Annotated in this window: 47 protein-coding genes and 3 pseudogenes (1 of these 50 cut by a window edge); 22 read left to right on the top strand and 28 right to left on the bottom strand. The window is 62.2% G+C overall.

Going from position 1 to position 44,696, the window contains the following annotated elements; translation table 11 throughout:
• Positions 1-31: 31 nt before the first annotated feature.
• The 10 genes from RLDS_RS0127875 to RLDS_RS35340 all read right to left on the bottom strand — a co-directional run bounded on the left by RLDS_RS0127875 (position 32) and on the right by RLDS_RS35340 (position 6,170).
• Positions 32-373 (bottom strand): PIN domain-containing protein, encoded by a 342-nt coding sequence (locus tag RLDS_RS0127875; RefSeq protein ID WP_021225182.1) that lies wholly within the window; start codon positions 371-373, stop codon positions 32-34.
• A gap of 48 nt (positions 374-421) precedes the next feature.
• Positions 422-733: a type II toxin-antitoxin system Phd/YefM family antitoxin gene (locus tag RLDS_RS0127870; protein WP_021225181.1), complete on the bottom strand. Its 312-nt coding sequence runs from the start codon at positions 731-733 to the stop codon at positions 422-424.
• Positions 730-948 (bottom strand): hypothetical protein, encoded by a 219-nt coding sequence (locus tag RLDS_RS35370; RefSeq protein WP_021225180.1) that lies wholly within the window; start codon positions 946-948, stop codon positions 730-732. The genes RLDS_RS0127870 and RLDS_RS35370 overlap by 4 nt, the downstream gene beginning before the upstream one ends.
• Before the next feature lie 100 nt (positions 949-1,048).
• The gene (locus RLDS_RS56655; RefSeq protein WP_021225179.1) at positions 1,049-1,687 is read right to left on the bottom strand and encodes a hypothetical protein; all 639 of its coding nucleotides are present in this window, start codon (positions 1,685-1,687) and stop codon (positions 1,049-1,051) included.
• Positions 1,688-1,697: 10 nt separating this feature from the next.
• Positions 1,698-2,894 carry a hypothetical protein gene (locus tag RLDS_RS35365; protein ID WP_021225178.1) on the bottom strand — a complete coding sequence of 399 codons (1,197 nt, stop codon included), beginning with the start codon at positions 2,892-2,894 and terminating at the stop codon, positions 1,698-1,700.
• Between the two features lie 98 nt (positions 2,895-2,992).
• Positions 2,993-4,006, bottom strand: coding sequence for a deazapurine DNA modification protein DpdA family protein (locus tag RLDS_RS35360; RefSeq protein WP_021225177.1), 1,014 nt, complete (start codon positions 4,004-4,006; stop codon positions 2,993-2,995).
• Between the two features lie 11 nt (positions 4,007-4,017).
• Positions 4,018-4,332, bottom strand: a complete 315-nt coding sequence (locus tag RLDS_RS35355; protein WP_021225176.1) for a hypothetical protein — start codon at positions 4,330-4,332, stop codon at positions 4,018-4,020.
• A gap of 63 nt (positions 4,333-4,395) precedes the next feature.
• Positions 4,396-4,671: a zinc finger domain-containing protein gene (locus RLDS_RS57470; RefSeq protein WP_021225175.1), complete on the bottom strand. Its 276-nt coding sequence runs from the start codon at positions 4,669-4,671 to the stop codon at positions 4,396-4,398.
• A gap of 3 nt (positions 4,672-4,674) precedes the next feature.
• Entirely contained in the window at positions 4,675-5,373 is a 699-nt protein-coding gene (locus tag RLDS_RS35345) for a hypothetical protein (protein ID WP_021225174.1), read from the bottom strand.
• Between the two features lie 125 nt (positions 5,374-5,498).
• Positions 5,499-6,170, bottom strand: a complete 672-nt coding sequence (locus RLDS_RS35340) for a hypothetical protein (protein WP_021225173.1) — start codon at positions 6,168-6,170, stop codon at positions 5,499-5,501.
• A gap of 168 nt (positions 6,171-6,338) precedes the next feature.
• On the opposite strand from RLDS_RS35340, the gene RLDS_RS35335 reads away from it, so the two are divergent.
• Positions 6,339-7,091: a MucR family transcriptional regulator gene (locus RLDS_RS35335; protein ID WP_021225172.1), complete on the top strand. Its 753-nt coding sequence runs from the start codon at positions 6,339-6,341 to the stop codon at positions 7,089-7,091.
• 72 nt (positions 7,092-7,163) lie between these two features.
• Here RLDS_RS35335 and RLDS_RS35330 read toward each other — a convergent pair whose 3' ends face one another.
• The 9 genes and pseudogenes from RLDS_RS35330 to RLDS_RS57465 all read right to left on the bottom strand — a co-directional run.
• A complete protein-coding gene (locus tag RLDS_RS35330) occupies positions 7,164-11,456 on the bottom strand; it encodes a strawberry notch-like NTP hydrolase domain-containing protein (RefSeq protein WP_021225171.1) in 4,293 nt (1,430 codons plus the stop codon).
• A 153-nt stretch (positions 11,457-11,609) separates the two neighbouring features.
• Complete coding sequence (locus RLDS_RS56470) at positions 11,610-11,837, bottom strand: hypothetical protein (protein ID WP_021225170.1); 228 nt, start codon at positions 11,835-11,837, stop codon at positions 11,610-11,612.
• 148 nt (positions 11,838-11,985) lie between these two features.
• Positions 11,986-12,213: pseudogene (locus RLDS_RS56650) on the bottom strand (PIN domain-containing protein); the annotation flags it as partial.
• Between the two features lie 30 nt (positions 12,214-12,243).
• Positions 12,244-12,378, bottom strand: a complete 135-nt coding sequence (locus tag RLDS_RS57185) for a PIN domain-containing protein (protein WP_021225168.1) — start codon at positions 12,376-12,378, stop codon at positions 12,244-12,246.
• A gap of 2 nt (positions 12,379-12,380) precedes the next feature.
• On the bottom strand, positions 12,381-12,617 hold the full coding sequence (locus tag RLDS_RS35315) for an antitoxin (protein ID WP_021225167.1): 237 nt from the start codon (positions 12,615-12,617) through the stop codon (positions 12,381-12,383).
• A 329-nt stretch (positions 12,618-12,946) separates the two neighbouring features.
• Positions 12,947-13,165 (bottom strand): hypothetical protein, encoded by a 219-nt coding sequence (locus RLDS_RS56465; protein WP_021225166.1) that lies wholly within the window; start codon positions 13,163-13,165, stop codon positions 12,947-12,949.
• A 95-nt stretch (positions 13,166-13,260) separates the two neighbouring features.
• Positions 13,261-15,252: a ParB/RepB/Spo0J family partition protein gene (locus tag RLDS_RS35305; RefSeq protein ID WP_021225165.1), complete on the bottom strand. Its 1,992-nt coding sequence runs from the start codon at positions 15,250-15,252 to the stop codon at positions 13,261-13,263.
• A gap of 33 nt (positions 15,253-15,285) precedes the next feature.
• Positions 15,286-15,648, bottom strand: a complete 363-nt coding sequence (locus tag RLDS_RS56900) for a toprim domain-containing protein (RefSeq protein WP_236616814.1) — start codon at positions 15,646-15,648, stop codon at positions 15,286-15,288.
• A gap of 24 nt (positions 15,649-15,672) precedes the next feature.
• Positions 15,673-15,915 (bottom strand): annotated as a pseudogene (locus tag RLDS_RS57465) (DUF7146 domain-containing protein); the annotation flags it as partial.
• A gap of 1,016 nt (positions 15,916-16,931) precedes the next feature.
• Between RLDS_RS57465 and RLDS_RS35295 the strand changes: the two are divergent.
• The 5 genes from RLDS_RS35295 to RLDS_RS35275 all read left to right on the top strand — a co-directional run bounded on the left by RLDS_RS35295 (position 16,932) and on the right by RLDS_RS35275 (position 23,955).
• A complete protein-coding gene (locus RLDS_RS35295; RefSeq protein ID WP_236616812.1) occupies positions 16,932-17,282 on the top strand; it encodes a helix-turn-helix domain-containing protein in 351 nt (116 codons plus the stop codon).
• Positions 17,283-17,451: 169 nt separating this feature from the next.
• Complete coding sequence (locus RLDS_RS35290) at positions 17,452-18,108, top strand: RNA polymerase sigma factor (protein WP_236616811.1); 657 nt, start codon at positions 17,452-17,454, stop codon at positions 18,106-18,108.
• On the top strand, positions 18,101-19,165 hold the full coding sequence (locus RLDS_RS35285) for a FecR family protein (RefSeq protein ID WP_031297680.1): 1,065 nt from the start codon (positions 18,101-18,103) through the stop codon (positions 19,163-19,165). The genes RLDS_RS35290 and RLDS_RS35285 overlap by 8 nt, the downstream gene beginning before the upstream one ends.
• Before the next feature lie 99 nt (positions 19,166-19,264).
• The gene (locus tag RLDS_RS35280; protein WP_084514709.1) at positions 19,265-21,871 is read left to right on the top strand and encodes a TonB-dependent receptor; all 2,607 of its coding nucleotides are present in this window, start codon (positions 19,265-19,267) and stop codon (positions 21,869-21,871) included.
• A 5-nt stretch (positions 21,872-21,876) separates the two neighbouring features.
• Positions 21,877-23,955, top strand: coding sequence for a prolyl oligopeptidase family serine peptidase (locus RLDS_RS35275; RefSeq protein ID WP_236616816.1), 2,079 nt, complete (start codon positions 21,877-21,879; stop codon positions 23,953-23,955).
• Here RLDS_RS35275 and RLDS_RS55175 read toward each other — a convergent pair.
• From RLDS_RS55175 to RLDS_RS35265, 6 genes are all read right to left on the bottom strand, one after another.
• Positions 23,877-25,685 (bottom strand): asparagine synthase-related protein, encoded by a 1,809-nt coding sequence (locus tag RLDS_RS55175; protein WP_084514706.1) that lies wholly within the window; start codon positions 25,683-25,685, stop codon positions 23,877-23,879. The genes RLDS_RS35275 and RLDS_RS55175 overlap by 79 nt on opposite strands.
• Positions 25,673-26,356 carry a lasso peptide biosynthesis B2 protein gene (locus RLDS_RS55170; RefSeq protein WP_161626718.1) on the bottom strand — a complete coding sequence of 228 codons (684 nt, stop codon included), beginning with the start codon at positions 26,354-26,356 and terminating at the stop codon, positions 25,673-25,675. Before RLDS_RS55170 ends, RLDS_RS55175 begins: the two co-directional genes overlap by 13 nt.
• A gap of 67 nt (positions 26,357-26,423) precedes the next feature.
• Positions 26,424-26,564: a hypothetical protein gene (locus RLDS_RS56240; RefSeq protein ID WP_021225156.1), complete on the bottom strand. Its 141-nt coding sequence runs from the start codon at positions 26,562-26,564 to the stop codon at positions 26,424-26,426.
• Between the two features lie 186 nt (positions 26,565-26,750).
• Positions 26,751-27,356, bottom strand: coding sequence for a GntR family transcriptional regulator (locus RLDS_RS0127840; RefSeq protein WP_161626717.1), 606 nt, complete (start codon positions 27,354-27,356; stop codon positions 26,751-26,753).
• 11 nt (positions 27,357-27,367) lie between these two features.
• Positions 27,368-27,784, bottom strand: coding sequence for a helix-turn-helix domain-containing protein (locus tag RLDS_RS35270; protein WP_021225155.1), 417 nt, complete (start codon positions 27,782-27,784; stop codon positions 27,368-27,370).
• Between the two features lie 110 nt (positions 27,785-27,894).
• Entirely contained in the window at positions 27,895-28,344 is a 450-nt protein-coding gene (locus tag RLDS_RS35265; RefSeq protein WP_021225154.1) for a hypothetical protein, read from the bottom strand.
• Between the two features lie 622 nt (positions 28,345-28,966).
• On the opposite strand from RLDS_RS35265, the gene RLDS_RS35260 reads away from it, so the two are divergent.
• From RLDS_RS35260 to RLDS_RS57180, 6 genes are all read left to right on the top strand, one after another.
• Positions 28,967-29,731 carry a DsbC family protein gene (locus RLDS_RS35260; RefSeq protein ID WP_021225152.1) on the top strand — a complete coding sequence of 255 codons (765 nt, stop codon included), beginning with the start codon at positions 28,967-28,969 and terminating at the stop codon, positions 29,729-29,731.
• Positions 29,732-29,906: 175 nt separating this feature from the next.
• Positions 29,907-30,224 carry a hypothetical protein gene (locus tag RLDS_RS35255; RefSeq protein ID WP_021225151.1) on the top strand — a complete coding sequence of 106 codons (318 nt, stop codon included), beginning with the start codon at positions 29,907-29,909 and terminating at the stop codon, positions 30,222-30,224.
• A gap of 108 nt (positions 30,225-30,332) precedes the next feature.
• Positions 30,333-30,599, top strand: a complete 267-nt coding sequence (locus tag RLDS_RS35250; RefSeq protein WP_021225150.1) for a type IV conjugative transfer system protein TraL — start codon at positions 30,333-30,335, stop codon at positions 30,597-30,599.
• 5 nt (positions 30,600-30,604) lie between these two features.
• Complete coding sequence (locus RLDS_RS35245) at positions 30,605-31,240, top strand: TraE/TraK family type IV conjugative transfer system protein (protein WP_021225149.1); 636 nt, start codon at positions 30,605-30,607, stop codon at positions 31,238-31,240.
• A 58-nt stretch (positions 31,241-31,298) separates the two neighbouring features.
• The gene (locus RLDS_RS35240; RefSeq protein ID WP_040603680.1) at positions 31,299-32,018 is read left to right on the top strand and encodes a type-F conjugative transfer system secretin TraK; all 720 of its coding nucleotides are present in this window, start codon (positions 31,299-31,301) and stop codon (positions 32,016-32,018) included.
• A complete protein-coding gene (locus tag RLDS_RS57180) occupies positions 32,015-32,695 on the top strand; it encodes a hypothetical protein (protein ID WP_021225147.1) in 681 nt (226 codons plus the stop codon). Before RLDS_RS35240 ends, RLDS_RS57180 begins: the two co-directional genes overlap by 4 nt.
• Before the next feature lie 225 nt (positions 32,696-32,920).
• On the opposite strand, the gene RLDS_RS35230 is transcribed toward RLDS_RS57180, so the two are convergent.
• Positions 32,921-33,952 (bottom strand): IS110 family RNA-guided transposase, encoded by a 1,032-nt coding sequence (locus RLDS_RS35230; RefSeq protein WP_020818605.1) that lies wholly within the window; start codon positions 33,950-33,952, stop codon positions 32,921-32,923.
• Positions 33,953-34,031: 79 nt separating this feature from the next.
• On the opposite strand from RLDS_RS35230, the pseudogene RLDS_RS35225 reads away from it, so the two are divergent.
• The 7 genes and pseudogenes from RLDS_RS35225 to RLDS_RS35195 all read left to right on the top strand — a co-directional run.
• Positions 34,032-34,676: pseudogene (locus RLDS_RS35225) on the top strand (TraB/VirB10 family protein); the annotation flags it as partial.
• 35 nt (positions 34,677-34,711) lie between these two features.
• Complete coding sequence (locus RLDS_RS35220) at positions 34,712-35,359, top strand: TraV family lipoprotein (protein WP_021225145.1); 648 nt, start codon at positions 34,712-34,714, stop codon at positions 35,357-35,359.
• Positions 35,356-37,854 (top strand): TraC family protein, encoded by a 2,499-nt coding sequence (locus RLDS_RS35215; protein ID WP_021225144.1) that lies wholly within the window; start codon positions 35,356-35,358, stop codon positions 37,852-37,854. Before RLDS_RS35220 ends, RLDS_RS35215 begins: the two co-directional genes overlap by 4 nt.
• A 5-nt stretch (positions 37,855-37,859) precedes the next feature.
• Complete coding sequence (locus RLDS_RS35210) at positions 37,860-38,186, top strand: hypothetical protein (protein WP_021225143.1); 327 nt, start codon at positions 37,860-37,862, stop codon at positions 38,184-38,186.
• The gene (locus RLDS_RS35205; protein WP_021225142.1) at positions 38,183-38,416 is read left to right on the top strand and encodes a hypothetical protein; all 234 of its coding nucleotides are present in this window, start codon (positions 38,183-38,185) and stop codon (positions 38,414-38,416) included. Before RLDS_RS35210 ends, RLDS_RS35205 begins: the two co-directional genes overlap by 4 nt.
• Positions 38,406-39,206 (top strand): DNA-methyltransferase, encoded by an 801-nt coding sequence (locus tag RLDS_RS35200; RefSeq protein ID WP_021225141.1) that lies wholly within the window; start codon positions 38,406-38,408, stop codon positions 39,204-39,206. The genes RLDS_RS35205 and RLDS_RS35200 overlap by 11 nt, the downstream gene beginning before the upstream one ends.
• Positions 39,199-39,846 (top strand): hypothetical protein, encoded by a 648-nt coding sequence (locus tag RLDS_RS35195; protein WP_021225140.1) that lies wholly within the window; start codon positions 39,199-39,201, stop codon positions 39,844-39,846. Before RLDS_RS35200 ends, RLDS_RS35195 begins: the two co-directional genes overlap by 8 nt.
• A gap of 35 nt (positions 39,847-39,881) precedes the next feature.
• On the opposite strand, the gene RLDS_RS35190 is transcribed toward RLDS_RS35195, so the two are convergent.
• A complete protein-coding gene (locus RLDS_RS35190) occupies positions 39,882-40,415 on the bottom strand; it encodes a GNAT family N-acetyltransferase (RefSeq protein ID WP_021225139.1) in 534 nt (177 codons plus the stop codon).
• Between the two features lie 12 nt (positions 40,416-40,427).
• A complete protein-coding gene (locus RLDS_RS35185; protein ID WP_021225138.1) occupies positions 40,428-40,736 on the bottom strand; it encodes a type II toxin-antitoxin system TacA family antitoxin in 309 nt (102 codons plus the stop codon).
• Positions 40,737-40,894: 158 nt separating this feature from the next.
• Here RLDS_RS35185 and RLDS_RS35180 point away from each other — a divergent pair, with 158 nt between their 5' ends.
• The 3 genes from RLDS_RS35180 to traN all read left to right on the top strand — a co-directional run.
• Positions 40,895-41,911, top strand: a complete 1,017-nt coding sequence (locus RLDS_RS35180; RefSeq protein ID WP_031297662.1) for a TraU family protein — start codon at positions 40,895-40,897, stop codon at positions 41,909-41,911.
• 251 nt (positions 41,912-42,162) lie between these two features.
• Positions 42,163-44,019, top strand: coding sequence for a hypothetical protein (locus RLDS_RS35175; protein WP_031297660.1), 1,857 nt, complete (start codon positions 42,163-42,165; stop codon positions 44,017-44,019).
• A protein-coding gene (traN, locus tag RLDS_RS35170; protein ID WP_021225135.1) for a conjugal transfer protein TraN crosses the window boundary here: on the top strand, positions 44,016-44,696 show its 5' portion. 435 nt of this gene lie beyond the right edge of the window; only the first 681 of its 1,116 coding nucleotides appear in the window; the start codon lies at positions 44,016-44,018; the stop codon falls past the right edge of the window. Before RLDS_RS35175 ends, traN begins: the two co-directional genes overlap by 4 nt.

Raw genomic sequence — 44,696 nt, 5'->3', positions numbered from 1 at the left:
CCCCTTCCCTCCCCCCCTGGCCGACGCTGTGTCAGGCGGCCTGGATGGGAAGCGGCGGTCTCGCCACGTCGCCGGCGGGAGCGCTGCGATGGACGATGGGATGGAAGGCTCGGCTCGCCGCGCGCCGAGATGGACGATTGGGCACCCGGTCGAGCGCAACCGCATGTTCGCCCGTTATCGGCAGATGGACATAGCCATTGTCGGCGAGGCCCCGCCTATAGAGACGTGGATCGGCGGTGATGCCTGGCTTTCCCAACGCGGCCTTGGTGGCGACCTCCCAAATGCTCGCGGCACTGAACAGGAGTTCGCTGTTTTCGTCTGCAATGAGCGACCGCGCGTTGGATGAAGGGCGCGCCGATGTGGAGGCTGCCACGACAACAGATGTTGCCCAAGACAACAGATCCGTGTCGAAAGAGCAGTCTTATTTCATGTCGGAAAAGCCGGCTTCGATTTCGGCGCGTGTGAGGGCGTCGAAATCATCGGGGATCGTGAACGTGCCGGCGAGGAAGCCGAGCCGACGGGGCGCGGGACGTTCGGCTGTATCGACCGGGACCACTTTGACCATAGGCTTCCCGCCCTTGGCGATACTGAAGGCCTCGCCCCGTGCCGCGCGCTCGACCAGCCGGGAAAGGCGGGTCGTCGCACCGTGGATATCGACGGTTTCTACGGGGACATCCTTGAACCAGGCGCGATGACCTTCGTTTACTTGAAGCCCATGTTCAACGACGCTCAATCCTTGGCGGCACGCATGGTGGCACGCCTGGTAAGATTGGGGATGCGGACATTGTCGTAGGGACTTGAGACCGACATTTCGAGCGCGTCCCGGTGGGCACGATACCAGTCGGCTGCCTCTACGGTATAGCTTTCGGTCGCATAGGGCTCGCCGCCGCTGGAGAATTCGACGTCGACGGTGAAGGTGCGCAGGTCGATATGGGATGAAGCATGCATGATCGGATCCTTTCGAAACAAAAGGGGCGGCTCCGACCTGGGTCGAAGCCGCCGTTGGAGGAGCGGTGGGTGGTGACGGGAGTGGGCGTGTCGCGGCGCTTCAGCTGGGCGACGGCGTCAGCCAGCAGGCTGCGGCTTCGCTGGCGGGTTGCTGGCCATGACGGTCGTCGCAGAAGCGCTGGAAGTCTGCGTTGCCGGCAAGCGAGGCGTCTTCCAGCACCTGGATCACCTCCCAGCGGAATGCCGCAGCCGTGCCGGGCTCGACCACGGGAACCCACAGAGCGAGATTGTTGCTATCCGCGCCGCAGCGTTCGCAGGTCTGGCTGTCATAGGTCGCGAGCAGCGACCAGGCTTGTGCGACCTCGTCCCAGACCGCATTCGCATCGCGGCATATGTCGGCGCTTCCGCAATGCCGGCAACGCGGCATGACCGGTGATGCGGACGCGGGCCCCACCGCCTGGTTGACGGTGCCATCCCCCGGCCTGTCAGGCTGGGTCTGCCTTTCGCCCTCGCCAAAGCCCGCAGGCACCGAACAGGCCGTGGCCATATAGGCGGTATCAGCCCCGGGCCAGATGCCGGTCAGATAGGTTGGACCGGAGCTTTCATAATCCTCCTTCTGCCCGGTCCAGTCGCCGTCGTTGATGGCAAGGCGACAAGCGTCGTCGATCGTTGCCGCTTCATAGGTCCGGTGCCTGAAGACCGGCAGGCGATAGGTGCTTTCGATCGTAAAACTCGGCATGGCACGCTCCTCAATGCGCTTTGGCGAAGAGCTTGCGCGCCTTGCCTTCGATTTCGAGCCTCGTGTCCTGGTTGGACTTCGCGCGAGCGTGGGCGGTGATACCCTGGACGAAGTCGAACAGGCTGGCGGGCGGGTGGCCTTCCTCGGCGATCACCGACTGGATGATCTTTGCAGTGTCGGTCTTCGAGAAGCCGGTCTTGCGCAGGAAGCTCTCGCGGTCCTCGTCGGTTCGTGCCACAATTCGCCCGCGCGCGGTCTTGATGCCGTCGATGAAGCTCATCGCCGAGGAGTCAGCGAAATTTTCGAGAGCGGGTGCGGCTTCGTGCGCGAAACGGTTAGCGGCGAATTTGGAGTGCCGGATCGAGATTTCCTCGAAATTTTCGACGCCCCAAAGGTTGCGATTCATGCACACGGCACGAAGATAAAAAGTCGCTATTCCCAACGACTTGGATCCGACTTCCGAGTTCCAGCAGTAAAAGCCGCGGAAAAAGAGATCGGGGTCGCCATTGGGCAATTTGCCCGCTTCGATCGGGTGGGTGTCGTCGACCAGGAACAGGAAGACATCGCGATCGGAAGCGTAGAGCGTGGTCGTTTCGCGGGTGACGTCGACATAAGGATTGTAGCGCATCGACCGCCAGTCGAGCACGCCGGGGACCTTCCAGCGCGTATCGGAAACACCATTGCCGGCAAACTTCATGACGGCGGCGACCAACTCATGGTCCCATATCCGGCCATAGTCGGGACCGGTGACCGCGCGTAGCTCGGCACGGCCTTCATGGGTCTTGAGGAGCTTGACCTGTTCGCCGCGGTGGCTGAGCAGGCCGTGCTGAAGGTTGATGCCGGCGAGCGCCGCGGGCAGGCCCCGCAGATAGGAGGCCGGCGCGCCGACCAGGCTGGAGAGCTGACCGAACGACCAGTTGGTGGGCGCGATCGGCTCGCCTTCGCCGGGCACGATCAGGCTGAGCCGTTCGGCATTGTCCATGCTCGCCTCGACACGGACGTCCCGGCTTTCGACGATGCGGGTGCGGGCACGATCCGCGCGGCGACGGACGCTCTCATAGAGGTCGTCGAGCGACAGATATTTTTCGTCATCGGGGCGGGAATACCACTCCGACGACACGCGCGAGATGTTGCGACCGCGGGAGATATCGACCTTGAAAGCGCCGGAAACCGGGGGCGTGTCGATGGGCTGGGCAAGGGTAGCCATGGGGAAATCTCCTTGATGGAAAGGTCCGGTCCGCCTCGGACCGGCCATCCTTTCCCCACCCCCTTCCCTCCTCCCGATCGGAGCGCTGTGCCCATCGGTCAGGCGGCACGGCCATCGCGATAAATATCGGCCGCCCATTGCTCGACCCACAATGCTGTCACGTCCTCGTGGCCAATATCGCCGTCCTCGACCAGCACGCGGATTTCGGCGCGAGCCTGCGCGATCGCCCGCTCCCAGGGGTCGGTGGGATGCGGGTCGGCCCGGGCGAGGGGAAGTTCCGGCTGGCGGACTTGCCGTGGCGAACCGAGGCGCGCGAACTGACGGCACGTCCATGCCTGCATGTGCTGCGCCACCAGGCGATCGGTCTTCGGGACGCCGCGAACGAGCGCATCGTGCCTGGCTGTCTGGCCATAGGCCTGGCTGTCTGTCGAGGCGAGGCGATACTCAAGTCCCTTCAGATGTGAAAGCGCAGTACCTTTCACACCAAAACCGTGGAGCCTCACGTCCCTCGGCAGGATGCGATCGAGATGGTCGAGGACCGCGATCAGCCCCTCAGGGCCCGAGACCTCCCGGCGGCACAATGATCCGACGCCGATCAGCGGCGTTCGGGAATAGTCGAGCAGGAGGCCATCGAGGCAGCGCTCATAGTCCTCCGGGCGGCGCCCCTGGATGACCGGCATCAGCCGGTGCTCGATACCAAGATCGCGCGCTCCGGAGCGGCAGTCGAAGTTGGCGCGGATGGTGCGTGAAATCCGGTCGAGCACCTCTTCGCGATCACGGGCGATCTCGGGCTCGACGCAATAATCCATACTGGCGAACCAGCGGAACGGATAGCTGGCCGCCAGTACAAGATAATCGGTGGTGCGCCAGGGATATCCGCCGTAACGGGCCATGGCGACGAACCCCGCGGAATCGAGCGAGAGGCTTGCCAGCTCGCGGGCATGGTCCAGCGCGGCGAGGTTCCAGCCCCGCCAGTCGGGCCACCCCTTGCTCCGGCTCCAGCGTGACAGGGCGTTGGCGGAGATCAATGCCGGCACGTGCATGTCGATCGCCCGCTGGAGGATCGGGCCAGGGTTGAGGTGGGGAAGCCCGACCATGATTTCGACAGTCATGGCGAGGCTCGCTATTTTGCGGACGTGCGACGCCAGCGTTCGGCGGTCTGGCGGGACGTCAGCATATCGAAGGCGTTGCCGCAGAATGACTCGAAGGCGGGATCAACGGCAAGATCCTGATTGTCGAGATGCTCGGCAACCTCCCGCGTGAAGCGTTCCGCTTCGTGACCGACGTCTTGGGAGTCCGCCTCGCAATATTGGGCGAGGAAGTCCGCGAAACCTGTCTCGTCTTGTTGTGCGCTGATGTAGCGCAGGAGGAGATCGATCTGGGTCGTCTCGGACCATCCTTCGCTGTCGGCCATCTGATGGAAAAATGTCTCGGACATGGTTCGCTCCGGAGCTTATGGGAAAGGTGGATGACGATCACCGGCGGAGAGACGACAGCAGGTTCAGTCGAACAATGGCAGGCATGACTGGCGATCGCGGTTTGCGACGCCGCATAGTCCCAGAGGGCAGGGGCCATACTTGCCCTCGCGATCGGCCAGGAGGTCGCGCGAGGCATGGAGTTCGACAAATGGGCCGCTATGCCCGCTCGGACGGCGGCATCCGACGCCGATCGGCGCGCGGCAGTCCGGACATGGCACGAGCAAGACCGGATCTACGTCCCACGACAGACCGCAACCAGGCTTGCTGCAGGCGGCAGGCCCCTTGACGATGAAGGCCATCGCTCAGGCCGCCTTTTGCCATTCGTAAAGCAGATGCGCATCCGGTTCATATTCCGAGCCGATCGCGATCCGCACGAGCTTGCCGTCGCAGGCGAAAGCGGAGGCACGCGGAAAGGTGAGATAAGAGCGCCCCTCGAGGATCATGTCGCCGGATCGAACCTTGGTGACGAGCCTGGTTGTCCCGAGCGAACGGTGCCCGGCCGGCGCGTCAATCAGCTTGAGGCTGTCGCCAGGGCGGACCTGCTTCTTGAAGGCGGCGAGCGAGAGCTTTGGTTCGACCTGATTTTTCGCGCCTTGTCGCGCCGCCAACGCTGCCCAATAGGCCTGCCCGATCCGCGCCTCGCAGTAGAAGGCGCAGGTGTGAAAGTCCTGCAGCAGGTTGGACCGTGTGAAGCTGAACCGCTCCATCTGGTCGCGTACTTCCGTGAAGAAGGCGTTCTGCGCGTCGCGCGAAGTCAGGTCGGCGGGTGTATCGAGAATCTCGGCCGTGATCTTGCGGCCGCGGGCGAACTTCTCCGTCTTGATGGCGAAGCGCGTATCGCGGAATTTGGCCTTGAGATGGCCATCGATGCGCGTGGCGAGCGTCGTGAGATTGTCGCCCGCCCTGTAGAGGTCGCCCTGATAGTGGAAGTTGCCCCGCTCGTCGAACGGGGTCTGGCTATACAGGCGCGCCGGCGCGCCCGGCGTTGCAACGTCGGTCATGATCTTCTCCTTCATCTTGGGGTCGTGGTGGGCACGGGCTGCAGCGTCGGTCGGTCCCGGGGAGCCTGCGAAAAGGAATGGTCTTCCGCCAGCATGCAGCCGCGCGTCAGGATGCGAGCGTCGCGTCAGGCGGATCTGGCGGGCGCGGAAGGGGACTCTTCGATCACCGCCAGCATTTCGACGCGGGCGTCGGCCCAGTCGAGATAGCCGAGCCGCGTATCGTCGTTGGCCACTTCGGTCTTCCAGTCTTCGACCGGATGCGCGGGATCGTTCGCCCAGATGTCCCGGCGGTTCAGGGAAATATCTCCATCGAGCGCAATGGCGAGCGCTTCCCTGGTGGTTTCGATTTCGATCCGGTTCGCAAAGATCGCGCACCATCCACCACCGAAACTATCGGGACGGGCTCTTGTAGAGGTGAAGCTCCAGTCGAAGCCGATCGGTGCCCTCGACAGCGATGCGTTGCAGCAGCGATGGATCAGTCCGGCGATGGACCAGGGCTGAAAGTCGGTGCTGCTGAAGATGCTGACCGTGCAGGTCATGGGATCATCAATCGAGTTCTTGACGGTCAAATCGGCACCGAAGTCAGGAAAACTGGTGTCGTCGAATATCGCCCGGAACCCGCTCAACGGGTCGCCTTCGAGCACGGGCGGAAATGCGGCGAGCAACTCTTTGCTGACCGGAGCGGGCGTCACATCGGCGATAAGATCGGCCGCGAGCTGCCACGCTTCTTCGATCAGCGCGGCTTCATCGGTAGAGCAGGCAAACGCGAATGCGCCCTGAACGAAGTGATCAGCCATCGGCATATTCTCCATGAGTTGCTGCGTGTCCCAATCGCCACGCCACCCATGACCGCCCTCCTCCCCTCCCTTTTGACTTGTGCGAAAATTACAGGCACGAGTTTGTTTACGGTTGCGCAAGCGCGCGTGGTTCAAGACCGCTAGTTCCAGCCAGAAGAAGGAAATTGCATGGCCGAGACCGACAATGCAGGCGTCATGTCTTTGACCGTGACGTTGCTCAGCGCCTATTTCGCGAACAATACCGTCCCGAGCGGTGAGTTGCCGTCGCTCGTCGAGGGGACAAGGCGGGCCTTGCTGGGCGACGCACCGGTCGGAGAGGGTATATCAGTCAAACCCGCCGATGACGGAGTAGCGGAAACACCGCCGGCCCCGCGTGACTATAAGGCAGCAGTATCCGTTGAGGAAAGTCTGGCCTCGCCTGACCAGATAGTGAGTCTGATCGACGGCAAGCCTTACAAAGCACTCAAGCGGCATCTCTCGACGCATGGCCTGACGCCTGCTGAATATCGTTCACGCTACGATCTGCCGGCCGACTATCCTATGGTCGCGCCAAGCTATTCGGCGGCTCGCCGCGAAGTTGCGCGCAAGCTGGGGCTCGGCGGCAAACGCAAAAGCGCTCCTGCGCCGGTGGCCGAAGCGGCGGCTGCGCCCCCGGCAGTCGAGGCGCCAGAGACCGCCGCAGCCGAAGCGACGCAGGCAACGTCGGCACCTGCACGGCGGGGACGCGTAAAGGCTGTCGAGGCCGAACCGAAGCCCGCGGCGAAAAGGCCGAGGCGCAAGGCAAAGGACGGGGCGGCCAAAACTCCTGCCTCAAACGCGGATGCAGCCCCGAAGCCGAAGCGCAGCCGGGTACGCAAGGTGGCCGGCGAGGCGGCAGCTCCATCCGAGACTGCGCCTGAAATCCCGGCTGTAGCGCAGTGATCGAAGCGGTCCGGGGCCACCAGGGGCCCGGACCGCAAGGCGCTTTGTCAATGGATCGGCCTGCTCGTGGGATCAAATCCGGGTCATTGAGAGGATTGCCGTGATGACCTCGTTCGATCTGTCCAGTGGAATGAACAGGCGGGTCTTGTACTGGATGACCTCGCTGAACATGCCATGCGCCTTTAACCGCTCGCGATCTTCGGGCCGATAGTTGCGAAGCTCGAGGCGTCGCGAACCGTTGACCAGAGCGGTCATGAGCGTGGCGCCACCCAGACCTGGCAAGGCGATGCCCGATCCCTTCTGGGCGGCGGCGATGAATTCGGCGGCGGTCAGTTCGACTGTACCGTCAAGACCGAACGCCGCTTGCAGGTCGGTCATGGCTTCCGCCGGGATCAGGCGTCCCAGGATCGAAGTGCCCTCGCCGTCATCAATTCGCCAGACGCGGACATCGTCCTGCGGAAGGCGGTGCCAGACCGGGAGGAGCAGGCCGGTCGCGACATTGACAAGCTCGATGTCAACCTTCGCATCCGCGTCGCGCGCCTCCGCTTCCCAGAGCTTCTGGAATTCGTCGCGATCAATGTCTTTCCAGAGACTGGCCCACATCGCAATCTCCTGTATGCGCGTCGCGCCGGTCGGGCGAACGAGCTGGCACATCGACACGATTCGGCCTTCCTCGTCGGTGATCGACCAGGACGGAACCTTGAGCGCGACACGTTTCGAACGGCTGTTATAGAGAAAAGCGATCTCGCTGGTGCCTTCCCAGATCTGCATGAGGCGCTTCCAGTGCATGACGCGCGGCCGCAAATGGAGTTCGAGGCGAAACAGTTTCGTCTCTGCGCCTGTCACCGGATCGGCGCGCAACGTCTGCTCGGACCGGACGATCACCCGCTCGGCACGGATCGTCTCGACGCCGACGTCGAGTGTTCCCGCTTCCCGGGCGGCGTCGACGCGTGCCTGGATGAGGCCCATATACTCATCGAATATCGCGTTCTGCGTGGCAATGCGCAGGGCAAGGATGCGGTTCAGCCACCGCTGGATCGGCGGCAGCTTGTCGAGCAATGTGCCATCTTCCTCTGTGAGTTTCAGCCCGGTCATAGTCTGGAAGTCGGCCAGGTTGACGCTCGACAGCTTGTTGCCATGGAGCAGATGATACCATTGGGTGAGGGCCTCACGCGCGTAGTCGCTTTCCAGATTGTCGGCAGGGTCGAACAGGTTCTGACCACCGGTCTGGCGCTGACCGCGGGTCAGGGCGCCGAGGCTGTCGAGACGGCGGGCGATGGTGGAGATGAACCGCCGCTCCCCTTTGCAATCGGTGATCACCGGACGGAAGACAGGCGGCACGCTCTGGTTGGTACGATGCGTGCGCCCCAGGCCCTGGATCGCGACATCGGCCCGCCAGCCCGGCTCAAGCAGAAAGTGGATGCGGCGCTTGTCGGCGGTCCGGCAGGCAAGGTCGGCATGATAGGACCGTCCGGTGCCGCCTGCGTCCGAAAAAACCAGAATCGGTTTCTGTCCGTCCATGAAAGCCTGCGTTTCGGCAAGATTGGCGCGACCGCCCCGCCGCTCGAGTTTCTGGCAGCCGTCGCTGCCGATCACGACCCGTCTCGAGCGCCCGGTAACTTCGGCGACCCTTGCGGTTCCGAAATGGGCGATCAGCGCATCGAGCGCGGCTGGAACCGGCGGCATCGCGCATAGCTCCTCGATCAGCGCGTCGCGCCGGGCAATGGCTTCGGTGCACTGGACCATATTGCCGGCCTCATCGCGCATCGGTTCGGAACGCAGGGAACCGTCGCTGGTCGAGAATACCCGCATCTGCTGTGTGGGGAATGCGTTCTTGAGGTAATCGATCATGGTCGCGCGAGGAGAAAGCTCCAGATCGAGATGCGCGCGCTCCTGGGGGGAGAGTTCGGCCAGGCGGCGATCGAGAATCGCTTCGGAGGTGCTGACCAGTTGCACCACGGCGACGTTTCCGGCAGCGACCTCCGCCTCGATTGCTTCGAAAACCGTCGGCATCTTCATCGAGATCAGCAAGGCAGACCAGAAACGCTGTTTGGAGCTCTCGAACCGGCTGAGCGCAGATCCCTTGGCCATCGCATTGAGGGTGCGGCCGGACGCGGGATCGACGATATTGGCGGCCTCGAGCGCTGCGGCGACGCCGCGATGAATGACGGCCCAGGCATCGGCATAGGTGTCGTAAATCTCGATCTGGGCAGGGGTCAGCCTGTGTTCGAGCGGGTCATATTCGACACCGGCGAAACTGAGCGCGCGCGCCGTATAGAGGCCCATGGCCTTGGTGTCGCGCGCCACGATTTCCATAGCGGCGATGCCGCCCTCGTCCATCGCGGCGAGAAAGGCGTCGCGGTTCTGGAAGGCCGTGCCCGGCCCCCAGAGACCGAGCCGCGCCGCGTAGCTCAGATTTTCCGGCTTGGTGGCGCCTGTCGCCGAGACATAGATCACGCGCGCGCGCGGCAGGGCGTTCTGGAGGCGGACGCCGGCAAGCCCCTGCTCGGATCCTTTGGCTGCCCCGAACTCCGTTTCGGTGCCGGCGGCATTGCCGAGTGCATGGGATTCATCGAGCAGGATGACGCCCTCGAAATCGGCACCCGCCCAGTCGAGCAGCTGCTGCAATCGCGACGCGCGATCGTGGCGCTGCGACCGCAGGGTCGCATAGGTCATGAAGAGGATGCCGCTGTCCATGCTGACCGGTTCGCCCAGCGGGAAGGCGTCGAGCGGCTGGATATCGATGGGTACGCCGCCGAGCGCACTCCAGTCGCGTCTTGCGTCTTCGATCAGCGCTGAACTGCGGGAAATCCACACGGCGCGGCGGCGACCACGGTTCCATTGGTCGAGGATGATCCCGGCGCCTTCCCGGCCCTTGCCGACCCCTGTGCCGTCCGCGATGAAGAAGCCGGTGCGGTAGACGACACCTTCGGGATCCTCGCGCAGTTGATCGCCAGCCTGGTTCGGCGCGAATATGCCCTTGAGATTGCGCTCGCAGGCTTCGCCCGCGTGGATGATGGTTTCAAGCTGGGCGTCGGACAGCGCGGCCAGGGCATGGGTCTGGAGCATCGGCTGATAAGAGGGCGCCGGCGGGAGGACCGATGCCATGGCAACCGATTCGACCAGCTGATCGGGATGGGGCCGCGCACCGGCAATCTCGATGCGCGCTGGGCGCCACGGTGCATAGTGGCCGACCGGATCGCCTGCCGGAAGCGGCGTCTCACGCACCGCGTAGACCAGCGGCCTTGCACTGCCGTCGGCCGCGATCCTGTCGGGCGTCGCCAGCACGCGCTTCTGGAGGCCGCCGAAGATCGTGGACGGCGTCGACATCGTCGGCTTACGGGGCCGCAGCGGAACCACTGCGGGCGCGGGCGGCTGCGGTTCGGGCGCGCGGAGACGGGTAGGAAGCGCGCGCACGATTGCCTCGGCCGCCTCTATCGACTGAGCAGTGTGGCGCTCGGTGACGCCCGTCCAGCCCTTGTCGAAGACCAGGAGGCGAACCGCGATGCTGGTGCCATGCTTGGCATAGGGATTTCCGAGGATGGTGATCTCGACGCGCGGCATCACCGTCTCGCAGACCATCGCATAGCCCGTCGCGGCGGTTCCATCGACGGCAAAGCTCGGCGGCATGATCGCGACGCAGCGTCCACCTGCCGTCAGGCGCAGAAGGGTCGAGCGCAGATGGCGCGCGCCGGCAAAGCGATCCTTGCCCCGGCCTTCGCTTCGACTGAAAGGCGGGTTGATCAGAATGACGCTCGGAGTCTGGCCTGCGGGAAGCAGATCGTTGATGAACTCGGCGTCGTGGGTAGTGACGGGCCGTTCGAACAATTTGCGGAGCAGCGCCGCCCGGGCAGGGTCACGCTCGTTGAGTGTCAGACTGGCGCCCGCACGCAGCGCGTGGACGGCCAGCATTCCGGTGCCTGCCGAAGGCTCAAGGACATGGTCATCGCGATCCATATGGGCCGCCAGTGCAACCAGCCACGAGAGCGAGATCGTCGTGCTGAACTGCTGCATTTCGACCTGATGTTCGCTGCGATAGGATTGGGTCGGGAGCGCGCGCTCAAAGCTGCGAAGCGATGCGAACGCATCATCCCCGGGCGATGCAAGGCCGGTCGGGTTGATTTGCGACTTCAAAAGCAGGACCTGCGCGGCTTCGAGGGCATCATAGGCATCGCGCATGGACCAGGCCCCGCTTGTGTCGGAGCTGGAGAAGGCCTCTTCCATGAGACGCTTGAGGACCTGGCGGTGAACCGATTGGCCTTGAGCGAACAGTTCGGCGAGCCGGGTCGCTACACAAAGCAGGCGCGCGGGCTTGGTTGCTTCGGGCTCGTCAGGGTGCACGAGCGCGAGAAGTGGATGTGACATGGCTGGAACTCCAGGTTGTGGATCAGGACCTTCGCGGCCCGCCGCTCTCCACCCCCTTCCCTCCCGGCGAAGAGGCGCCACGAAGAAAGGGCCGTGGCGTGGTGCCAGGCCCTTTCGCGTGCGATGAGGGTGAGTTGTGACGCCGTCCAAGCGCTATGGTGTCCCGAGAAGGATCACGGCGATCGACGGCTTTTCGTCGGCCGCGTGCTTTCGGCTGTCATAGGCATGGCGGCCGCCGAGGCCGATGGTGAGCATGTCGAACGTGGGTGATGTTCCGCCATTCGCGTTGGGGATGGAGGAACCATCGCCATGTATCCTGACAGTCTGGAAGCAATCCGCGTGCGAACCGATGTGAAACGTGCACGTGATGCTGGCGAGCATGACAGGGAGCCGGGGCCGGTCCTGACTTCACCCTCCTGGGGCGCGCTCCCGTGCCTCCTCCTTCCCAATCGGGATTGCCTTATCTACGTGCCCAGGACTGCGTCGCTCTACCCTGCTTTGTCTGCCGCGCAGGCTTTGGGCGAAACGCTCATTCCTCCCAGTTTTGATGACCAAGGCCCGTCACACGCGAGAACTCGCGGCTGTCGCGCGTGACCACGGTGAAACCGCGTGCCAGCGCCTGTCCGGCGATCAGGGTATCGAGCGGGCCGATCGGCGTTCCAAAGTCGGCGGGAGCAGCGCGGACTTCGCCCGATACGCGGGCGTCCTCGCGGTCGAACTCAATCACCTCGAACCGCAGGGACGCGATGCGATCGAGATTTTCCTGAACACGAGCGCTGTTGCTGGCTCAGAAATACAGTTCGTGCATGACGACCGACGATACTACGCGATCGAGCGTGCTGTGCCGTTCGAGCCGCTGCCAGAGTTGCTTGTGGTCTTTGAGCAGGCCGATGATGCTATTCGCATCGAGCGAGAACATCATCGTCAGCTATCCATGGAATCGCGTGTCTCGAAGGTCTGTGCCGCGTTCACGGCCTTCTCGAAATCCTTGTCGACCGGTCCGACCAACGCCTTTAGCCATGACCAGTCGGAAGAAATGGGTTCGAGGATGACGGCATCGCCTTCGCGGCGGATGCGAACCTGATCCGTGTCGAACCTGAAGTCCTTGGGCAATCGCACGGCCTGGGAGCGTCCGGTCCAGAAGATCTTGGCGATGTTCATGAGGCTTCCTGACTGCCGTCCTGGTAGATACCATTGCCATAAATCAGATGCGGCGGGGCTTCGAAAGATGCAATGGAAAGCGTGCGGAGGTGACGCTGGCTCACGCCGCAGTCCTGTTTGGTGGATGTCTGTAGGGCAGTAGTGTCTCGCTACGCGGCCTCGCCCGATTCCCCGGCGTGATCACGCCCGAATCGGGATGGGGCACGATCAGCGCATCTCCTCGCTGATCTGGGTCATGCGGCCTTGTCCAGATGGCCTTCGCCAGCCCCTGTGTCAGCGCCACGGCTAGCCTGATTACAGCCCACCGTGGGCGTCCATCGCCCACCATGCTACAAACTCGCGATCGGCGCAGACCGTCCAGATAATGTCGTCAAACTGGATATCGACGAAGAATAAGGTGATCCGGCGTCCACCTTGGTGTGTGCGCTTGTCGTGAAATTGCCGTTGGGGATGTCGACCGGCAAGGTTGCAACATCGTTCAAACGCGCGAACCCGGTGGCTTCGGCATCGGTTGCCCGCATGATGGGAAGCTGGGTGATATCGGCCATTAGCTGGCTCTCTGGAAATGCGATTACGCAATGAGATCGCGAAAAAGAACCAGGGCCGCGGCGCATTGCCACGGCCCCGGAGGCATTGTCAGCGATCAGGCGGCCTGTGGCAGATCGTCCCCGGTAACGAGGTTATCCTGGTCGTTCGCGGGCACAACATCGACCGCGGTCGTCGGCTGGCCGTAGCGCATGACGTCCGGCACCCATGCGGTAGCGGCATCACGAAGTTCCGCTTCGATCGGGACGGACCCGGCGAAGATCTTCTCGGCCGAAGTCGCGAGGTCATGCTTTTTCGAAGCGCCATAACGGCTCGACAACTCCTTGCCGCCAATCTCCTCGAGATGGGCGAGGATTGCGGCCTTGCTGCTCAGGCGATCGAAATAGTTGTTCGCGGTCGGCCGCCACCAGGCCGCGACATCGATGTCGAGCTTGGTGCCGAGATGGTCGATGAGCGCTTCGCCCTTGCGGCCGGCGGTGACGGCATGGAGCGTGCGGGCGATCGCCCAGGCGAGCCAGGCGGCCCGGGCTTCGTCGGGAAGATCGCAGAAGGCGTCATATCGCTGACAGGCGTCACCCGCCTCGGTCCAGCTGCGGTCGAGCGCTTCGTCGATCTTGCTCCATTCCTCGGCGGCAACCGTACCGCTCTGGAAGCCGGTGAGCGCGGACCAGGGCTTGTCGGCCTTCAGTTCGGTCGCAAGGTCTTCGCCGCCATAGTGACGGGTCGCCTTGTCGACCATCCAGAAGGTTCCGAGATCAAGGGCGAAGCGCGGATCGCTGGCGATGTGGACGCGCAGCAATTCGCTTTTCATCTCGGCCAGTTCCTGGGACAGACGCTGGCTGTAGGCCGCCTTGCCCGGGACGGCGGCAACTTCCTCATTCTCGTCCTCACCGCCCGCTTCGATGTCGACGTCCTCCTCTTCGGGCTCCTCGACCGGAGCCACATAGAGCTGCTCGTGGAGGCGGGGCTCGCCGTCATGGCCGATCACGACATAGGCGAGAGCGGATGCCTTCTGTTCATCGGTCAAGACCGGCGCGGGCGTCTCGATCGAGCGATACTCGGCCTCGAGCATCTCGACGCGATTGGCCTGCTCGGCCTGGCCGTCCTCGTCAGCGTCTTCCCAGGCTTCGTTGGCGGCCTCGATCTCCGCCTCGATTTCCTCGAGACGCGCCTGCTGCTCCGCCGTAAGGTCGGGCGTGTCACCCTTGAGCGGGCGCAGATCCCAGGTGTCGTTATAGCTGACATGGGTCGCGGGAATGACCCGGACTTCCGCCAGGCCCTCGCGCTCGCGCAGGGCTTCCGCGGCGACCGCGAGCTTGTCGGCTACGAGGCGGTTAAGGAGATCGCCATCGATCCAACGTTCGGTCGTCGAGTCGGAGAACAGATCAAGGTCGACCCGGCCGCCGGCCTCGATATAGGCGTCGCGGCCGACCAGCAGCGCCTTGGGATCGCTGCCGACATAGGTGTCCTCGACAAGCTGGCGTTTGATCTCGTTGACATTGGCCCGGTAATAACCGTCCTTGAGCAGTTCGAAGACCTCAGCCTGCCGGGTGCGATCGCTGTTGCTGGCATAGGCGACGGCCACGTTGAGGGTGATCTCGCCGTTGCGCAGCGCTTCGAAGATGGGATCGGCGAGATCGGCGAGACGGAGCCGGCTGCGAACGAAGCGTTCGGTGAGCCCGAACCGCTTGGCGACGTCCTCAGGCGTCTTTCCTTCGTTCTCGATGATATCCTGGAAGGCACGGCAGGTGTCGGCCGGGTTCATCGTGAGATTGAAGAAATTCTCCTCGAGACTCGTCTCGATCGCGTCCTTGGCATTGCCAAGCACGAGAACTGCCAGTTGATAGTCGGGTTCGAACACGCCCTTCTCGATGAGGCGATGGACGGCATCGAGGCGGCGGCCGCCAGCGATGATCCGGTAATGCCCCTTCTTGCGCGAGACCGGCACGCCGATGAGGTTCTGGCGCACGCCCTTGACGGCGATGTTCGCCTCGAGCTGGGCGTCGGCGATCGCGTCGCTGACGGTGCGGACGTTGCTCGGCGACTTGGCGAGGTTCGCCGCGGGGATGAGGATGGGAAGTTGGGTCATGTAGATAGTCTCCTGGCGGGGTCAGCCTGACCATCAGGCCACTTGCCGCCACCACTCCCCCACTCCCTCCCCTCCCGCCCGCAGCACGTCGTTCCAGTCCTTGAAGCCATGCGGCGGGAATTCGACGGCGATGTCGCGGCCGCACGCCTCATAGGCCTCGAGCGCGTGTGCCACGCCGATCTCGCCGGCGATGTCGTTGTCGGGGAACAGGATCAGACGCTCCACCCGATCGGGGATAGCGATCTGGTGAAGCCGCTCGCTTCCCAGCGTGGCCCAGACCGGCACGCCGAACAGGATCATCGCGGAAAGCGCGGTCTCGACACCCTCGGCGAGGCCCAGGACGGAGGTCGCGGCGCCGAGCATGACGGCGGCGTGATCGGGGCGGCCGAGCGTCATGCGCGGGTCGACGAGATCGCGGGCGCGCCTGGCATCCTCCCGATCGAAGAATGTCCGCTGGATCGCTATGAAGCGGCCTTCATCATGAAGACCGCCATCGTGAAGCGCGGCGATCATCGCCGGCCTGAAGTCGACCGCGCCGCCCTGACCGAGGGGTGTTCGTGGATGAAAGCGGAGCGCGCGCGGGAGCAAGGCGATCCGCCGGCGGCGCAGATATATCTCGCCGGGCGTACCGGCAAGCGGCCGCGCCTCATCCCATATGCGCATGGCCTGCTGCCGCCGCCACAGGTCGGTCGGCATTTTTGCCGATGTCGCAGACGCCTTGTCGACATGATGGAGGGCGTTTTCCTCGAGGCGCAGAATCTCGTTGATGACGTCGCGTGTGTCGCACCCAGCGAAGCATTTGAAGAGGAGGGCATGATCACCGACACGAACGGAGAGACTTGGACTGCGATCGGAATGAGCAGGACAGCAGCACATGCCGCCGCCTGGCTTCCAGACGCCCCCGAGGCGCTTGACGATATCGGAACCGATCGCCTCGAGTTCCGGGTTATGTTTGGTTGCAGTACGCGCCATGAGCGCTCTCCTGGATAATGCCCGCCCTTCGAGACCTTGCTGGAGCTTCGATCAGCGCGTCGCGGCGCGAATGACGGCAAGAAGGCGGGCGTTGGACCCAGCGATCCGAAGATCACCCAACCGAAGGTTCCCCCACTCCCCTCCCGTCAAGGGGCGTGACCGTGCAGCGTGCGCCATGGCCGATGGAGGCGGGGCTGAAAACCGGCTGGCCGCAAGACCGTAGAATGTCGACAACCGGGTGGTGAAGCACTCCGGCCGCCTCCGTTGTGGCTGCTGAAAGGCCGATCTCGGCGTGATAACTGATGGTATGCGCGCAGAGCCAGCAACAGCATTCGTCATCTGATCGAATGACGTAAATCACGCAGAGAAGAACCGCCCACAAGGCTCGACCGCAACGACACCAGACCTGCCGCTCTGTTGACGCCCGTCGAGGGATGACGTGTAACTATTGGAAGCAGAAATGATTATTATTATGAGACATAATCTCATGCAAAATGGATGGATTTCCTCTGCGCGTCATTTTTACGCAGAATGTTACAAGAAGATCAGAAGCCATATGAAGTTTCTTCTGTCGCGTGAAAGGAGCAATTTATGTCCACACGCACCAGATTGAACCCTCCCCTCCCGGGCCGCAAACGTTGCTGCAAACAGGGAGAGGCGCGATGATTGAGGGCCGGAGCATAACAACCACGGTGAGCCGCTGTCGCATGATCGGGCTTACGGAGCAGGTTCAGCGGCTGCGTGCAGATGAGTTCGGCAAGGAGCTTTTCACAATCCCTGCCTTCGAGATCTTGCTTGACCTCTATAGCTGCAAAAGCGTTCAACCTCGCTCACTGACATCTCTTACGGGAGCTTCGAGCGCATCGGAGAGAAACTCGCAGCGGATCGTTCACCGACTTGCCGCGCGCGGCTTCGTGAGGCTGCACCGAGATCCTTCCGATGGCCGCAGGATCCTCGTCGAATTGAACGGCGACGCCGCGGCATTGCTCGATCGCTTCTTCGACCGAATGGTGAATCTGGCGGCGGAGTTGCTGCCGGATAATCGGCAGCAGAGATGATGAAGCTCTTGTCGCATCGCAGCAATGCCCATGGGTTTGTTCGACGCTTGCAACTGGCACCAAAGCAAGGCAGACTCATGGTGCAGCGCGGGAATTGGCTGGGAGCCGGCTGCAGGATAATCCTTCCAGGCATGATGATGGGCTCATCCACGAGGGTTGAGCGCAGTTATTGGACGACATCGCCCGCCACCTTTGGGTGGTCCTGTCATGCTGTCTTCGATTCAATTCTGCCCCGGCGCGTCGGCGCCTTTCGATCCCGTTCGGTGCGCCTGACCCTATGTATGGGGCGCAAGAGAACGAGGCAGGCGCCGCGCGCGCGGCCGCTGTCTATGACGAGCTCCAGTTCGAGGCCGTGTACCGCTCGGAAGCACCAAAGTTGCTGTCTTTCCTGCGACGGCGAATATGGCTCGAAGAGGATCGCGACGATCTCGTACAGGAGGCTTTCGCGCGGCTGGCAGCATCGCAATCGGTCTACGCATGGAGCAATCCGGGCGCCTACCTGCACGGGATCCTGCGGCACCTGCTGGCGGATCGCGTACGTGCCTGGGCCAAGGCTAAATCTTTGGATCCGGTGGTCTTTGCGGCTCGCCACGAAGTTTCCGGTCCCGATACCACGGTGGAATTGAACGATATGCGCAAGCAATATCGTCTGGCTGTCGACAGCCTTCCGCCCAGAACGAAAGAGGTATACTTGTTACATCGCGCTGAAGAGCTTGGATACAGGCAGATAGCGGAAAAGCTGAACATCAGCATTCGAACCGTGGAGTGGCATGTGGCGGAGGCCCTTGTTCGAATCGACAAAAACATCGGGAATGCCAATGGCTGACAAGGATATGCCGGAAGGGTTGCCCCGAATGGATCAGTTGATGCGCGAGGCGTCGCTCTGGTTCGCGCGAATGCGCGGGCCTGATGCCGAAAGTTATCGTCCTCAATTCGAATATTGGCTCACGCTCGGAGCATCTCACCGCGACGCCTATGAGCGGGCGGGCGAAATCTTCGCGTTGGGGCGGTTTTTAGCGTCCGAGCGGGAAAGGATAGAGGACGAGGCGAACGACAACGAGCCAACGGGCCGCTCCTGGAGATGGGCGGCGATCGCCGCCAGTCTTCTGCTGGTTGTCGGCACCGGTAGCTGGTTCGCAAGTCCGCAGCTTCGCGGCCTGGCAGACGGATCCCCGCAAGTGGCGCGGTTGCACGAACGTCCTCCTGTCGAACAGGCGCGGTATGACACCATTGTGGGCGGCAGGCGCAGTCATCGCCTTATCGATGGGTCCGTAGTCGAGCTTGACGAGGGCAGCGAGTTGTCGACGAATTTCGGCGGGACCAGACGCGAGCTGAGGCTCGAACGCGGCCGGGCACGATTTGAGGTAGCCCACGAGAGCCGCCCCTTCATCGTGCTTGCCGGCGGCGGACGTGTCACCGCGCGCGGAACCGTGTTCGATGTGATTCTTGGCAAGGACAAGCGCGTTACGGTTCGCCTGCTTCGAGGGGCGGTAGACGTCGAAAGGCCGGAGGCCGCCAGGGGCGACCATGACACAGCCGCAGTAGCTCGGCTCGAACCGGGCGAGGTCCTGAGCTTTGCGGCGGTAACGCCGATATCGCTGTCTAAGCCTGTGGACAGGACCGCGATGGAGCCAGGCGGGCTCGCGCCGCAACAGCCTTTGATCCGTGAATATGAGCGCACGCCATTGTCCGCCGTCATTGCCGAAGCCAATCGGGATTCGGCGACGTCGATCAGGCTCGCGGATCCCTCCATCGGCGCGCTGAGGGTCAGCGGACGGTTCCGGGTGGACGACGCCGAGCAGGTCGCCGACCGCCTGGCGGTGTTGTTCGATCTGGATGTCGAACGAACCAGATCGGAGGAAATCACTCTTCGAAAGCGATAGTTGAAGATTTTTTACACGCCTGCCCCGTAGATTGCAGTTTTGTGGCGATGCTCTCTGAAAACTCCCGCCAGATTGTCGGGATTTTCAAAGGGGGCAAGAATGGTTCGAATGCAGTCTCGGTTTCGGTTTCGTCATGCCCTCCTCGCTGCGGTTGCGATCGGCACGCTTGTGCCGGTCGCCCCCGTTTATGGGCAGGAGCAGCGCCGCGTTGAGTATAGGATCGAGGCCGGTGATCTGGGTGAAGCCCTCAAGACGGTGAGCCGCCAATCGGGCAAGGAGATCATCTTCACCTCTCAGGCCGTGCTCGGGCGGACCGCGCCGGCGCTGCACGGGGATTTCAGCGCCGACGAGGCCGTTCGGGCGCTGCTGAAGGGCTCAGACCTCGTGGCGCGGTTTCGGAAGGATGTGATCATCATCCGGGGGCGATCGGAGACGCCGGGTGACCTAGCGGATCACCCGGCGGATCGGAACGACATTGTGGTTACGGGGTCACGGATTAAGGGCGCCCCTGCGACTTCTCCAGTTACAGTCAGCACGAGAGACGAAATTGAGAAGCAAGGCGTCTCCGATCTCGGCAGTTACATCAGGCTTCTACCACAGAATTTCAGCGGCGGTCAGAATCCGACCGTTGCCGGGGGCGGCGCCCAGGGTAACAACAACAATGTGAGTTCCTCCTCTACACTCAATCTTCGGGGACTCGGTCCAGACGCGACGCTGACGCTGCTCAACGGTCATCGCCTCGCTTATGACGCGCTGGCTCAAGGGGTGGATATCTCTGCCATTCCTTTGGCCGCGGTCGATCGCGTGGAGGTGGTCGCCGATGGCGCGTCTGCGCTCTACGGCTCCGATGCAGTCGGTGGCGTCGCCAACATCCTTTTGCGTCCTGAGTTTCGCGGCGCTGAGATTTCCGCTCGACTCGCAACGACTACCGATGGCGGCGGCAAACAGGCGCAAGTTTCCGCAGTGACAGGAGCAACCTGGTCCGATGGCGGTTTCATGCTTGCAGTGGACTATACATCCTTTCGTCGCATCAACGCAGGCGAACGCAGCTACACCTCTTCGATGGATCCGAGCGCCACGCTGGTTCCGAGCGTCAGGCAAATCAGTATCGTGGCGGCCGGCCATCAGCGAGTTACGGAAGGGATCGAGTTTAAAATTGACGGAACCTTCAGTCGTCGCAACTCCAAATATGATAACCCGTTCCTGAACACCGAGTCGGTTACGGAGAACGGGCTTCGCTCCAACCCGATCGTGCGCACCTACTCCGTTTCCCCGAGCCTGACGGTGGAGTTGACCTCCGTCTGGTCGCTGAACGTTTCAGGAACAATCGCCGACAGCAAAGCGGATCTTCATTCAAGGCGATATTCTGCTTCGGTCGAAACGCCGGGCCGGTTGATATACAGCAACGATATGCGAAGTTTGGAGGCCGGCATTCAAGGCCGTCTTGCCGAATTGCCGGGCGGAGAAATTAAACTCGCCGCCGGTGGTGGCATCCGATCATTGGGGCTTGGTGTCTTGGTATCCAACACTCCCCCCGGACTCCCGACGAACGTAACCGAGCAGTTTCATACGAGGCGAGGCGTCGAGTTTGCATATGGTGAACTGACAGTTCCAATTTTCGGCAACGGCAACGGCAGGCCGTTACTCTACCGCCTCGACCTCACTGCGGCGGGTCGGTTCGAACATTATGAAGCGGTTGGTTCGGTTACTACACCCAAATTCGGCTTCCGCTATGCTCCATCACCTGATCTAAACTTGATGGGCAGTTGGGGCCGTTCATTCAAGGCGCCAACTCTTTATCAGCAGAATCAGGTACGGCAGGGAGTATTGCTGCCGGGTTCAATCTTTTCGGACAATCCTGGCGGCCTTCCTGTTCTCCTGCTGGCGGGAGGCGGCACGCCACTTCGCCCGGAAAGAGCGGAGACCTGGACAGCAACAGTCTCGTTGAACCCCAGGGCAATTCCCGGCCTGCGCCTGCAGGCGAGCTACTTCGACGTGAAGTACAAGGACAGGGTTGCGGTTCCCATCGTCGGCGCCACTGCCGCTCTGAGCAATCCCATATATGCCGCTCTCGTGAGCCGCACACCATCGGCAGCCGCTGTTGAGGCGGAAATCGACCGTCTACCCCAAGGGCTTTCGAATTTCAGCGGTGCGGCGTTTGACGCGGCCAACATCGCAGCGATTATCGACGCGACGGATCGGAATGTGGCCCGTCAAAATGCGAAGGGCGTTGATCTCTCCGGCGAATACAAGTTCGCGGTCGGTGGATCGCAAACATTCGAGATTTCGGCAAATGCGACCTATCTTGAAAGCCATCGCCAGGTTGCAACAGGCTTGCCATTTAGCCAGTTGGCCGGCACCATATTCAATCCACCAAATTGGCGCATGGAAGGTGGCTTCACATATTCCCGCCCGTCCATCGATGCTTCGCTGTTTGCAAATTACATCGGCGGAACCAACGATACGCGGACGCTACCCGAGGTGAATGTCGGATCGTTTACATCGCTTGATGCGACCTTCAGGTATAAAGCGGAAAGAGACGGCGGCGTCCTCGCTGGGACTGAAATCATTCTCTCGGTCCTTAACTTGCTGAACGAGAAGCCAGCTCGAATTCGAAACTCAGATCTGTCTCTGCCACCTTATGACTCATCCAACTACTCAGCAATTGGACGGCAGATCTCATTGACGCTGCGCAGGCGGCTGTAGTGAACATGAATAACAAAGCAGCGTGGCTGCTCGCGACAGTTTTTCTCACGCCGCATGCCAGTTTCGCTTCTCAACCTATTCAAAAGGCTTGTTTCGAACGGCTCGCCACCTATGCCATAGAACGCCCGCGCATACCGGGTTCTTGGATGGAACGGCCGCAGTTCGACCTTTCGCCAGATGGCGACCAATTGATTTATGTCGAGCGCTCAGCGAATGTTGCCGACAACTCCCTCAAGGACGGACTGTGGATCGTCGATTTGCACGGAGGCGTAGAGCGCAAGCTCATAAGTACACTGCAGACTAGTAGCGACGCAGCTGACCTACGGTTGCCCAACCCGCTGTTCAGTCCTGACGGTACTCGCGTGGCGGTAGTAGGAAATAGAGGTATTACCATCTTCGGCCTTCGAGGCGAACCACCCAATATAATTGGCGTTGATGACGCCAAGATAGCAGATTTCCTCTGGTCTCCCGACGGTAAGTCTCTGGCCGTGCTGCTCGTTACATTGTCGAGCTATCCGTTGCGTAGCGGCTACCAAGCCCCACCGGATTGGGATGGCGCAAGCCGGGATGCTGTCCGGCACCGCCTCGTTATTCTGGATTCTTCCAGCGGTACGGCGATCGCGGAAGCACCTGCTAGCTATGATCTCGTCGGGATCGACTCCGCGTTTTCCTGGTCACCTGATGGCAGGAAGATCGCTTTCAGCGCGCAGTATTCGAGCGCGGCAACGTCCGGCACGATGGGGCCGAACATCTATGTGTGGGACCTCGGTACACAGGATATCGAAACCTACGTCGAGCATTCGGGGCCGAACCTTGACCCGCACTGGTCCCCCGATGGTAGAAGGATCGCTTATCTGACGGCCGATGGCCGAGATCCACTCACGAGTGGCTTGCAACTGGTCGTACAAGGGACCAATGGCCGCGATCGCCTGATCATATCAAAGCCCGATGAGACCACAGGCACGCCCTATCTTCCCAACTGGATCGATGCGGATCATCTTGCTTATGTGGCGATGCGTCAGATGGAATGTCCGGTTTTCGAAGTCGATGTCAATCGAGGTACCGGCACACTCCTCGGCCAACAGCCTTTGAGTTGCTTTGGCGGGATCAAGGTCGGCATTCGGGGCCGATTATTCATGACCCGGCAGAATTTTGAGAATCCTGGCGAGGTCGTCTCCACACAGAGGCATCGCTGGGCACCAGCAGCATTGGCCGGGCTTTCGTCCAGCCTACGGCTCCCGTGGCGTGCTGAAGCGGTCTCCTGGCAAAGCAAGGACGATGATTATGTCATACATGGCGTGCTCATCAGGCCCAACCGCCAACGAGCGGCATCAGCATTGCTCGTCTCGGTCCCGGGGGGACCGGCCATGGTGACGCCAGATAGCTATAATGATGACGCACCGTTTCTTCCATATGGCCCGCTGTTGAGTGGATTCTCTATCCTCGTTCCCAACACGAGAGGCCGCGGGGGATATGGTCGTGATTTCGAAGCCGCCATCCGTAATCGAAAGGATTACGTCGAAGGCCCGCTCGAGGACGTCCTGGGCGGAGTGGACTATGTGACGAAACAGTTCGGCATTCCAAAGTCCAGATTGGCGCTCGCCGGTTTCAGCTATGGCGGAATCCTGACCGCCTATGCAGCCAGCAATGTGCATGCTTTTCGAGCCGCCATGTCTATGGAAGGTGTCGTCGACTTCTATAGCCGGGCATTGCTCGAATATGGCGGCCCGAACCAGCGAGCAGCCGACGCAAACATGGGTTATGGAAACCCCTATGACATTGGCGAAAGGGCTCGACTGCTGTCCCAATCACCGCTCAGTTCAATCGACGGACTGCAAACTCCGGTACTTCTTGAATGCGGAGAAAGCAGTCTAGGTCCGACAGATTGCTTGAAATTTTTCCGAACCGGGAATTCCCGTGGCTCTGCGCCGGTTGAGCTTGCGATCTATCCGAGAACCGGCCATCGGATACTCGAGCCTGCGCTTCGTCTCGATAGTGCCAAGCGTCAAGTCGAATGGCTTCGGAAATGGATCCCGACGTCGCCGTTGGACACCGAGGATGAGGATTGCCAATGGCTCCAGTGAGCCACCCATGCTTCCGTATCAACCAGTGACAATAGGCGGGCCTGATCCGTTCCCATAGTCGGTTTGTCGTCGGAAAGGGCGGAGGCGATTTCATCGCAATCGATGATCTTCCGACGCGCCAGATAGCCGCTGGTCAGCCGATCGAGAATCTCGATTCGATGCATGGCGATGATCTGGTTGGCGAACCCGTCGGGACCGCCTTTAGTGCGCCTTTCCAGGATGCCTTGAGGCAATATGTGCGAGAAGGCCGAACGCGCCAATGCTCTGTCCCTGCCCCCTTCGACCCACTTCCAGGTCGGGACAGCAAGACAGGTTTCAAGAACTGGTTGGCTCATCAATGGGTTGATCATGGGGGGAAGTCGACGGTCGTATCCCTCCAGGCCCGATTGAATTCTCAACAGCGCAGCAATATGAGCAGCCTTACCCGGCAGACGAGCGCGATCATCGGCTAGCCATGGGTGGCTCACGCGATTTTTTGCAAGGTCCACCACTAGACCAGCATCGAGAAAGCGCGAATCGGATGACCATTGATATCCTCTTCCTCTCGACCGAACCGATCCGATCGTTGCACCAGCCGCTTCGATGGGCGTACAGCCCGTAAGTCGGCAGACATCGCGCCAAGTATGGAGAACGCCTATACCCGGGCCATCCGCCAAGAGCCTGTCCGCGATAGGATTCGCCGACTGGGTATAGTAGAATACATTGTCACCACCATTCCCACTAAAGAAGGCGTCAACGCCCCGTTCGCGAGCTATGCGATGCATCGCGCGATCATAGGCTAAGGCGTGGCTACGCCCGATTGGACGGGCCAGATGGCGAACGCACGAAATACCTAGGTCGATGTCGGCCGGATCATATCGGACATCAAGGATTTCGATGCCAATCCCTTCCGAGAGAAGTCTCGTAAATAGACGTTCATCCCCATCTGGATCGTTGGTAACGAGGGTAACGCCCGTTACGCGTGCACGTCGCGCAGAAATGCTGGCCGCGATGATGGAGGAGTCCAGCCCGCCGGAAACGCCGATCAGGATTGAGGGATACCGTGAGGACCATGGCGAGACGACATTCTGGATCGTACGCCGAAGGATCTCGGACGATCCCGAGATATCAGACGCGGTTTCTGGCTGCGCATGGTCCCACGGAGACCATATCGCTTCAATTCTCATAGACGAGTCGCAAATGCAACAGGCGGTCCCAGGCAGCAACTCGGACAGCCCCCTAAGAGGCGTAACGGATTTTGGCAGTCCTCGTGCGTACATATGTGCCGCGAGGTCATCCCACGATACCGCCGGTGTCCAATATCCGGTTTCGGCAATGATCTCGGGATCGGACCCTATGACACAGGATCCGGGAGTGCTGGTATAGTAAGCAGGCAGCCCGCCGGACGGATCGCGCATTAGCGCGAAGCCTGTCCCCTCGCGCAAGAGAGCGCAATAAGCGCCCCAATAGCTCGTGAGAACGGCAGGCGCCCCCTTCGCAGCGACCACATTCTGCTGGTCTTCATCCAGTTCGACAAGGGGCTCCGGGGGACCGTTGCGCTCGAAGAGCGTTCCCAAAAATACGCCACGGTTGCCGTTGATCCTGATCGCGTATCCGGGAGATACGAACACCCGCACGCCGCACGCTTCAAAGCACAAGTCGAGGTTGAAGCGTTTGGCTGTTTCGTCGATGCGACTACCGTCAGGAACAGACCAATCGATCAGGAATCGTGGCGCACTCACAGCGTGCATATCGGAGTGTATATCCGTGCGACGTCGATTGAATCACCGATAACGGTTGAGCCTTGCTGTACCCAGCAATGAGCAGCGAAAGGGTTGACCCTTACCCCAATTACGAGAGAGGGGTTGTAGCCGCCGCGTAAGCTCCGCCGGATCAATGCTATTGCTCGTGGAAGGCAACGGTCATTCCGGCCAAAGAGAAAGTCGCTGACCTCGAAGGCTGCCACAATTGCTACGCGCGTCGCCGGAATGGAGGCAGAACGTCGATGGGCGAACTGCAACCGCTCTTGTTCAATGAGACGACGAACGTCAGCAATGTCACGGTGGGCCGCGATCCGCTTCGATCGTAGCCGCTCGAAGACTGCCGCCATAATTTCGATTACCGGAGTGGGATGGACTGAACGGGGACCGAGATCGTCTGTCGGTTCAGCGACGACAGGAGAATGTCTCTCTAGCCCTTTTGTCCCTGGATATTCGACTTGAAGTATCTCAAGGGTGATCAGATCGGCGATAAAGTCGGCGGCACTGTTGTCACCAAAGTTTTCGCCAGCCATGATCATCATCTGAAATGAGTGATCCAAATCCTCCGGAATGCAAAAATAGCGGCTGGTATCTTCGTCCAGAAAGATCGTTCGCCCTTCTACTGTGCAGAAGTGCAATCCTCGTTTGATACGAAGATCCATCGCCAGTCTCCGTCCGGAATGGAACGCCCGCAGACATCGGCCTAGCGGACGTTCCGAAGCATCCGCTTCAGTCGGCGGAGAGCCCGCCGAAGATTGGCCGGAGCCCGTTCTGATTGTCATTGACTGACAAGGCGCCGCCCTTGGTCTGCTGCATGACACCGCCGAGATCGAGACGCTTCACGTCGCGCCTGTCGTTCTTTCGTTGCATGATTCATTCCTCTTCAGCTGTCGCACTGATTTGCGACTGAAGGATCATAAATGGTTTGCTGGAAAGCGCCTCGAAATATACCGCGACAGGATGGCTGGAAATCCGCGCAATTTACACGGCATGACTGACCGAACCCTCTAAGGCACTGAATAAAATAACTTATCGCGCAACCTCCGCCGCGGCCGATCATGTCGGGCGCGACTCTTGCCGGCCAATTCTCCGCATGTGATAGGACTCAAGTCTACGCCGCATGCTTTTTTGGAGATCCCTCACCGAAATATTGGTCAGGGTTCTCACTTCTTTCGCGGCGTCTCCAATGTCATGAATCTCCCCGATTCGGACATAATGGAGGCGCTCGTTCAGATTGCCTACCGTTGCAATCGCAAACTCGTTGCCTGTCGCTGTCGCAAGCGAAAGAAAGAGTGAACCCACGGCATGCGAGATTCCTACAGGTGTTGATTGCAAGGTGCGCGGTGAGGCCAATTCGATCGCGTGTCTTAAAACAGATAGCCTCACTTCATGTACCAAGCTCATGAGAAGGCTCATGTTCCAAGCGTATAGTTGGACCAGCCGCTGACCGCTATAGTTAGGCAGCCGAAGACCTCCATCGGGATGAGGTTCGATCAACCCTTCGCCCATCAACCGGCATAGAGCCTCTCGCGCGGGCGTCTTGCTTGAATGGTAACGGTCGGCAATCTCTTGTAAGTCGAGCCTCCGTCCCGGGATAAATAGCCCGGCAGCGTAATCTTCCTTCAATGCTCGGTAGACTCGTTCCTGAAGAGGAGGATCCATCGCAGATATCATCAGCCCGCACCCACGACAGCGGGAGAGTCCGGCCAGGCTGGCGTCAAGGCCCGTGTGAGATGGTCAAGGTTTCTCTGGGCGATCAGCTCGATGCACATCCGTTCAAGATGGCTGAGGTCCCCAGTCGCCAGCTGCTTGGGAAAGCACATTCTCTGTCCTGCAAATAACAGCGGTATAGAAATATGCCCTGTCGACAAGCCGAGCCGGTACGCGCAGAGGAGGTGATCATCAAGACGCGACCGCGGATTGCCGGCTTCGATCTCGCGAAGCCAGCGCACGCCCATACCAAGTTCGCGCGCCAGATCGCGTTGCGTCAGGCGCTTCTTCTTCCGTGCCTCTTCAATCTGTCGCCCCGACTGTACTTTGACGTACAGAATCGGACTTTCGGCAACGGAAGTCGCTAGATTATGCGACATATCCGTGTCTCCTGATGGGAGATACTGCCCGCCAAGGCTATTCCATAAGTGAAAGCTATGGTGTACTTACCACCAATGTCAATTGACAACCTCGGCCAATCTGTCGGAAGCTACCCCGCTAAATCGCTGAGATCCCTTGATGCGGGCGTTCTGGCGCCTGACTGGAGAGCTCGATCGAAGGCATTTAACAGCGCCGACTGATCAGCTTTGGTGACCTGCATAAGTGCCACGATATAAATCGCTCCAAGGGTCGGCTGGCGGTCGTGCGGTGCACAATCCTGGACGCGCTCCGAAATACTGGTGGCGACGGTCCTTAGTTCGTTGGATGCCCCCACATGATGTTCCTCCGGACCGTTGAGGCAGAGGATTTCGGGCTCCATCAATTGCTCGACGATGGCTTTAGTGGGCATTGTGTTGAGATGTTCGATCGCGACGTGGAGCGTCGTTCCCCAGGCAATGAGCGATCGCGTAACGCGAATCAGATGACAGTGGGAATCGATCAGGACGTCCAAACCGGCTGGAGACAGTCGGAGTTTGAAGCTGCGTCGTGCTCGGCTCATCAGCTTTTGTCCTCCCCCATATTGCGACCGGCAAGCTGCTCGAGCGCACGAACAGTTCCGATTACACGACGAAATGAAGCGCAATCGGCACTATAATGCCGCTTTTGTCTTTTCCTGTGTTCGTTCGCTATCGTTGTCACCGTCAGACCCGATCCGTTTTATTATTGCTTTGTTGCGCCGCTTCGGCACTTCATTGCCCTGCCTGTTGCGGCCTTCTGCTGTGATCGTCATTGCTCATGACGCACCGGAACGACGGTGACTGCGGACCAGCAACCCGCATCACGCGCCGGCAAATCCGAACCCCAAGACACGAGCGCCGCGCGGCGCCGCGAGGAGATATATGCCATGGATTTTCCATGTTCTCTGCCTGCGCTCGCCGGAGCAATAGTCTTCTGCCTCGCTGCAGGACCGGCAGTTGCTCAAGCCTATCGGCCGAATGCGGAGGGCTATCCCTGCGCCGCGGTGCCAGCGCTTTCGGTCGTCCCGGGCGAGGACGGCTTCTCGATCCGCGCGACCATCAGGCGGTCCGGGTCTTCATCGGCGCCGGCGCAGATCAAGATCGGCAGTTCACTTTCTCTCGACAGCCGGATCTTCGCCCCCTTCCCCCGCACGGAGGTCAGTCATGTTTCGCAACGGTAAGCTCATCCTGGCCGCGCTGCTCTGTGCTTCGGCCCCGGCCGTTGCGCAGACGAACAGCGCCGAACCGCTTGCGGCCGCCGCAGAGGAAGCGCAACGGCAACTGCGCCAGACCTTCACTAACCTGACGTTCGAGGACTTCGGTCCCGCACCCGTGACGGGCCCGATATATCAGGCTGTCGCGGGAGGGCGCGTCATCTATTTTGCGCCGGAGAGCCAGCATCTGCTCTTCGCTGCGATCTATGACAAGAACGGCGTCAATCTGACTGCATTGGCGCAGGATGCGAGCGCAAGGAAGCGGCTCGGCGCCATCGATCCTGCCGATGCGCTCCTAGTGGGGCCTGCAGGCGCGCCCAAGGTAATCGAGTTCACCGATCCCGACTGCCCCTATTGCCAGGCGCTCGAGCGCTTCTGGCTGGCGAAGGAAGCCGAGGGCAAGCCCGTTCAGCGCCTCGTCTACTTCGTGAGCGGTATCCACCCGCAGGCAGCAGCCAAGGCGGAGCATATCCTTTGCTCGCCCGACCCTCAGTCGGCCTTCAAGGCGGTCTATGCCGGCGCGCAACCTGCCTCTCTGCAGAAGTGTCGGGCGGGCGCCGAGAAGGTCGCGCGGGACGCTGAGACAGTCCGCAAGATGGGCGTTTCGGGCACACCCACACTCTTCGTGGATGGGAAGCTCGTCTCGGGCTTCCAGCAGGCCGAGCTTGAAGCCTTTCTCGAGACCCAGGGCAGCGCGGCCAAGGCCAGCCCCTGACGGGCGATCCGCAATGATTTTGGCGGGCCTCGGGCGCGCGCGGCGCAGCCGGGGACCGGAATGCCGGTGGGAGCGCGGCTTCAGGGGCCGTCCAGCGCAGCCGCCGGCCGGACACGATTACGGATCGGTACCGGCAAGCATGATCTGGACGGCCCCGACGACAAGGAGATTGAATATGTTGACTTTGCTTCGGGGAAGGACGTTCCGCACGATCGACGCGGCCGTCCTTTTCCTCCTGGCCGCGATCGCCGGTACGAGCGTCGCCTACGCCTTCCAGGCGCCGGCCGCTGGCGACCTTGGTTACGACATTTACGACATCGTCGTGAACCAGGGCGTGAAGGGCCCCATGGGCTTCGTGGGCGGCGTTGCCGCCTTCCTTTTCGGCGTGTCGCGGCTCTTCTCGAACATCATGATCGGCATCCCGACGATCGTGGCGGCGGTCTGCCTCATCAAGGCGGATTCGATCCTCCAGACCTTCGGCATGCTGATCTGAGACCAGGATCGGGCGCGCCGGCCGGGCCGGTCGTCCGCAACAGACGGAAGGCGATGGTCGCTTTCCGGAACCCACGCCCCGTGGCGTGGTGAAGCAAGGGAGAAGGGCGTGGACGAACGTCTGCCGCAGTTCCTGCATCGACCGGTCCAGATACTCTGGTTCGACAGTCAGGAGTTCATCGTCGTGATGTCCACGATCTTCGTCGCGGTCATCGTCGGCGGGCTCATCGGCTGGCTGCTCATCGGCGCTCTTCTCCTCTTCATTCCCTGGAAGCGGACCAAGCCGCGCGGGTTCATCCCGCATCTGGCCTGGCGCTGGGGCCTGGCCCGCTTCCGCAACTATCCGGGTCCGACCCAGACCCGCTTCTTCGAGTAGGCGAGATGACCCACCCCTTCAGGCGCAAGTCCCAGGCCGAGATGATCGGTGATACGCGGCCGAGCTGGCATCTGCACCGCTATCTGCAGGGATCGGCCAACCTCTTCGAGGAAAACCGGTTGCTCAAGGTAGCGATCGCCGGCCTGTTCGGCATCACCGCGGTGCTCGGGACGGTGATCTACACTTCGAACCAGAACACGCGCACCGTGATCGTGCCGTTCGGCGTGGATGGCGACCTCTATGTGACGGGCAACAAGCCGTCCGAAGGCTATCTCCGCGCGATCACCTTCAACATCGTCGGCCTTGCCGGCACCTATTCGGCTTATTCGGCCGACCGCCAGTTCCAGGAGCTGCTGCGGATCACGCATCCCAGCGCCTATAATGGCCTCCGCGACAGTCTAAACCGGCTGCTCGATGAACTCGGCAACAATCCGACGCTTTCGATCGCGACCTATATTCGGGGCGATCAGCCGGTCACTTGGACGGGCAGCGAGATCCTCGTTCCCGTCGAGAAGGTCCGCGTTATCGGCGGCGTGATCCGCAAGTTCCGGGGCAATCTGCGCATCCGCTACGCGCTCGAAAATGGCCGTTTCTGGCTGACCGCCCTCCAGGAGGAGAATTTCAGTGCCGACATCCGGTAATCGAGCAAGGCTTGCCTGCCTCGCCGGGGCGCCCGCCTTTTGCACATTGGCCGCGTCCATCCTAGCCGCTGCGCCCGCCCTCGCCCAGTCGATCGCGGCGTTGCCCGACCAGGCGAGCCACATCCGGCTCTCAAACCGGGACGTCAATCATATCGTGTGTGTGGGCGGCGACATCGAGGACGTCAAGTTCTCGGCCGAGAAGGGCCTCGCCGTCGAACGCGGGGGGTCGGATGCCTGGATCAAGTTCCTTGTCCTCGAAACCGAGGATATGGGCGCCAAGACGCGCACCTATGTGACGACACCGTCCGAGTTTTTCGTCTCGTGCAATGGCGCAATCTACCCGCTCTATGCCGAGCCCGCCGACATTCCGGCCCAAACCGTAACGCTCGTGCCCGGCGGCGCGCAGCGCGCACGCGCCAATGATGCGTTGCTCGGCCCGCTGGTTGAGGAGGAGCGCGCGGTCGGGATCGCGCTTGCGATCCTGCAAGACCGGGTGCCGGCCTCCTTCTCCGAGGTGGCGCCGTCCCGCGATCGGCTGATCCTGGCGGATATTCCCGCCGCAATGCTGACGGAACGGCGCCGCCTCGAGATCGAGGGTGCGGGTCTCTCGGTCAGCGAATATCTCGTCCGGGCCAGCGCTGCCACCACACTCGACGAGCGCGACTTTCTCGATACCGCGCTTGGGGCCGACATCTTCGCCATCACGATCGATCGCCTGACGCTTGGTCCCAATGAGACCGCGCGGCTGATCGTCGTCCGCCGGAGCGTACAGCCATGACGACACCAGACGACACGCAGACGCCATCTCCGGCCATAGCGCCCGGTGCACCTGCCGACGAAGCTATCGGTGACACTTCGGCCCGCCCTGCCCTGCTTGATCTGCGCGCGCAGTGGTCGAAGCTGACGTCGGATCAGAAGTTGCGCGCCAAGCAGTTGGGTGTCGTCTCGACGATCGCGCTGCTGGGCTTTGGCCTTTACACAGCGAGCACCAGCGGGAAGCAGGAAGCGCCCAAGGCGCCCCAGGCTTCCAACCTCGATATGGGCGCGGGACTTCGCGGCGACAGCCTCGAAGTAAAACTGCGCGGGGATCTCCAGAAGATCCTCGACGGGCAGAGTCTGCTTGGCGACCGGGTCACCGCGATCGAGGAAGGGAAGGTCGTAGCTGGCGCCGGTTTGGGGTCCCACGCGTCTGCTGGAGGCGACGGCGGAGATCTCCCGCCCGCGATCCCCGGTGAGGCACCCGCCTATCCCCCTGCGCCTGCTGGGGCGCAGGGCGCTGCGGATGAAATTCCCATGCCGCCAAGCCCGCCTGCAGCTCCGCCGGCGCCCCCGGCTCCGCCAACGGAACGTCAGGTCGGCGCGATCGGCGCGGCGACCGCCACGCAGACAGCCGAGGGAGGTGCCGGCAGCTCGCCCTCGTCAAAAAAACGTATGGCCCGCCCCGTTTGCAAGTAGGATTTTACGGTGTTCTGATCAGTCTGCGTCAACGTATGCGGTCTCACGGGAGCATCCCGTGGCCAAGATGGACATCCGCACGTCTGGAGCCACAATAAGGGAACCGGCAACAGGTGCCATTTTTTTGCCCGGGCTTTCCAGACGCCGATCGACTGTCAGGCCATCTTCACGATCCTTCCTGCAAACATCGTTGGGCTACGCGCGCAGAAGCACGCAGCCGATCCGTTATGCCGCTGCTGGATAGCCGCGTTCGAAGCTCACTTCTTTGCGAAGGGCTGCCCAAGCGATCCGCGCCAGTTTATTAGCCAATGCGACGACGATTGCGTTGCGATGAACTCCTCGCTCGATCATTCCTGTCAACCAACGTCCCAGCGGGGTTTCGCTGCGCGCCAGTGACGGTAATGCTGCCCGGGCGCCATGGATGAGCAAAGTGCGCAAATAGGTGTTGCCACGCTTGGAGATGCCGAGCAGCCGGGGCTTGCCGCCGGTAGTATGTTGCCTGGGTACCAAGCCGAGCCAAGCACCCAAGTCTCGCGCTTTGGCAAAGCTGCTGGCATCGCCCACGGCTGCAATCAAAGCGGTTGCGTTCAACGTGCCGATGCCGGGGATGGACGTGAGCCGCCGGGCAGCTGCATCATTGCGAGCCAGTTCGACAAACTCGCCGTTCAGTGCCTCGACCTTGGTATCAAGTTCGTGCCATTCGGCGCGCAGTTCACCCACCAGTTGCTTCAAGCGTGGTGATAGGGCCGTATCTTCGGCGGCCAGCATGGCATCAATGCCCAACTCCAGCTTGCGCCGGCCGGCCGGAAAAATGGTCCCCCGCTCCAGGAGGATCGCCCGCAGTTGGTTGATAAGGTTTGTGCGCTCGGCTACCAGGCGGGACCTGACGCGGTGGAGGGTCTGGATGTCCAACTGCTCCTGAGTCTTGAGTTCGACGAAGCGCATAGTCGGGCGCGAGGCGGCCTCGGCAATCCCCTCCGCATCACGATCATCATTCTTCTGCGCTTTGACATACGGGCGTACGTACTCCGGCGACATCAATCTGATTTCGTGCCCCTGCGCGGCGAAAAGGCGACCAAGGTTGTGGGCACCACAGCACGCCTCCATTGCAATCACGCAAGCCGGAAGCTTGGTCACGTAATCGATAAGTGTCTGTCGGCGCATCGACTTACGCACGATGACAGCGCCTGCTGCATCAACGCCTACGACACTGCAGGCATTCTTGCCCAAATCAACGCCAAGGATAACAATAGACATCGGTCCGCTCCTTTCCTTTTCAAGCACCGGCATCATACCTGATGCCGGGGAAAAGGGGCGGGCCATCCCATAAGGGAAGCGGACGATCTATTTACCACCTGGTTTCATGAAGGCGCGGCTGCTGACCGGCGTCGACGCGCTGGCGAGCCGGGACGCGACAAGTAATCCCGAGCCGATCATCGCCCGTGTGCAGGCACCCGCCGTTCTTCCAAACGAGGTCAAGGCGAATCTCGCCGGCTGCTTCGTCATCGGCAATGCGACCGGAAGCCTCGCAAAGGAAAGGGTCGAGATCCAGCTGGTGTCGATCTCCTGCGTGGACTTCGAGAGCCATGCGGTGGTCGACCAGGCAATCAAGGGTTTCTTCGTCGACGCCGACGGTAAGAAGGGCCTGTCGGGCAAGGTCGTGACCCGTGCCGGAGCAACGCTCGCCCGCTCGTTCATCGCCGGCACGATCGCAGGAATCTCGCAGAGCGTCGAAGGTTCGTTCGGCAGCCTCTCGACCTCGGCGCTCGGCAGCGTGCGCAGCCTCGACGCCGGGGACGCGATCAAGTCGGGTGTGGCCGGAGGCCTCTCCAAATCCTCGGACAAGCTCACCGATTTCTATCTCGATCTCGCCCGTCAGGCCGGGCCGGTGGTCGAAGTCGGCGCCGCGAAGGATGTCGTGGTCGTCATCCAGGAAGGTCTCGGCCTCGAAATCAAGCCGTCTGTCGGGAGCAAATTCTGATGCTCCACGCACCCTATCCCAAAGGAGGATCCGCCATGCGCTTGGCTCCCCGTACGTCTCTCCATCGCATGCTGCTTTCGGTCAGCCTGCTCGTAAGTCTTGCAGGCTGCGCCACGGTGGGGTCGATGATGTCGCCCTATTCGGAGAAGTTCAGCTGCAAGAACAGCGATCACGGCCAGTGCATCCATCCTGACCGCGCCTATGCCGATGCCGTCGCCGGTGTCGCGTCGAAGTCCGACCCCAAGGTCACCAACGACCGCGCCATGCTGCGCGGCCAGGCCGCGCGCCTCATGAACACGCGGTCGCGCACCGATGCGGCCAGCAACGCCTATGGCAGCTACCGTGACAGTGTCTATCGTGAGCTCAAGGGCCTGATTGAGGCGCCGGTCACGCCGATGCTGAAGCCGGCACGCACGGTGCGCACGCTGATCCTGCCCTATGCCGATCGCCAGCGTCCCGACCGCCTCTATATGCCGCGCTATGTCTATTCGGTGATCGACAAGCCGGTCTGGGTTGTGGGCGGCACGCTCGTCGCCGCCCCCGATCGCGCGTCACAGGCGCCGATCCTCGGCCAGGTCCGCGATGCAGCGGGCCCGGATGCGGAGTCCGCCTCCGCGCCGGAATCCGCAATCGCTCCCGCCGCCCCGGCGATTGTTCCGCCCACTGCGGATCCGCGCCCATGAGCGCGCTCAGCTATGCGCGGCTGCGCAGTGCCGTCCGGCGCGACAGCTTCTCGGATTATCTCCCGCTTGTCGCGTGGGACGATGATACGGAAGCGTTTCTGTGCATCGACGACACCTGGGGCCATGCCTGGGAACTGGTGCCGACCGCGTACATGTTCTCCCATGTTCAGGGTGCGCTGCAGGGCCTCCTCAACATTCATTTTCCGGACGGGACGGTGCTCCAGCTCCATACCTTCGCTGATCCGCTGATCGACGGCGCGCTCGACGCGTTCCTCGACCTCAAGACCCGCGACGATCCGTTGATCCAGGCCTCGGCGCGCCACACCCATGCTTATCTGAGCGAAGGACGCCATGGCCTCAAGGCGCTCCACGGCATTCCGGTCCGCAATTTTCGCACGCTGTTGTCGATCAAGACGAGGCGGCCGCTGGGCGAGGATTTGCGCCGACAGGTTGAGGAGCAGCTCGCGAAGCTCGGCATCCGCAGGTTGCCGCCCGAAGAAATGGTCGCTTTCTATCGTCGCGTCTTCAACGGCGTCGCGGAGCAGGCGCCCGGCGTGTTCGCGGACGGCGCCACTGTCGGCGCGCCGCCGATCGCGAAACAGATCATCGATGCTGGGCCCGATCTCGTGTTCGAGGGCGCGGAGGTTTTCCTCGGCAACCAGGTCGCGCGCTGCCTGACGCCCAAGGCGCCCGCCCGGCGCATCACCGCCGAGCGCGCCAATCGCTTCATGGGCGGCATGCGCGGCGCGTCCGAGGACAGCGACCAGATCGGCGGGCCGTTCCTCTACACGCTCAACATCCTGTTCGACCATTCCCAGTTCGAGATCCACAAGCGCGCGCAGATATTGTCGGCGCAGAAGGCGGCAGGCAGTTTCGCGGTCGAGGTCGGTAAGCAGATCGAGGAGATCGGCTGGATCCTCGACGAAGCCGGCAACAGCAAGTTCGTCCGCGTGATCCCGACCATCTGGGTGTTCGGTCGCGATCGTGCCCATGCCCGGGATCTCGCCGCGCGCGCCAAGCGGCTGTGGGAGGGCGAGCCCCAGCCCTTCTCGATGCAGGAGGAGAGCTACCTTAACCCGACGCTCCTGGTGCTGAGCCTGCCTTTCGGTCTCTATCCCGACCGTACGACGCTGCGCCTGCTCGAGCGGGACTTTCGCATGCCGGTGAAGGCAGCGGTGTTGATGGCGCCGATTCAGACCGATTTTCGCGGCGGCGGCCGCCCCGCCCTGCTCTACACGGGACGCAAGGGCCAGCTCGTCACACTGGATCTCTTCGACCCGCGCATCAATAACTATAATTTCATCGTCTCGGCCGAGAGTGGTGCTGGCAAAAGCTTCCTGCTCAACAACCTGTGCCAGCAATATTTCGCCTGCGGCGCACTCATCCGCATCATCGATATCGGCGGCAGCTACCGCAAGCTCTGCACGCTTTGTTCGGGCCGGTACATCGACATCGGTGAGGAGCATCTGGTCCTCAACCCGTTCGACATGGGGCTCGCGCTCGATGGCGACGACAAGCAGTCGGCCATCACCATGGCGGTCGCCATCGTCGCCGAGATGGCCAATGCCTCGACGCGCAAGGGTGTCACGACCTCGGAGTGGAACCTGCTGAAATCGGCGGTCCAGTGGACGATCGACACGGGGCGCGCCGACCATGGCATAGATGCCGTGCGCGAATGGCTCGGCACCTACCCGTCGCTGGTCGAGACCGCGCTCGACAATGTCGACCATCTCGTGCCCACGGCGCGGGAGCTTGCCTTCAACCTGCGCGATTTCGGGTCAGGCGGCGCCTATGGCCATTACTTCAACGGACCCTCCACGCTCGACATTCGCAACGACGAGTTCGTCGTACTCGAGCTCGAGCGCCTCAAGGCAATGCCAGACCTCTTCAACGTCATCGTCATGGTCGTGGTGAACGCGGTCACGCAGGAACTTTATCTCTCAGCCCGCGATCGTCCCCGCTTCGTGCTCTGCGACGAGGCCGCGCAGTTCATGACCCGCACCGACGGTCAGGATCTTTCGCGCCTCGCCGAAGCCTTCGGCCAGGGCTATCGGCGCGCGCGTAAATATCGCGGCTCGTTCGGCATCGTGCTGCAGTCGATGAACGACCTCACATTGTTCGGCGGCACGGGCCAGGTCATTCTCGAGAATGCCGCGACGCGCTTCCTGCTCCAGGGATCGACCTATGACCGGGCAGTCGACAACAAGATCCTGGATTATTCGGGCTTCGTCCTCGACCTCCTGAAGTCGGTCAGGAATTCCAAGCCAAACTATTCCGAAGTGTTCATCGACTCCCCGCTGGGCCTGGGCATCGCCCGGCTCGTGGTCGATCCCTTCTCCTACTGGATCAACACCTCGGCGCCCGACGAGGTCGCGGCCTTCGAAGCGCTGATGCGCCAGGGGCTATCGCCGCTCGAGGCGATCTGCCGGCTGGCCGGCGTCGAGCCGTCGGAAATACTGGGCGTGGCTGCCGCGCCTGGCCTCGTGGGGGCGTGAGGGCCATGGCACGCCATACGCCCCACCCCGATCAGCTGCCGCTCAACTGGTCCGACAATGAGGCGATCGAAGTGATCGTCGAGCAACGTCTGGCCGAGCGGTTCGAGGCGGAATCCTTTCTGTGGCGCTTCCGGCTGGTGCTGATCGAGACCGTGATGATCGGGCTGCTCGTGCTCGTCGCAGGGCTTTTCCTCAAGCAGCCGACCATGCTGGTGCTGCGTGGCTCGGTCATCGTCGCAGCCTCATGCCTTGCGACCGGCCTGCTCCTGCTCAGCCTGTCCGCGGGCACGGCGAAGCTCATGACCCGTTTGCGCCGGAGGCAGGGCAAATGAACGGCCTCACCTCCTCCACGCCGTCGCAATCGGCAGTCCGGCTCGTCATCAGCGGATTCCTGCTGATGCTGATCCAGAGCGTGCTGCTGCTCATGTCGCCGGCACCCGGAGAGGACATGGGCACGCTGATCTGGGTGCTGACGCCGCTCGCCTTCCTCGCGTTCCTCACCGCGCTCATCGGCGTTCCCGAGCCGCCCGAGGGACATTGGAGACAGCGTCATGGCCGTTGATCTTCGCATCTTGTCCGATGGCGCCGCCAGGGCGGTGCGATCAGCGACCGTGCTGACGGGGGACTGCCGCGCTCAGATGCTCGGGCGGGGGCCGTATGACCTTATCATCGCCGATCCTCCTTATGGCGACACGGCACTCGGCTGGGACCGGCAGGTCGAAGGCTGGCTCAAGCTCGCGCATGATTCTCTGCGACCGACAGGATCGATCTGGGTCTTCGGATCGCTGCGCTCCTTCCTGCGGATCGCGCCGGCGCTTCGCGCCGCCCGACTGCGACTGGCGCAGGACATCGTCTGGCAGAAGTCGAACGGCACCGGCATGGCGGCTGACCGCTTCAAGCGCGTCCACGAACTGGTCGCCCAATTCTACCGCGCGGACGGGAAATGGGCGCAGGTCTATAATGACGTTCGCCGCGTCTCGGCGCTCCACCGGAACAAATCCGTCAGGATAAGGCGGGCTGACCGGTTCGGGCACACCGGCAGGATCGGAATCCGCGACTATCATGACGATGGGACGCGGATCATGAAGTCCGTGATCGGCGTGAACAGCGTTCGCGGCGGCATCCATCTGACCCAGAAGCCCGTCGAGCTGCTTGCCGCGCTGATCGAGACATCCTGTCCGCGCGGGGGCCTTGTCGGCGACTGGTTCGCCGGATCGGGGGCTGCCGGCGAGGCCTGTATCAGGACGGGCCGGCGTTATCTCGGCTGCGAGATCGATCCGGCGATGGCGGAGCGCGCGCGCCTGCGTCTGCAGGGTTTTGCTGCCTTCTATCCGGAGGACGGCGATGATTGACGACATCCGCCGCAGCCCGTTCCGCGCGCTGGCCGGCGCGGTGCTGCTGATAGCCTGCGTCGCCGGCGCAGCCTATGCGTCGACCGCCCAGATCGGGCGGACCTGGCCGATTGCAGAGCCCGATGCGCTTGCCGAGATCGAAGCCAAGGTCGCAACGCTGCCGAGCGATATGAGCAAGGCCTTCGGTCCGCGTGATAAATGGACTGCGCTCAAGGCCGCGTCGCTTGGCGTGGCGAGCGAGGACCGGGCGCGCAGCGTCGTGCCCTTCTATACGCTCGAATTCGACATCACGCTGCCGGATGGGAAGACGCTCTACCCCAAGGGCTTCACCTTCAATCCGCTGACTTATGTGAAGCTGCCGCAGCGGCTGGTCGTCGTGCATCCGCGCGACCTGAGCTGGGCGTTGCGAAGCGCGCGGGCCAGCGACTTCATCCTGCTTTCGGCGCTCGGAGGCCAGAGTGGGGACGCGATCGATCTCTCTGAGAGAACCGGGCGGCCCATCTACATTCTCGAGGAACGGGTGAAACAGCGGCTGGGCCTCCAGGTCGCACCGGTCATCGTCGAGCAGTCCGGCACCCGTCTCATCCTGATCGAGTTCGGCCCGAAGAGCCGCGCCAGCAATGGCGGAGTGGAACGATGATAGTGACCCTAGAACAGCCCGGCGGCAGCGTCCGCCTAGAAAGGCAGTTTGGCGATGGCGGCGACAGGCATGAACAGCCGCAGTTGCGCATCGGGCAATGCCTCGAAGCCGAAGCGGAGATAAAGATTGCGCCGCTGCGCCACACGGATGGGATCGCCGCAATCGAGGATATCGAGCAAGGCAATCGAAACCCCGACGATTTGGGAAATGGCGAGAATGCGGTGCAGGGCATCGGCGAGGAGAAAGCCCCCCAGCCCCTGCCGCTGATATCGCGTGTCGACACCTATCATCGAAATATAGACGGCCGGGATGTCGCCATGGCCGGGCCGCGATCGCGCGTAGCTCTCGGGCAATTCGATATGGTCGATCTTGTGGGCGTTGAGGCCATAGAAGCCGACCAGGTCGCCCCCAGTCGTGGTCATCACATAGACGCGCAGGTTGTCGGCTTTGACAAGTTTGTTCGCCGTCTTCTGAAAATAGTTATCGACCTGCGAGATACCGGACGAGAATCGCTTTCTGTCATGCCGCTGGGTGTCGAGCGGCTCGATGATAAATGTCGGTTCTGCCATGGCGACGCGAGGTCAGCGGCTCGTCACGCGCCGCTTATAGCCCTCCACAGCCTTTATCATCGCTTCGGTGGGCTCGGGCGGATTGTCGAGCGCATCGAGAATTGCCGCGAAGTCTCGCGCGGTGACGCGTGTATGCTCGTGCGTAGAGATCGTCGTGAGCGCAGCGTTGTAGAGAGCGTTCACGGCAAACACGGAATCGTCGACGCCCGACAGCGCAGCAGCTCGCTGGATGGCTTTCTTCACGCGTGGTTTCATGCGGAAATTCATCCGTTCGCTCGCGCGTTCGTCGATCTCCGTGCTGATGTCCTGAACGGCATTCATCGCCGCTTCCTTCCTCATACCGCTTTGAGCATCGTGTACGCCGAAAGTACGCACAAAGCAAGAATGAGGGCGACACGGGAGACGCGACATCAGGATCCTCGTTGCGTGCGCTCGGCGTCGGTCGGCACCTCGGCCTCCTCTTGCCAGGAGCCAGAATGATGAACGCCCGCCTCGGTATCTTCCTGCTCGGCCTCCTTATCGGGCTTGCAATGACACTTGCGTGGCCGAGCGAGGCCCATGCCTCGAAATGCGAGGCGGGGACCGTGTTCAACCCGATCACCAAGGTGCGCTGGACGTGCATCTTCCCGATCACGGTGGGCGGTATCCGGGTCGGCAGCTTCGACAAGCTCGACAAGGCACTCGATGCGCAGTCCGCGTCCAAGCCGCTCTGCGCCTGTCGCAAGGGCGTCCAGTTCTGGTTCGGTGTCAAGGTCTCCTACTGGTCGCCCAACCGGATGATCGACGTCGTCACCGAACCCGGCTGCATGATGGCGCTGGGCGCCGATCTGATGCCGACCGGGGGCAAGCTGCAGGGTAGCCAGTCGTCCATCTCGGACGGCACCAATACGCGCAAGATGTTCGCGCAGATGCATTATTACATCTCGCCGGTCTGGGCGATGCTGGACATGTTCACCGACCTGCCGTGCCTTGAGAATGACGGCTTCGACGTCGCCATGATGACCGAGGTGCTGCCGACCTGGCAGTCGGGCACGCTGGGCGCGATCATCCAGCCCGAGGGCATATTGTTCGGCAATCCCGCCGCCGGCCTCGCCTGCATGGGTGACAGCGCGGCCGCGGCTGCCGGCAAGGTCATCGATCCGCTCTTCTGGTGCATGGGATCGTGGGGCGCCACCTATCCGATCGCCGGCGACATTCATTTCGACGATAGTGTCGAGGCCTGGGCGGGGCTTGCCGCGCGCGGGGTCTTCATGATGGGGCGGCTTGGCGCGCTCACCATCAGCTCGGCCGACGGCTGCTCGTTCATTCCCCAACCGGTCTGGACCAAGTCCCGTTACAAGCTCCAGATCATGGAGCCCGTGAAGGGCGGCAAGTGCGTCAATATCGGCCGGCCCGGCGCGCTCTGGTCGTCGGCCAAGCACGCGCCGGGCAAGGACAATGCCCAGTTCATGCTCTTCGAAAAGGTGATCTGCTGCGCCGGGATACCCGTGCCATGAGCCGATCGCTTCCCCCCGTTCCCGCGCAAGACAGCCGTCCATTCCGGAGGTCTGTTCGCCAAGGCCCCTACGGCCGATGGCTGCTGCGTGGGACCGGAGCGGCGCTGCCAAGCCCCCCTGGCGGCGTCGCTCCACCCCCGGCCAGCGCGGCCGCAATTCCCCCCCGACGGGGAAGGCGTATCCTCTCCGCCGCCTCCGTCGTGGCGGTCGCGCTGGCCATCCCGATCTCCCAACCCGTTCCCGCGCAGACGATGGAGGAACGGGCGCGCACCGCGGCCGAGGCGTCGCGCGCCAAGACAAGCGACAGCGACGCGCTCCAGCAGAATTATGTGACACCAGGGCTCTCCGGCCAGTCGATCGCGACCGTCGACAACAGCCGCACATTCGCACCCAACATCGCGTGCCAGAAAACTGCGACGATGCTCGAGGTCCTGGTGCAACCCTCAGGGACCGGTGATCTCGGGACGATCACGATCGCGCGCGACACCGATCTCGACGGAACGGTTGACAGCACCTTCAACCTGCCGGTGCCGGTGTCGGGTATCTGCGCGAACGGCGTGGTGTCGTGCCAGCCAGGCAGCTGGAACGGTTGCAGTTTCTTCCGCTGGGATGTCGATGCTGCCAGGGCACTCAAACTGACCGCGGTCGATATGCCCCAGCTCGCCGGCTGCTACTGCATCAACAATAGCTGCGGCGCCAACCTCGCCTGGGGCAACATGGCTTCAGTGTTGCGCGACCTGGGCGGCGGCATGATCGGCGCGCTGACGACCGCTGACCCGCGCTATGGGGTGGCGGAGGCCGTGATCGACGGACCGGCCATCCGATATGTGGGTGCACAATCGACCGCCTGCTCATCCAACCCCAACCTGCCTCAGACGGCCTATCGCGCCAATCCCGCAGCCATCTCGTCGGACGCTTATGCGGCCTCGACGGGCAACAGCGTGTTTCAGGCGCTCAAGGGCTCGGCGATCGGAACCGGCACTTCCCTGCAATATCGACACTGCACGATCGAGCGGCGCGTGACCGTGCTCAAGCCCGGCGCCCAAGACATCATCAGCCGGACGTCGGGCGGCTATTCCACGATCCAGAACGGATCGTCCTTCGATTTTCTGATGGGGTCGCCGGCCGACAACAGCCTTGCGGGCGGCAGTTGCACGCTCGTCGATTTCCGGATGACATTGCATGTGAGCGACCCCGACCGGATCGTCGATGCGCGCCTCTCTCAATTCTTCGCCGATGATTGGGCACAGGTGCGGGTCGACGGGCAGCTCGTCGGCTCCGGCCCGTCAGCCTGGACCACGCTCGGCCTTCCGCCGAGCAAATGCGAACTCAAGAAGACCTTCTACTCCTACCCCAATCTTGATCTTAAGCCCTGGCTCACCGCCGGTGATCACGAGATCTGGCTGCGCGTGGCCGTGGCTTCAGGAGGCGAGGGCTTCGCGCAGGTCCATGTCGACGTCGACAATAGCTGCAAGACGCTGGAGCAGCTGGTCGATGGATGCGGGACGATCGCCGCCGATCCTCAGTGCAAGCTCGACAGCGAACGGGTAGATGGCGTCCAGACCTGGATCAATGGTGCTGCGACCGGCCTGAAGCCCCTGCCCCAGACCCGCATCCTTGGCGGCCCGGCCTGCCCGACCGATCTCACCCGCGACTTTTTCCTCAAGGACCGCACCTATCGCTGTTCGGTCGATACCGTCGCCAAGCCCGACACGAGCCGGGGCGCCTATATCATTGATCACTCGACGGAGACGATCCTGGCCGATCGGGCACGACAGAGCGACGGGAGCTTTAACGCCTCCACACGGCCGTTCAGCCTGCCGGATCGCGGCTCCGTGCCGGCATGCGAACCAGTGTGCAAGACGCGCGCGCCCAAGGTGAACAGCGAGGCGGCGCCTGATGGCGTGGTCGGTGCGAAACAGAATGTGCCGACCGGATACGACACGTTCTTCCACGCCTGCACCGCCGGCAATCAGTGCCCGGCCGGCCCCGGCGAAGAGGTGGTGTCGGGCTGTGGGTGCCTCGACGATTTTCCCGAAGCGGTGGTGATGATGCAGACAGTCCGCCTCGCCGGCGCCGACCTGGTCTGCACGGGGAGCGTGCAATGATCGGCTCAATCCACCGGCACCGGCGCATCCGCGGCACCGCGCTCGCTCTGGTGCTTGGCATTGGGCTCGCGCTTGCTTGCCCGAGCGCGGCGCGTGCGCAGCAAATCTGCGCGGCCGATCTCAACGCCAATGGTGATGCCGCCGACGAAGGCGAACAGGCAAGCTGCCTTGCCACGACCAGCGGCGCGTGGCTTTGCCCGATCCAGCAGGTCGACTGCGTCGCGGACGCCGCCGGACAATATAGCTGCCCGATCGGACCGCAATATGCCTGCATGGTGAAAAGCGAAGGCGGCCCTCCGGCCTGCTCTCCAAATCAATGCGCCGATCTCTCGTCGAACCCCATCGTCGAAGAGCCACCGATGGATGATGCGGGCACGCCCTCCGATGGGGGCATCGATGCCGACGGCAATTGCCTGGGGCAGATCGAGATCTTCTCGGGACGCGGCGTGCGTTGCCGTCCCGCTGGTCTCAGCACGACTTTTGCGAATTGCTGCAAGGACAAGGGCAAGATCGTCAAGGACGGAATGGGCTCGTCCATATCGTCGATCGGCACGAAGATCGCGGTGGCCAAGGGCGTGTTCACTGGCATGAAGGCCGCCTACACGGCTTTCAAGGCGGGCGCGACGGCGAGCCAGGCGGCGAGCGCCGGCGCCAATGCGCTGATCGTCGGCATCGAC

The sequence above is a fragment of the Sphingobium lactosutens DS20 genome (assembly GCF_000445105.1).
GTDB classification, from domain to species: Bacteria; Pseudomonadota; Alphaproteobacteria; order Sphingomonadales; family Sphingomonadaceae; genus Sphingobium; species Sphingobium lactosutens.
Note: the sequence above shows the minus strand (reverse complement) of the source record. Positions and strands in the feature narration are given on the sequence as shown.

Coding starts and splice junctions, on each gene's coding strand:
- RLDS_RS35305 (WP_021225165.1), bottom strand. CDS start 15,252: ATGACCCAACTTCCCATCCTCATCCCCGCGGCGAACCTCGCCAAGTCG.
- RLDS_RS35230 (WP_020818605.1), bottom strand. CDS start 33,952: ATGTCTATTGTTATCCTTGGCGTTGATTTGGGCAAGAATGCCTGCAGT.
- RLDS_RS56240 (WP_021225156.1), bottom strand. CDS start 26,564: ATGCAACGAAAGAACGACAGGCGCGACGTGAAGCGTCTCGATCTCGGC.
- RLDS_RS35245 (WP_021225149.1), top strand. CDS start 30,605: ATGACCCACCCCTTCAGGCGCAAGTCCCAGGCCGAGATGATCGGTGAT.
- RLDS_RS35285 (WP_031297680.1), top strand. CDS start 18,101: ATGGCTGACAAGGATATGCCGGAAGGGTTGCCCCGAATGGATCAGTTG.
- RLDS_RS35345 (WP_021225174.1), bottom strand. CDS start 5,373: ATGACCGACGTTGCAACGCCGGGCGCGCCGGCGCGCCTGTATAGCCAG.
- RLDS_RS57470 (WP_021225175.1), bottom strand. CDS start 4,671: ATGGCCTTCATCGTCAAGGGGCCTGCCGCCTGCAGCAAGCCTGGTTGC.
- RLDS_RS0127840 (WP_161626717.1), bottom strand. CDS start 27,356: ATGGATCCTCCTCTTCAGGAACGAGTCTACCGAGCATTGAAGGAAGAT.
- RLDS_RS55170 (WP_161626718.1), bottom strand. CDS start 26,356: ATGGATCTTCGTATCAAACGAGGATTGCACTTCTGCACAGTAGAAGGG.
- RLDS_RS35275 (WP_236616816.1), top strand. CDS start 21,877: ATGAATAACAAAGCAGCGTGGCTGCTCGCGACAGTTTTTCTCACGCCG.
- RLDS_RS35335 (WP_021225172.1), top strand. CDS start 6,339: ATGGCCGAGACCGACAATGCAGGCGTCATGTCTTTGACCGTGACGTTG.
- RLDS_RS35185 (WP_021225138.1), bottom strand. CDS start 40,736: ATGAATGCCGTTCAGGACATCAGCACGGAGATCGACGAACGCGCGAGC.
- RLDS_RS35260 (WP_021225152.1), top strand. CDS start 28,967: ATGTTTCGCAACGGTAAGCTCATCCTGGCCGCGCTGCTCTGTGCTTCG.
- RLDS_RS35360 (WP_021225177.1), bottom strand. CDS start 4,006: ATGACTGTCGAAATCATGGTCGGGCTTCCCCACCTCAACCCTGGCCCG.
- RLDS_RS56900 (WP_236616814.1), bottom strand. CDS start 15,648: ATGACGCTCGGCCGCCCCGATCACGCCGCCGTCATGCTCGGCGCCGCG.
- RLDS_RS35205 (WP_021225142.1), top strand. CDS start 38,183: ATGAACGGCCTCACCTCCTCCACGCCGTCGCAATCGGCAGTCCGGCTC.
- RLDS_RS35370 (WP_021225180.1), bottom strand. CDS start 948: ATGCATGCTTCATCCCATATCGACCTGCGCACCTTCACCGTCGACGTC.
- RLDS_RS57185 (WP_021225168.1), bottom strand. CDS start 12,378: ATGATGTTCTCGCTCGATGCGAATAGCATCATCGGCCTGCTCAAAGAC.
- RLDS_RS35265 (WP_021225154.1), bottom strand. CDS start 28,344: ATGAGCCGAGCACGACGCAGCTTCAAACTCCGACTGTCTCCAGCCGGT.
- RLDS_RS35210 (WP_021225143.1), top strand. CDS start 37,860: ATGGCACGCCATACGCCCCACCCCGATCAGCTGCCGCTCAACTGGTCC.
- RLDS_RS35175 (WP_031297660.1), top strand. CDS start 42,163: ATGGAGGAACGGGCGCGCACCGCGGCCGAGGCGTCGCGCGCCAAGACA.
- RLDS_RS35255 (WP_021225151.1), top strand. CDS start 29,907: ATGTTGACTTTGCTTCGGGGAAGGACGTTCCGCACGATCGACGCGGCC.
- RLDS_RS35190 (WP_021225139.1), bottom strand. CDS start 40,415: ATGGCAGAACCGACATTTATCATCGAGCCGCTCGACACCCAGCGGCAT.
- RLDS_RS35270 (WP_021225155.1), bottom strand. CDS start 27,784: ATGTCGCATAATCTAGCGACTTCCGTTGCCGAAAGTCCGATTCTGTAC.
- RLDS_RS57180 (WP_021225147.1), top strand. CDS start 32,015: ATGACGACACCAGACGACACGCAGACGCCATCTCCGGCCATAGCGCCC.
- RLDS_RS35330 (WP_021225171.1), bottom strand. CDS start 11,456: ATGTCACATCCACTTCTCGCGCTCGTGCACCCTGACGAGCCCGAAGCA.
- RLDS_RS56465 (WP_021225166.1), bottom strand. CDS start 13,165: ATGGCCGATATCACCCAGCTTCCCATCATGCGGGCAACCGATGCCGAA.
- RLDS_RS35280 (WP_084514709.1), top strand. CDS start 19,265: ATGGTTCGAATGCAGTCTCGGTTTCGGTTTCGTCATGCCCTCCTCGCT.
- RLDS_RS35220 (WP_021225145.1), top strand. CDS start 34,712: ATGCGCTTGGCTCCCCGTACGTCTCTCCATCGCATGCTGCTTTCGGTC.
- RLDS_RS56470 (WP_021225170.1), bottom strand. CDS start 11,837: ATGCTCGCCAGCATCACGTGCACGTTTCACATCGGTTCGCACGCGGAT.
- RLDS_RS35180 (WP_031297662.1), top strand. CDS start 40,895: ATGAACGCCCGCCTCGGTATCTTCCTGCTCGGCCTCCTTATCGGGCTT.
- RLDS_RS35315 (WP_021225167.1), bottom strand. CDS start 12,617: ATGAACATCGCCAAGATCTTCTGGACCGGACGCTCCCAGGCCGTGCGA.
- RLDS_RS55175 (WP_084514706.1), bottom strand. CDS start 25,685: ATGCACGCTGTGAGTGCGCCACGATTCCTGATCGATTGGTCTGTTCCT.
- RLDS_RS35340 (WP_021225173.1), bottom strand. CDS start 6,170: ATGGCTGATCACTTCGTTCAGGGCGCATTCGCGTTTGCCTGCTCTACC.
- RLDS_RS35295 (WP_236616812.1), top strand. CDS start 16,932: ATGATCGGGCTTACGGAGCAGGTTCAGCGGCTGCGTGCAGATGAGTTC.
- RLDS_RS56655 (WP_021225179.1), bottom strand. CDS start 1,687: ATGCCGAGTTTTACGATCGAAAGCACCTATCGCCTGCCGGTCTTCAGG.
- RLDS_RS35365 (WP_021225178.1), bottom strand. CDS start 2,894: ATGGCTACCCTTGCCCAGCCCATCGACACGCCCCCGGTTTCCGGCGCT.
- RLDS_RS35200 (WP_021225141.1), top strand. CDS start 38,406: ATGGCCGTTGATCTTCGCATCTTGTCCGATGGCGCCGCCAGGGCGGTG.
- RLDS_RS35195 (WP_021225140.1), top strand. CDS start 39,199: ATGATTGACGACATCCGCCGCAGCCCGTTCCGCGCGCTGGCCGGCGCG.
- RLDS_RS35215 (WP_021225144.1), top strand. CDS start 35,356: ATGAGCGCGCTCAGCTATGCGCGGCTGCGCAGTGCCGTCCGGCGCGAC.
- RLDS_RS35355 (WP_021225176.1), bottom strand. CDS start 4,332: ATGTCCGAGACATTTTTCCATCAGATGGCCGACAGCGAAGGATGGTCC.